This is a genomic window from Bradyrhizobium sp. BRP23 (assembly GCF_020194135.1).
Classification (GTDB): Bacteria; Pseudomonadota; Alphaproteobacteria; order Rhizobiales; family Xanthobacteraceae; genus Bradyrhizobium; species Bradyrhizobium yuanmingense.
The window spans coordinates 445,025-501,644 of sequence record NZ_JADYVW010000005.1 but is presented as its reverse complement, the minus strand read 5'-3'; the positions used below and the strand labels follow the sequence as shown (position 1 = coordinate 501,644).

The following is a 56,620-nucleotide window of genomic DNA, read 5'->3' as shown; positions in this document are numbered from 1 at the left end:
GTGACGATCAACACGGCTGCGGCCGGCGGCAATGCCGCATTGCTTGCGGGGGAGGAGTGAGGCCCTGCGCCACGCGCCGTTGCATCCCGGCAAAACATCGGTCTAATGCTCTCATCACGCGCCCGCGCCAATTCCAGCGCGCGGGAAACGATTGAAGCGAGGGAGCGACGCCGCGATGGAGAAGGGCATTTTTGCAGGCCTGAAGGTTCTGGACTGCGCGAGCTTCATCGCAGCGCCCGCGGCCGCGACCGTGCTGTCGGATTTCGGCGCAGACGTTATCAAGATCGAGCCGCCCGGCACTGGCGACCCCTATCGCAACCTGCCGAACCTGCCGGGCTATCCCTCAGGCGAGCACAATTTCGCCTGGCTGCTGGAGGCGCGCAACAAGAAGAGCATCGCGCTCGACTTGTCGAAGCCGGAGGCGCAAGCCGTGCTCTACAAGCTCGTGGCGGAGGCCGACGTCTTCATCACCAACATGCCGCCGCCGGTGCGCGCCAAGCTCGGCATCACCTATGATCATCTCGCCCATCTCAACGACCGGCTGATCTACGCCTCCTTCACCGGCTATGGCGAGAAGGGCGAGGAAGCCAACAAACCCGGCTTCGACAGCAACGCCTATTGGGCGCGGTCCGGCCTGATGGATCTCGTCCGCGCCGACACCGACACCACGCCGGCGCGCTCGGTCGCGGGCATGGGCGACCATCCCTGCGCCATGGCGTTCTACGGCGCGATCGTCACCGCACTGTATCAGCGCGAGAAGACCGGCAAGGGCTCGCACGTCGCTTCCAACCTGATGGCGAACGGGGTGTGGGCCGCGAGCGTGCTGGCGCAGGCCAAGCTCTGCGGCGCCAAGTTCGGCGAGCGGCGCCCGCGCGAGCGCGCGCTTAACGCGGTGGCCAATCATTACCAGTGCAAGGACGGCCGCTGGCTGATCCTGTCGCTGCTGAATGAGGAGAAGCAGTTTCCGACGCTGGCCAAATGCCTGGGCCGTGAGGATCTGATCAACGACCCTCGCTTCGTCACCAAGGCCGACCGTCACGCCCGCTCGGTCGAGCTGATCAGGATTTTGGACGAGACCTTCGCCACCAGGGATCTCGCCGAATGGCGGAGAATCCTCGACGGTAACGGCCTCGTGTTCGGCGTCGTCGCCATCCTGGACGACATCCCCAACGACAAGCAGATGCTCGACAACGAGGTGCTGGTGCCGTTCGAGAACGACACCATGCTGACCATCAACAGCCCGATCTGGATCGACGGCGCCAAGAAGGTGCAGCCGCGCAAGCCGCCAGCCGTCGGCGAGCACAGTGACGAGATTTTGCGCGGGGCGGGATTTGACGAGGCGGCGATCAAGGCGCTGCGGGGGTCGGGAGCTGTGGGGTAAGGCCGAGTCGGTTGCTCCGAACACCGTCATTGCGAGGAGCCCTTGCGACGAAGCAATCCAGACTGTCTCCGCGGAAAGATTCTGGATTGCTTCGCTGCGCTCGCAATGACGATGCCGGACTATCTCGCTATAACAATCGGCAACACACAGTGCCGCGAGGTCCCATGCCCAGCTACCGCCTGCACTACTTCCCCGAATCCGGCAACAGCTACAAGCTGGCGCTGATGCTGACGCTCTGCGGCGAGACGTTTGAGCCGGTCTGGACCGATTTTGCCGGCGGCGTCACGCGCACGGCGGAGTGGCGCAAGGCCGTCAACGAGATGGGCGAGATTCCCGTGCTCGAGATCGACGGCGTGAAGATGACGCAGACCGCGCCGCTGCTGCTGAAGCTGGCCGAGCAATACGGGCGCTTCGGCGCCGAGACGGAGGACGAGAAGTTCGAGCTCTTGCGCTGGCTATTCTGGGACAACCACAAGCTCACCGGCTACATGGCGACCTACCGCTTCATGCGCGCCTTCACCGAGAAAAACGATCCGCAGGTGCTGAAGCATTTTCGCCGGCGGCTCGAAGACTTTCTCGGTATCCTCGACGGCCATCTCCAGCACAATGCATTCGCGATCGGCGCAAGGCCGACGGTCGCGGACATCTCGATGATGGCCTATCTGCATTATCCCAGCGACGAGCATGGCTTCGATTTCGCATCGAGCCATCCCGCCATCCACGCCTGGCTCGGCCGCATGGCCGCGCTGCGGGGCTGGAAGCAGGCCTACGAGCTGCTGCCGGGAAAACGGATGACGAACTACGCGACGTGAGGACTCTCTCTTCTCTCTCTTCTCCCTCTCCCCGTTCTTACGGGGAGAGGGTTGGGTGAGGGGCTTCTCTCCACACCTGAGATTATCGTGAGACCTGTACCCCCTCACCCGAATTCGATCTGCGATCGAATTCGACCTCTCCCCGCAAGCGGGGAGAGGTAAGCAAGCTCACCTCAACGACAGCCAGCCGAGCGTGAACAGAATGCCGCCGACGATGACGGCCACCGCAACGGCCCAGATGCTGACGCGGGCGCTGCCGGTGACCTGCTTGACTTCCTCGTTCCGCGCGATCTCGCGATTGCGCGCCTTGTTGGCGTTGCCGGTATCCGTCATGGGTCATCCAAATCGCTTGAGACTTTATCTTGCGCGTGATCCTTCGGAAAACCGCTCCACACTTTTCCTGGATCACGCGCTAACGCGTCTTGATGAAGCACATGCCGATGCGGCGCGAGGCCGCGGCGGCCTGGCAGGTCAGACCGCTAGCACAGCTCCATGACGTAAAACTCCTGTCCGGCGTTCCCGATCCCGGATCTTGCAGGGAACAATGCGCGCCCCAGCCGTCCTGATATTCGCTGCCGGCGAGCTCGCGACTGCCGCGGGTCTGCGGCCGACTGGCAAATCCGCGTGAGAAATCAGGGATCTTTCCGGCCGCGAACGCGGTCAGGATGTCGCGGCGGCGGAGCTGGTCGCCGAAGAAGTGTGGCGAGGCCGCCACGATGGCGGCATTCGACGGTCTGTCCGCAAGCCAATCGACGCCCGGGAAATGGAAGCCGCCGATGCCACGGGTTTGGTGACAGCCGGTGCAGGTGACGTCGTTGAGACGGCGCTGGAAGCCTGCGACCGAACGGACGTTCTGCATGTCGAGGCCGCGTGCCGCCGCCTGCTTCAGCGCGCCGACCACGTCATTGTCGGTGAAGACGGGATCGCCTTTGCCCTCCCCCTGCATCATGCCGAACTCCGGCTGCAACGCCGAGGCGTCGAGGCCGGCGGGGGTCGGCACGATTGCGGCCCTGGCCAGGAATTTCTCCGGGATCAACACGGTGCCGCGATCGAACGCGCGTAAGTTCTCCGGCGCGAGCAGCCAGGCCTTGAAGTCGCGCCGCAGCGCATCGTCAGCAAGAATGCGATCGCGGTCGATCTGGTTCTCCAGCGTCGATTCCACGAATGTCCTGGTGGCGGCATTGTACTTGAACACCTTGAGAAGATAGTCGGAGCGGAAATCATGCAGCGCCGATTTCGGCGCGACCGAGACCTGGATATTGGTCTCGATGCTGTCGAGCATGGCGTCGTCAGGCGGAGCGCGACCGCCGATCAAGCCCTGCCAGTCGCCATTGTCGAGCCAGCGCCGCGCGATCTCGGCGCAGCTGATCGGCTTGCCGTTCGCATCCGTCTGGCGCCCATCGCGCGCCTTCATCACGAGGTTGAATGTCATCGGCAGGCGCGTTGCGGTCTTGCCGCCATCCGGCCCGCTGTCGAAGCGCGCCAGACGATAGATCAGCCGGATCTCGCCACAGGACTCTTCCGAGACATAGGCACGATCCATGCGATTGACGATGCCGGCCAGCACGAAGCGCGCCTCGCGCGATTTCAGATTGGCCCGATCGAACAATTGTACGTCGAAACCCTCGCCGACGCCGATGGTCTCGCCCGGATAGGTCGCCCTGAACCATGCGATATAGCGGTCGAATTCCGCATCGATCGCGGGCAGAATGTCTTTCAGCTGCGGCAGCGAGGCGAACATCGGCTCGGTCGTGAGCGGGACGTCCGAATTCCGCTCCGGCGACAAAAGACGCGAGATCGTCAGCGTGTTGTTCTGGTCGAGCTTGCGCAGGAGATCGGGATCGGTAATCGCGGTGCCGCGCGTCAGCGCGGCATTCTCCGCTGCGAACAGCGAAACCACACCGCCCAGCAATGCGGCGGCAGCAACGAGAATTCGCAAGGCGCGGCCCATGCCTGAGGTAACACCGCGCAAGGACACCTATTCAAGCAAAAAGGCGCCTCACATCGCAGTGAAGCGCCTCTTCGAAAGTCGGATATCGGACGCTCAGCGTCCGGTGATCAGCCCCCTCGAGGTGACGACCACCCAGCGGCCATCCTGGCGGCGGATCGCATCGACACGGCCGACGCCGGGGATGGGGTCGCCGGGATAGACCTCGTAGAGGCCGTCGCGGCCCTCGATCAGCGCGCCGCCATTGCCGGCGCTGCGCAGCCGCCAGCCTTCGATCGTCGGCAGACGCCCAACTTCGGTCTTGGGAGCTGCGGGCGCCGGGACCGGTGCGGCCGCCGCGGTCGCGACCTGCGTCGGCGCGATCGAGCCGGTGGTCTCCTTGGGCACCGCTGCAGCGGCCTGCGCAGGCGCGGCGGGCGGCGTGGCGCGGAGCTTGTCGACGGCCTCGGACAGCTTTGCGATCCTGGCCAGCGGCTCGGCCTGCGCCTTTTCGAGCTTGTCCAGGCGGTCGTTGGCCCGGTTGAACTGGGTGAGGCCGGTCTTCGAGCTCTGCTCGACATTGGCCTTCAGGGCGACGAGGTCGGCGTCGATCCGCGCCACGGACGCATCCAGCGCGCTGGTATCGGCGACCTGGACCGGACCCGGGGCGGGTGCGGCGAAACGCATCATGCCGGCGGTCGCAAGCGCGCCGCTGATCGCGCCGACGCTGGCGGCAATCGCCACCACCGCGGCCATCGCCGACAGCCGGCGCTTGCTGCCGGACTCGCGCGGCTCGTCGGCCTTCCCATGCGGGGCGAACTCCTCGCGCTCCCAGGCGCGGTCGGCGGGCGGCATGACGATGAGCTTGCCGTGCTTCGGCTCGGGCTTGGCCTCAGCTTTGGCGTCAGTCTTGGCGTCAGTCTTGGCCTCAAACTTCGGCACTTCGATCCGCGGCGGCTCAATCTTCGGGGCGTCCGCCTTGACCGGATCGGGCTTGGGCGGCGCTTCGTGGTCGGGGGCGATCGAGGGGGCCTCGATACCCGCGGCAGCCTCGATGGCCTGCGGCGCTGCCGCGTCGATGGCAGCGGAATCCTGGGCAGCCTGCTCGGGCATTGGTTCGCTCACGGCTCAAATACTCCAGTCTCGGTTGACCTTTTGGTAACTTTCATTGCTTGCGAAATCCTTACCTCGGGACCCGCTTACCGAAATTTTAGGAATTCATCCGGGGCCGAATTGGGCCGGGAAAGTGGAACCGGTGTGGCGGGCGTGAAACAGTTCGTAATCGGGGGAAGATGAACGGGGGCGGAATGGCCCCCATGGCGTCATTGCGAGCGCAACTCCGCGGAGGCAGTCTGGATTGCTTCGTCGCAAGGGCTCCTCGCAATGACGGAGCGCGCCGCGCGCGCTCCGATCAAATCACTATCCGTCACATCACGACGGGAGCATCCGGCAGCTCGTTCGCATGCGGCCCTTGCTTAGGAAAATGCTTTGCCATTTCGCGCGAGACGGCCTCGATGCCACTGATCACGCCGCGTTCGAACCGGCCCGATCTGAACTCGGCCTCTATCGCGCGGCAGATCGTCTCCCAACCCTCCGCGCCGACCTTCGCGTCGATGCCGCGATCGGCGATGATCTCGACGTCGCGGTCCGCGAGCAGGAGATAGATCAGAACGCCATTGTTGTGGGCGGTGTCCCAGACACGCAGATGCGAGAACACGTCGAGCGCGCGCTCGCGGGCCGGCTGGTTGCGGAACAGCGGGCCGCCGTCGAGCGCCCCTTCGACGACGAAGCGGACCTGGCCGGAATGGGTGGCTTCGCCGCGCTTGATCGCCTGCTCGATGCGGTCGAGCACCGCTTGCGGAAAGATCTGCTTCGCCCGCCAGTGATGCTGCACGAGATGTCGGGCAATGCGCTTGATGCTCATGATCGCTACCAGCTCCCCGAGGCGCCGCCGCCGCCAAAACTGCCGCCGCCGCCGCTGAAGCCGCCGCTACTCGACGATCCGCTACTCCATCCGCCGGAGGAGCCGCTCGACCACGAGCCGCCGCGCGAGCGGCCCGTGCCCGGCGTGATCGCCGAAAACAGATCGGCGATGAATCCGACGATGAAGCCGAGGATGCCGACAGCCGCCGCGAGCGCCGCGGAGCCGAGAATGAGCCAGGTTACCGCTGCGATGATGCCCCCGGTCACCAATGATCCGAGCAGCCGCCCCAGGATGGCGCGGAAGAACCCGCCGACGCCGATCGAGGCAAACAGCGCCACCGCAAACACCGGCGCCAGATCATCCAGACTATTGTGGGCGAAGTTGACGCTGCGCGAGGGTGACGGCAGCGGCTCGCCGTCGATCACCCGCAACATGCGGTCCACGCCTGCGCTGATGCCCGCGGCGAAATCGCCACTCCTGAACTTGGGGGTGATCGCCTCGTCGATGATGCGCCGAGAGGTGACGTCGGTGAGCACGCCTTCGAGACCGTAGCCGACCTCGATGCGCAAATGCCGGTCGTTCTTGGCGACGACGAGAATCGCGCCGTCGTCGACCTTCTTGCGACCGATCTTCCAGGCCTCCGCGACGCGAATCGAGAATTGCTCGATCGTCTCCGGCTGCGTGGTCGCGACGATCAGGACAGCGATCTGGCTGCCCTTGCGGTTTTCGAAGTCGCGCAGCTTTTGCGTGAGCGTGGCGATGTCGCTGCTGGAGAGCGTGCCGGTCTGATCGACGACACGGCCGGTGAGCTGGGGGACGGCGACGTCGGCATGGGAGGGGAAGGCAAAGGTGAGGAGGAGGGCGATGGCGAACACAAAAGAGGCGATCGCTCGATGCGCCCACCAAATCCTCGCTGTCATCGCCCGGCTTGACCGGGCGATCCAGTATTCCAGAGACGCCCGTGGGATGCGGAGAGGCTGCGGCGTACTGGATTCCCCGCCTTCGCGGGGAATGACAGCGGAGTGTGGGGCGCGCATTCGAAACGACGCGCTTACTTCGACGGCGCCGGCGCCGCGTTAAAGTCCACCTTCGGCGCGATCGAGATCGCCTTCTCGTTCTCGACAGAGAAGTTCGGCTTCTCCTTGTAGCCGAACGCCATCGCGGTGAGATTGGTCGGGAACGAGCGGACGGTGACGTTATAATCCTGCACCGCCTTGATGTAGCGGTTGCGCGCCACCGTGATGCGGTTCTCGGTGCCCTCGAGCTGCGACATCAAATCCTTGAACAGGGCATCGGACTTCAGCTGCGGATAGTTCTCGGTGACGACCAGGAGGCGCGACAGCGCGCTGGAGAGCTCGCTCTGCGCGGCCTGGAATTTCTGGAACGCGGCGGGATCGTTCAGCACCTCCGGCGTCGCCTGAATGCTGCCGACCTTGGCGCGTGCATTGGTCACGCCGAGCAGCACGTCCTTCTCCTGCTGGGCAAAGCCCTTCACCGAGTTGACGAGATTGGGCACGAGATCGGCGCGGCGCTGATACTGGTTCACGACCTCGGACCAATTGCCCTTGATCTGCTCGTCCTCGCTCTGGATCGCGTTGTAGCCGCAATTGGTCAGGCTCAGCGAGGCCAGGGCGGCCAGCACGGTCAGGATCTTGCGCATTAAATTTCTCCCGGTGGAATCCGGCGCAAACTATCAGATTGCGCGCCTGAGAAAAGCAGCAGGCTGACGCAAGCCTCTTGCCTCGCACCGGCCGACATAGTCAACTCCGGGAAAACAAGAGCGGAAACACCAGGGGGAACGCGATGTCCTCGTTCGAGACCATCCTCGTGGAACGGCCTGAGCCGGCGATCGTCCGTGTCGTGATGAACCGGCCCGAGGCGCGCAACGCGCAGAACCTGCAAATGACCTACGACCTCAACGCCGCCTTCGACGCGGCGGTGCAGGACGATGCGGTCAAGGTGATCATTCTCGCCGGGAACGGCCCGCACTTCTCCTCCGGCCACGACCTGCGCCCCGGAGACAAGAATACCGCAGGGGTCGATTTCCCGCCGATTGGAAATTGGGGTGGTTTCGCCGAGCCGAACGCCCATGGCCGGTTCGCCCGCGAGCAGGAGATTTATCTCCAGATCACCCGGCGCTGGCGCAATCTGGCAAAGCCCACCATTGCCGAGGTGCATGGCAAGTGCATCGCCGGCGGCTTGATGCTGGCCTGGGCCTGCGACCTCATCGTCGCCAGCGACGATGCGCAGTTCTGCGATCCCGTCGTCACCATGGGCGTGTGCGGAGTCGAATGGTTCGTGCATCCCTGGGAGCTGGGGCCTCGCAAGGCCAAGGAGTTCCTGTTCACCGCCGACAGCTGGAGCGCGCAGGAGGCGCACCAGCTCGGCATGGTCAACCAAATCGTGCCGCGCGCCGAGCTGTCGTCGCGCGTGCTGGAGCTGGCGCGAAGGATCGCGACAAAACCGTCCTTCGCGCTGAAGCTGACCAAGGAGGCGGTCAACCGCTCGGTCGACGTCATGGGCCAGCCGGCCGCGATCGACCAGGCCTTCGCGCTGCATCAGCTCTGCCACGCGCACAATCTCCAGGAGTTCGGCATGATCGTCGATCCATCCGGCCTGCATCCCTCCGTGCGCAAGCCGCCGGCCGCCGCGGAGTAGACGCGATGGATCTCAATCTCAGTGACGAGCAAAAGTTGCTGCGCGAGAGCGCGGAACGATTCGTGGCCGAAAGCTACGATGCCGACCACCGCCGCAGAATCGCGAATGATCCGCTCGGCTTCAGCCCGGCCGTTTGGAAGCAGTTCGCCGAGCTTGGCTGGCTGGCGCTGCCGCTTCCGGAAGAGTTCGGCGGGCTCGGCGGCGGCGCGGTCGACATCGGCATCTTGATGGAGGCCTTCGGCCGGGGCCTGGTTTCTGAACCTTATGTCGCAACAATCGTGCTCGGGGCCGCGCTGATCGCCAGATGCGGCACCAGCGAGCAGAAGCAGGCGAGCCTGCCCAAGGTGGCGGACGGATCACTGAAGCTTGCGCTGGCGCATTCGGAGCGCGCCGCCCGGTTCGATCTTGCCAAGGTCACGACCAGCGCCAACAAGACCGGGCAAGGCTGGCGCCTTTCCGGCAGCAAGATCGCCGTGCTCGACGGACATGCCGCCGACGAGATCATCGTCTCCGCGCATATCCACGATCATCGGGGCCCCTCGGGCCGGATCGGCCTGTTCCTCGTGCAGGCGACGACGTCAGGCCTCGTCATCAGTGATTATCCCCGTCTCGGCGGCGGACGCGCCTGCAACATCGAGCTGTTCGACGCGCATCTGCCGGAAGACGCCCTGCTCGGCGACGGCAGCGACGCCGTGCCCGCGATCGAATGGGCGATCGATCGCGCCATGGCCGCGCTCGGTGCGGAAGCTGTCGGCATCATGCAGACGCTGCTCGACACCACGCTCGACTACACCAAGATCCGAAAACAATTCGGCCGGCCGCTCTCCGCCAACCAGGTGATCCGCCACCGCCTCGCCGACATGGCGATGCAGGTGGACGAGGCCCGCTCGATGGCGCTGCGCGCGGCGTTGAAGGCCGATAGCGCGCCGATCGAGCGTGCCCGGGCAGCCTCGGGCGCGAAGGCGAAGATCGGCAAATGCGCGCGCTTCGTCGGCGAGCAGTCGATCCAGCTCCATGGCGGCATGGGCGTCACCGAGGAGCTTGAGGTCGGCGCCTATTTCAAGCGCCTCGTCGCGTTCGACACGCTGTTCGGCGGCAGCGCGCATCACTATGCCCGCCACGCCGAGCTGAGCCGCAGGGCCATCTCTGCTTAACAAGGAGCGCATCATGGACCTGTCGTTCAATGCCGAGGAGCGCGCCTTCCAGAGCGAGGTGCGCGGCTTCATCGCCAAGAATCTCACCGAGGAAATGAAGCGCGCGACCGCGCTGACGCCATCGGTGTTCTCCGATCCCGACATCGGCATGGCCTGGCAGCGCGCGCTGCACGCCCAAGGCTGGGGCGCGCCGGGCTGGCCGGTCGAATATGGCGGCCCCGACTGGACGCCGGCGCAGCGCTGGATCTTCGAGACTGAATGCGCCCGCGCCGGCGTGCCCAACGTCAACGTGATGGGCGTGAAGATGGTCGGGCCCGTCATCATCGGCTTCGGCAGCCCCGAGCAGAAGAATTTCTACCTGCCGCGGATTCTCTCCGGCGAGGATTATTGGTGCCAGGGCTATTCCGAGCCGGGCTCCGGCTCAGATCTGTCGTCCCTCAAGACGCGCGCGGTGCGCGACGGCGACGACTACATCATCAACGGCACCAAGATCTGGACCACGCACGCCCATCACGCCAACCGCATGTTCGCGCTGGTGCGCACCAGCGATGGGCCGCGGCAGCAGGACGGCATCAGCTTCATCCTGATCGACATGAAGACGCCGGGCATCACCATCCGTCCCATCCTCACCATCGGCGGCGACCACGAGGTCAACCAGGTGTTCTTCGACGACGTCCGCGTGCCCGTCGCCAACCGCGTCGGCGAGGAAGGCAAGGGCTGGACCTACGGCAAATATCTGCTCGAGTTCGAGCGCGGCGCGGGCATCGCCTCGGCCAAGCTGCGCGAAGGATTGAAGGCGGTTGCCGATCTTGCCGAGTCCGACCTCACGGGCCGCGCCATCGACAGCCCCGACATCGCGACGCGGATTGCCGAGGTCGAGGTCGACATCGACGCGCTCGAGATGACGGAGCTGCGCGTGCTCTCGGCACTCCAGACCGGCCAGAATCCCGGCGCGGTGTCGTCGATCCTGAAGCTGCGCAACAGCGAGATCCGCCAGGCCGTGACGCGGTTAGGGGCCGACGTGATCGGCCATGACGCCCTCGCCGTCGAGCCGATGCGCCCGCTCTACAGGCTCAACCACGAGCCGGCGACGCCTGAGGAGATGCTGACGGTGATGCCGGAATATCTCAACGGCCGCGCCTACACCATCTTTGGCGGCACCTCGGAAATCCAGCGGGATATTATCGCGAAGATGATGCTGGGGATTTAGGGCATGTAGCCCGGATGGAGCGCAGCGAAATCCGGGATATGGCGAGCGCCTGTGCTCCGATCTCCGCTGTCGTCCCCGCGAAGGCGGGGACCCATAACCCCAGGGAGAGGTTATGGGGCGAGCTGGTCACTCCGAGTCTTCGCCAAACCACTCCCTGTGGTTATGGGTCCCGGGCTCGCGCCTTGCGCGCCCCGGGACGACGAGCTGAGTTTGGTGCAATAGCCTGCGCAACAGCTAGCGCACTTACCCCGCCGCCTTCGCGTCCCGGATCGCCTGCCAGATCTTCTGCGGCGTCAGGGGCGTGTTCAGCTGGGTGATGCCGAGCTCGGCGAGCGCGTCCATCACGCCGTTGGTGACGCAGGGCGGGCCGCCGATGGCGCCGGATTCGCCGCAGCCCTTGGCGCCGAGCGGATTGGTGCGGCAGGGCGCGGAATCATCCAGCGTCACCACGATCGGCGGCACGTCATCGGCGCGCGGGATGCAGTAATCCTGGTAGCTCGCGGTCAGCAGCTGGCCGTCGGCATCATACGACACGCCTTCATACAGCGCCTGGCCGATGCCTTGCGCGACGCCGCCATGGATCTGGCCGGTGACCAGCATCGGGTTCACGGCGACGCCGACGTCGTCGACCGTGGTGTAGCGCACGACCTTGGAGACGCCGGTCTCGGGGTCGATCTCGACCTCGCAGATATGCGTGCCGTTCGGCCAGCTGGGACCGTCGACCTCGCCTTCGGAATCGACGCTGAGCCTGGCGCCGCTCTCCTTCTCGGCGAGATCGAACAGGCTGATGCGGCGGTCGGTGCCGACCACGGTGAGCATGCCGCCCTGATATTCGATATCCTCGACCGAAGTCTCCAGCACGTTCGCGGCCTTCTCGCGCGCCTTCTGGATCAAGTCATTCGAGGAGACCGCAACCGCGGTGCCGCCGACGAACAGCGACCGCGAGCCGACGCTGCCGAAGCCCATGGCAAGATCGGTGTCGCCCTGCACCACGTCGATCTTGTCCATGGCAATGCCGAGCGTGTCGGAGATCATCTGGGTGTAGGTGGTCTGCAGCCCCTGCCCCATCGCCATGGTGCCGGAATGCAGCACAACGCGGCCTTGCGAGGTCGCTTGCAGCGTGACCTTCTCGGCGTGGGCGCGGCCGCCGGTCCACTCGATGTAGGAGGTGAGTCCGCGGCCGTAGAGCAGACCCTTCTTCTTCGCGGCCTTCTTGCGCGCGGCAAAGCCGTCCCAGTCAGCGAGCTTCACGGCGCGGTCGAGCATGTGCGCGAAGGCGCCGGAATCGTAGACCTGGCCGGCCGCATTGGTGTAGGGCAGCTGCGCCGGCTTGATGTAGTTGGCCTTGCGGATCGCGCGCGGATCCATGCCGATTTTTCGCGCAGCGGCGTCGAACAGGCGCTCGACGATGAACACCGCCTCAGGGCGGCCGGCGCCACGATAGGCCCCGACCGGCGCGGTGTGGGTCATCACCGACTGCACCTCGAAGTGCACCAGCGGCAGGTGGTAGACACCGGTCTGTACGAACGGCCCGAGCACCAGCGGGATGATGTTGGCCGCGCCCGAGGAATAGGCCCCGGTGCAGCCGATCGACTTGACGCGATAGGCCAGCACCTTGCCCTTGTCATCCAGCGCGAAGGACGCCGTGGACGTGAGATCACGGCCGTGGGTACCGCCGACGAACTCGTCGGTGCGGTCGCCGCGCCAGCGGATCTTCTTGTTCAGCTTGGTCGCGGCATAGGCGACGATGCCGTCCTCGGGATAGAGATTGGTCTTCTGGCCGAAGCCGCCGCCGATGTCGCCGACCAGCACGCGGACACTCTCCTTGGGACGCTTCAGCACGGCTTCCGCCAGCACGTCGCGGGTCGAGGCCGGCGTCTGCGACTGCACGTGCAGCAGGAGACGGCCGGACTTCTCGTCGATCTCGGCAATGGTCGAGCGCGGCTCCATCGCGGACGGAACGAGACGCTGGCTGACGATATCGAGCTCGACGGTGTGCGCCGCCTTGGCAAAGGCCTCGTCGACCTTGGCGGCATCGCCGTAGCTCATGGCGCCGACGATGTTGTCGGGCGCCTCCGGCCACACCACGGGCGCGCCTGATTTCACCGCCTCGACGGGATCGACCACCGCGGGCTGCACATCGTATTCGACCGCGATCGCCTCGGCCGCGCTCTGCGCCTCCACGCGCGAGGAGGCCACCACTGCGGCTACGGCTTCGCCGGCGTAGCGGACGACCTCATGGGCGAGCAGCCGGCGCGGCGGCACCGTCATCGGCTTGCCGTCCGGGCGCTTGAAGATGTTGAGCGTCGGGATCGTACCGATGTCGTCCTTGACGAGGTCCGCGCCGGTGTAGATCGCGGCAACGCCCGGCATCGAAGCCGCGGCGCTGGTGTCGATCGAGACGATCTTGGCGTGGGCGTGCGGCGAGCGCAGCACGTGCAACCACAGCGCGCCGTCCTCCGGCTTGTCGTCGATGAACTGTCCCTTCCCGGTGAGCAGCCTCTGGTCTTCCAAACGCTTGACGGGCTGCCCCGCTCCGAAACGCAAATTGCCAGGAAGAATGTTCATTCCGCTGTATCCTCGAGATCGGGAAAAACGACGGCGGCGGTTTTAACCGATTTTGCGCGCCAGACAACCGAGCCCCGGCGCATCTGCAATGCGCGTCAGGGCCCCTTGCAGGCGCGGATTGGGCGGCTAGGACCTGTCGATATCGACAATGCTCACATTCACGTCACGGGTGTCCGAGCCGCGCTTGACCGTGAGCCGAACGGTCTTTCCGGCCCCGGCCTGCTCGAGCGCATCGGTCAGGTCGGCAAGGCGCCGCACCGGCTTGCCTTCCACCGCGGTGATGATGTCTCCGACCGCTCCCGTGGAAAAGTTGACACCGCGAATCCCCGCCCGCTCGGCAGGACTGCCGGGGGCCGTCCGCACCACGATCACCCCTTCGACAGCAAGCCGGGTCGACACATCCTCGCCGGCGGCCACGATGCCGATGCCCGGCGTCGGCACGCGGCCGTTGCGGATCAGCTCAGGGACGATCCGGTTCACGACGTCGACCGGGACCGCGAAGCCGATGCCGGCGTTCGATCCGGACGGCGAGATGATCGCTGTGGTGACGCCGATCAGCCGGCCGGCGGAATCCAGCAGCGGCCCGCCCGAATTGCCGGGGTTGATCGCGGCATCGGTCTGGATGACGTTCGCGATCTCCCGGCCGCCATGGGTCGGGAGCCGGCGCTTGAGCGCGCTGATGATGCCAGAGGTCATCGACTGATCCAGCCCGAAGGGATTGCCGATCGCGAAGGCGGATTGTCCGACTTTCAGGTCATTCGAACTGCCCAGCGCAATCGGAGCTGGAAGCTGGCGCACGCTGCGGATGCGCAACACCGCGAGATCGTAATTGGGCGCCGTGCCGACCAGGTCGACCTGGGCCACCTCACCCGAGGCAAAGCGCACGGCGATCTCGCCGCCATTGGCGACAACATGATTGTTCGTTACCAGGTGGCCGTCGCGATCCCAGACAAATCCCGTGCCGGAAGCACCGCCGCCGGCCTGGCTCTCCTCGCCCATGAGGGGACTTGCCGCCGACTTGGCCGCAACCTGAACGACCGACGGCGATACGCGCTCGAAGATGTCGATGGTTGCCTTCTCGCCGTCCCACAGCGGCCCGCGCTGCTCGACGGCACGTGCGGAGGGCGCGGCCCATGGGACATACGAGACGGGGACATGCAGGATCTTCGCGGCCGTGACCGCGACCAGCAGGGCGGCGAAGGCTGCCGCGGCAATCGCATAGCGACGATTCATTGGGTGATCACCGTGTCTTGTGCTGAATGCGGGCTGTGAGATGCACATGCATGAAGTGGCAGGATCTCGCTTACGCAGCAACGTCGCAAACGCGCGGAAGTTTCTCGGTCAGGTATGGACCATTTTGCGCCCGGCACGGATGCCGGGGCATATTGCCGCGTGGCGAGCTATTCCAGCTCGCGCAGCGCCGTTTCCACGATTTTGCGCGCATCCGCCGTCAGTGGCGCCTGCGGCGGGACGGGGCCGCCGACGTCATAGCCCTGGATCGCAAGGCCGGCCTTGATGCACGCCGCGAGATTGAAACGGGCGAAGGCTTCGTTGATCCGCCACAGCCGCCGCTGCAGCGCCATGGCCTCGTCCCAGCGGCCGGCCGTGCATAGATCGTAGAGCATCACGCTCTGGCGCGGGATGATGCAGGCAGGTCCCGCCATCCAGCCGCGGCCGCCGATCAGCATCACCGCCGCCGGAATGTGGGCGGAGGCGGAGAACACGCGCAAGGAGTCCCCGCAGCGGTTCATGATCGAGAGCAGCCGACCGGTGTTGGTCGAGGCATCCTTGATGTAGCCGATGCGCGGATGCTCGGCGAGGCGCGCGATTACGTCGAGCGTGAGATCGGAGCGCTGGAATTGCGGATTGGTGTAGATGACGACGGGAATGTCGACGGCATCGGCAATGGCGCGGAAATAGGATTCGACCTGCGCATCGGCCAGCGGGAAATACGCCTCCAAAATCGCAAGGATGCCGTCGGCCCCACACTTCTGGCAGGCTTTCGCCTGCGCCACCGCATCCGCCGTCGCGGTCGAGGCGACGCCGGCGATAACAGGCACGCGGCCCTGCGCGGCCTCAATCGCGATCTGCACGACCGCCGTACGTTGCGCGGCGTTTAGGTAAGCGAATTCGCCGGTCGAGCCCAACGGCGTCAGCCCGTGCACGCCGGCGCCGATCAGGTCGTCGCAGAGTTTTGCCAGCACGTTGGTTCGCACCGTGCCGTCGGCATCGATGGGCGAGACGAGATACGGAAAGACACCGTGGAATTCGGACATGCGGCGCGGATCCCGGTCGATTGGTTTGCGGCTGACGGCTATTACCAATGCCGGCGCCGGCGATCAAACCCTGAGCAGACGCACCCGCGTGCCCCAGGGATCGATCGCCTCCACCCCGTCCGCAAGCGCCGTGACCTTCACACCGCCTTTGCGCAGCCGTTCTTCCTGCGCGGCGAGCAGCTCCGGCTTCGCCATCACCAGCGAGAACCAGGCAAGACCGGTCGTGGACTCGTCGCGCTGGCCGGCGCCCTGGCTCTGCCAGACATTCATGCCGAGGTGATGGTGATAGCGGCCCGACGCCAGGAACGCGGCGCCGCTGCGGCGACGAGTCGGGTCGAGGCCGACCGTGCCGTGATAGAAGCTCTCGGCCTGGGCGAGATCGCCGACGCGCAGATGCATATGGCCGATGCGCATTCCGTCCGGCGCCTTGGCATAATCGGGAACGCGCGTATTGGTGAGCGACAACAGGTCGGGAATGTTGAGCTCGTCGGTCGCCATCTTCACGCTGCCCTCGCTCCATTGCCATTGCGAGGGGTCGCGGTCGGCATAGACCTCGATGCCGTTGCCTTCGGGGTCGTCGAGATAGACGGATTCGGAGACGAGATGATCGGCAAAGCCCGACAACGGCACGCGGTGCGAGGCGGCATGAACCAGCCAGCGCGCCAGATCCTTGCGGGTCGGCATCAGGAAGGCGGTGTGGTAGAGGCCTGCGGCGCTGCGCGATTCAATCGCGGCTTCGGGACGGGCCTCCAGCACCAGCAGCGTGAGGCCTGATGTGCCGAGCTTGGCTGTGGCCGCCGAGCGCTCCATCACGGTGAGCCCGATCACATCGCGGTAATAATCTGCGACTTTGTCGAGGCTCTTCACCCGCAGCGTCACCATGCCGACCCGCATCGGCGTACGGCTGGCAAAGGTGGGGCCGCCGCCCTGCGCTGTGCCCTCGGCACGGGCCGCGGCTGCGGCGGCCATGGCGAGCGAGGTGGCGCCGGCGAGCTGCAGCAGGGTGCGGCGGGTCAAGTCGATGGTCATCGGTCGGGCTCGCTGGAAATCCTCGAGGCCAAATGGCCCAATTTTGGGATTGCTACACGTTCCCGTGAGGCGCTCCCAATCACATGTTCGTCGGTCGCGGTCTTGCGGAGGCCGTCCTTGTCCTGGCCACCCGGCCAGTTTCGCAATCGCCCGCGGCATCCCAGATTGAGGACAACTTACGGGAGCCCGCCATGACTGATCTTAGTCCCCTGTCCTCACTGTCCTCCGCGCTCGCGGACATTGTGGCGCGCACCGCGCCGTCCGTCGTCTCCGTGCATTCGCATCGCTCTCGCGCGACCGGCTTTGCCTGGAAGCCCGGCCTGATCGTCACCGCCGACGAGGCGCTGGCCGACGAGGGCGGGGTCGAGATCGGCCTCGCCGACGGTCGTCGGGTCGCTGCCACGATCGCCGGCCGCGACCACACCACCGACATCGCGCTGCTGCGCACTGAGGCCGCGGTCGCGCCGGTCAAGCTCGCCGCAACCGTCCCGCCGCTGGGCGCATTGTCGGTCGTGGTCGCGACCAACCGGGAGACACCAAGCGCGGCGCTCGGGATGGTGTCGGCGTCCGGAAAGAGCTGGCGTTCCTTGCGCGGCGGCGACATCGATGCGCGGATCGAGCTCGACGTCCGCCTACGCGGCAGCCAGCAGGGCGGGCTCGCGCTCGATGCATCGGGCGAAGCCTTCGGCATGGCCGTGCTCGGGCCGCGGCGCGTGCTGGTGATCCCGACCGCGACGATCGAGCGTGTCGCGCCCCAGCTCGAGGCGCGCGGCCGCATCGCGCGTGGCTATCTCGGCCTCGGGCTGCAGCCGGTGCAGCTCGACGACGGCATCGGCGCCATGGTCATGAATGTCGACAAGGCTGGGCCTTCGGCCGCGGCCGGCATTCGCCAGGGCGACGTGATCGTGGCGGTCAACGGCCAGAAGCTCTCGGGCGTGCGCGCACTGTCGCGAACGCTGGGACCTGCGAGCGTCGGCGCGGTGGTCGACGTCGCCGTGCACCGTGGCGGCGAGCCGGTCAGCTTCAAGGTCACGGTCGGCGAAAGGCCGGAGGCGTGAGCGAGGACAAGACGGCCGAGATCGTATTGTCGCTGGAGATCGACGACCCCACACTCGCCGATCGCCTCGCGGCCCTGCTCGGCAATGTCGCCGGGCTTCGCCTCGCCGCGCCCGGCGAGCAGGCCGCCGCGACAATCATAGCCCGCGATCCGCGCATCAGCCCTGCGGACATCGCGCTGACGCAGCGCGAGCTCGACGTGCTGGCGCTGATGGCCGAAGGCGCCTCCAACAAGATGATCGCCCGGCAGCTCGGCATCTCCGTGCACACCGTGAAATTCCATGTCGGCTCGTTGCTCGACAAGCTCGACGCCACCGGCCGCACCGATGCGGTGGCGCATGCGGCGCGCCGCGGCGTGATCGAGCTTTGACAGCCCTAACGGCGCCGCTCAGCCGCTACACCCGCTTGCCGTTGTTCTTCTCCGCCGCGCGGCGCAGCGCTTCGGCGAGCGCGCCGCCGCCCGAAGATTCCTGCTTGCGCGGCGCAGACGACGTCATGCGGCTTGCGTTGCGCTGATTGTTGTCGCGCTGCATGCCGGGGGCGTCCTTCCTAGGCCCGACCTCGTCGTCGAGGCGTAGCGTCAGCGAGATGCGCTTGCGGGCCACCTCGAAGTCCAGCACCTTCACCTTGACGATGTCGCCGGGCTTCACCACCTCGCGCGGGTCCTTGATGTAGGTCTTCGACATCGCCGAGATGTGCACGAGGCCATCCTGGTGCACGCCGATGTCGACGAAGGCGCCGAAGGCGGCGACGTTTGTCACGGTGCCCTCGAGGATCATGCCCTTCTTGAGATCCTTGATCTCCTCGACGCCTTCCTTGAACACCGCCGCCTTGAACGCAGGGCGCGGGTCGCGACCGGGCTTTTCCAACTCGCGAAGGATGTCGGTGACGGTCGGCAGACCGAAGGTCTCGTCGACGAAATCCTTCGGCTTCAGCGTGCGCACGACGTCGCTGTTGCCGATCAGCGCCTTGATGTCGCTCCTGGTCGCTTCGAGAATCCGGCGCACCACGGGATAGGCTTCGGGATGCACGCCGGAGGCATCGAGCGGATCCTCGCCGCCGAGGATGCGCAAGAAGCCCGCGCACTGCTCGAACGCCTTCGGCCCGAGCCGCGGCACGTCCTTGAGCGCCTTGCGCGACTTGAACGGACCATTGGCGTCGCGATGCGCCACGATGCTCTGGGCGAGGCCGGAGCCGACGCCCGAGACGCGCGCCAGCAGCGGCGCGGAGGCGGTGTTGACGTCGACGCCGACCGCGTTCACGCAATCCTCGACCACGGCGTCGAGCGATTTGGCGAGCTTGGCCTGGCCGAGGTCGTGCTGATACTGGCCGACGCCGATCGCCTTCGGCTCGATCTTGACCAGCTCGGCGAGCGGGTCCTGCAGGCGCCGCGCGATCGACACCGCGCCGCGCAGGGTGACGTCGAGGCCGGGCAGCTCCTCCGAGGCGAAGGCTGAGGCCGAATAGACGGACGCGCCGGCTTCCGACACCACGATCTTGTTCATCTTCAGCTCGGGCAGGCCCTTGACCAGCTCGGTCGCGAGCTTGTCGGTCTCGCGCGAGGCGGTGCCGTTGCCGATCGCGATCAGCTCGACGCGGTGCTTGATCGCGAGCCGGCCGAGGGTCGCCAGCGATTCATTCCATTGCCGCTGCGGCTCATGCGGATAGATCGCGGTGGTGTCGACCACCTTGCCGGTGGCATCGACCACGGCAACCTTCACCCCGGTGCGGTAGCCGGGATCGAGCCCCATGGTGACGCGGGTGCCCGCGGGCGCGGCCAGCAGGAGGTCGCGCAGGTTCGATGCGAACACGCGCACGGCCTCGGTCTCGGCCGAATTCCACAGCCGCATGCGCAGATCGATATTGAGATGCACCTGGATCTTGGTGCGCCAGGCCCAGCGCACGGTATCGATCAGCCAGCGGTCGCCGGGACGCTTGAGATCGGCAATGCCGAACCGCTTCATGATCTTCAATTCATAGGCGCTCGGCACGCCCGGCGGCGGCGCCTCGGCCTCGGGCTGAATTTGCAGGTCGAGAATTTCTTCTTTCTCGCCGCGGAACATCGCGAGGATGCGGTGCGAGGGCAGTTTTGTCAGCGGCTCGGAGAAATCGAAATAGTCGGCGAATTTTTCGCCCTCGGTCTTCTTGCCGTCGCGCACCTTGGAGGCCATGCGCGCATTGGTCCACATCTCTTCGCGCAAGGCGCCGATCAGATCGGCATCCTCGTCGAAGCGCTCGACCAGGATGGCGCGGGCGCCGTCGAGCGCGGCAGCGGCGTCAGCGACGCCCTTCTCGGCGTTGATGAAGCCTTCCGCCACGACCTTCGGATCATTGCCGGGCTCAGCCATAAGCTGGTTGGCGAGCGGCTCGAGGCCGGCTTCCTTGGCTATCTCCGCCTTGGTGCGGCGCTTCGGCTTGAACGGCAGATAGATGTCCTCGAGGCGAGCCTTGCTGTCAGCGGCCATGATCGAGGCCTCGAGGGCCGCATCGAGCTTGCCCTGCTCGCGGACCGATTCGAGAATGGCCTTGCGGCGATCCTCGAGCTCGCGCAGGTAAACCAGGCGCTCCTCCAGAGTGCGCAATTGCGCGTCGTCGAGCGCACCGGTCGCTTCCTTGCGGTAGCGGGCGATGAAGGGAACCGTGGCGCCGCCGTCGAGCAGCGTCACCGCCGCCTCGACCTGCTCGGCGCGAACCCCAAGCTCCTGCGCAATTTTCTGGTTGATGTTGGCCACGCGAGATTCCCTCTAATCCAAGCACGCGGGCGCAGGGGCGAACCACCGGCCGCGGGACGCCGCTTATGGACCAACCAAGGTTGATTCATCAAGGTGCGGTAAGCAACCGTCGACAGAGGATTTTTTGCCCGACCGATGCGATCTCGCCACATTCGTGGGGGCGCGGCGACTTGACATCGGCCCCGCGTTCCGCGCCTGCTTGTTCCCGCCGGGCCAATGAACTCTCCGCACGAGGACCAATCATGCGTACCACATCGGTCGGCGTCTTCAGGATCGCCACCACGGGACCCGGCGACGTCTCCGGCCTGATGGACTTGATCGTTTCAGGCGCGATCGATCCCAACTCGATCCTTGCCGTTCTCGGCAAGACCCAGGGCAATGGCGGCGTCAACGATTTTACCCGGGAATACGCGGTGGCCGCGCTATGTACGGCGCTGGCACCCAAGCTTGGCCTGTCGGCGGAGGCAGTCGAGCAGCGTATCGCCTTCGTGATGTCCGGCGGCACCGAGGGCGTGCTGAGCCCGCACATCACGGTGTTCACGCGCAGTGAGGCCGAGCGCCCGGCAGGCCTTTCCGGCAAACGCCTCGGCATCGGCATGGCGCACACGCGGGACTTGCTGCCCGAGGAGCTCGGCCGCTCCGCGCAGATCACCGAGACGGCCAAGGCCGTGCAAACCGCGATGGCGGATGCCGGCATCAACGATCCCGCGGACGTCCATTTCGTGCAGATCAAGTGCCCGCTGCTGACCAGCGAGCGCGTTGCCGCGGCAAACGCGCGAGGCAACAAGACGGCGACGACAAACGCTTACGGCTCGATGGCCTATTCGCGCGGTGCGTCCGCGTTGGGCGTTGCGGTCGCGCTCGACGAGATCAGTTCCAACGTCGGCGACGAGGACGTGCTGCGGCGCTATGATCTGTTCTCCAAGGTGGCCTCGACCTCGTCGGGGATCGAGCTGATGCATAACGTCGTCATCGTGCTCGGCAACTCGGCATCTTCAGCGAGTGAGTTCGAGATCGGCCATGCCGTGATGGAGGATGCCATCGACGCCGCGGCGGTGGTATCGGCGTTGAACAGCGTCGGGCTCGGCGCGGCGCCGCAAACCACCGCCGGCCGCGCGCTCATCAACATCTTCGCCAAGGCGGAGGCCTCGCCTAACGGCACAGTGCGCGGCTTCCGCCACACCATGCTTGAAGACACCGACATCAGCGCGACACGCCACGCCCGCGCAGCGGTCGGCGGCCTGATCGCGGGCCTTGCCGGCACCGGCGCAATCTACGTGTCCGGCGGCGCCGAGCATCAGGGGCCGGCCGGCGGCGGCCCGGTTGCAGCGATCGCACGACTGTCGGATTGATAGCCGGCAGCCCGACCTCTCCGCCGGGCGCAACCCTGCCCCTCGTGGCGCCTCGGTTGATTCACGCGGGCCGTTGCGAAAAAGGTGACGCCGCGGCCTTAAGGGGATTTGACTTCATGACTTTGCCGATGAGCTGGAATGAATGGGCACAGCACGATGGCGTCGCGCTGGCGGGGCGCGTTCGCAAGGGCGAGCTGACGGCGAAGGAGCTGGCGCGCCAGGCCGCCGCGGGCGTTGCCAAGGTCAATCCAGCGCTGTCCGGCGTGGTCGAGCTGTTCGAGGACGTGATCGCCGATCCCGCCAAGGACGGCGCCAATCTCGCAGGTCCGTTCGCCGGCCTGCCCTTCCTGATGAAGGACCTCGGACCGACCATGAAGGGCCGGCTGCAGGAGATGGGATCGCTGCTGATGCGCGGCAATCGCGCGAGCGCCGATACGTTCCTCACCGGCAAATTCCGCCAGGCGGGGCTCAACCTGATCGGTCGCACCACGACGCCAGAATTCGGCGTGTGCTCGTCGGCCGACAATCCTGCCGTCTACGTCACGCGCAATCCCTGGAATACCGACTACACCACCTGTGGCTCATCGGCAGGCAGCGCGGCGATGGTGGCCGCGGGCGTGGTGCCGATCGCGCATGCGACCGACGGCGGCGGCTCGATCCGCATTCCCGCCGGCGTCAACGGCAATATCGGCCTGAAGGTCTCGCGCGGCGTGTTCTCGCTCGCGCCGCACATGTCGGACCTGACCGGCCTCGTCTCGATCCAGGGCTGCCAGTCGCGCTCGGTGCGCGACACTGCCGCCTTCGTCGATCATGCGCGCGGGCCTGCGCCCGGCGAGTTCATGCCGTTCTGGACCACGGCGCAGCCTTATTGCGAGATGATCAAGCGCGATCCCGCCAAGCTTCGCATCGCGCTGTCGCACACATGGGGCAATTACACCGCGACGCCCGAGCTCGCTGCCGAGCTGGAGAAGGCCGGACGCTTCCTCGAAGGCCTCGGCCATCACGTCGACTATGCGCTGCCGGAGATCGACCTCCCGGCCGCCTTCGAGGCGCAGACCACCTGCTACATCTCGAACTTCGCGGTGGTGATCTCCAACATGCTCGCTGCGCGCGGACTGGAAAAGCCGCCGGAGGATCTGATCGAGCCGATGAACATCCGCATCTGGGAAGCCGGGCGCCACACCAGCTTTGCCGAGCGGGCGAAGATGCAGGCCGTGTTCAACACGACCTCGCGCGGCTTCGGCAGCTTCTTCGAGCAATGGGACGTGATCCTGACGCCGATCACGGCGCTGCCGACGCCGAAGGTCGGCACCAGGGAATATCTCACCATCTCCGACAACCCTGATGTGCGCGACTGGTTCGACAATCTGTGGCGCTTCTTCGCCTTCACGCCGCTCGCCAATCTCTGCGGCATGCCGGCGATCTCGATGCCGATGGCGGCGCAAGACCACGGCCTGCCGCTCGGCATCCAGGCGATCGCCAAGCAGGCCAATGACGGCCTCCTGCTGCAGCTCGCCGCCCAGATCGAGCGCGCGCTCGACGGCAAGTGGAACGGCGGCAAGAAACCGAAGGTGCATGTAGGCTAACTAGAGCGTGATGAGATCAGTTCGATCGCTACGGCGGAGGTGCACTCCCTCTCCCGCTTGCGGGAGAGGGCTGGGGAGAGGGTGTTTCCGCGATGGGACAATCCCCTAGAGGAGAAAGCCCTCACCCGCGCCTTCGGCGCAACCTCTCCCGCAAGCGGGAGAGGTTGCAGCGAGCCCGTGGCATGGATCTCGCTTTAGCAAGTGTGCGATCGCATCGATACGCGATCGCAACAGCCTCAGTTCTTCACCGCCGGTATCTCCTCCGCCACCGGCTGCTTCTGACCCTGCTGATACATCGCGAGCGCCTTTTCGAGGGCTTCGCGCAGTGCCAGTGCTGCGGCGACACTGCAACGCAGATGCGCGGTCTGGACCACGTCGACCCTGACGGCGGCGCCGACCGGCATCAACAGGTTTGCGGCAAGCTCGATCTGGATCGCGCCGTTGTGGTGACCGAAGCAGGATGCGCCGTCGAAATAGATGATCGGCGCCCGCTCGGCGCTGGAGGTGGAAATGGTGACGGGCCCCTGGGCGGTCGAGGGCGTTTCGGGGTCGGCCATGGGCGCTCCTTGCAGTTCATCGACGAACGAAGCGCCCACCATCGACGCTTCGGCGCGCCCTGTCGAGACCAAACCGTCCCATGCGGGGCTCATTCGGGATTTTGCGCGAGGCCCGACACTGGTCTAGAAGGTCCCCATGAGCACCACGCCGACCACGCTTGCCTTCGAGGAACTCGCCGAGGCCATCAAGGGCCGCCGCTCCGATTACGGCCATATCAGCGGGCTCCAGCTCGACCGGTTCGCACCTGGCGAGGCTTGGTCCAGCCTGCCCTATCGACCGGTCTTCGTCGGCGACACCGCGACCGCAGTGCTGCATGGCGGCGTCGTCACCGCGATGCTGGACGAGAGCTGCGGCATGGCGGTGCAACTTGCGCTCGACGGCACCCGCGCGATCGCGACCCTGGATCTGCGCATCGACTACCAGAAGCCGGCAACGCCCGGCCTCGACATCAAAGCGCATTCGGTCTGCTACCGCACCACGCGCTCGATCGCCTTCGTGCGCTCCACCGCCTATCAGGAGTCCGAGGACGATCCGGTCGCGACCGCGACCGCCTGCTTCATGATCGGCGCCAACCGCACCAACATGCTCGCCGACCACCGGATGGATGCGCGCAGCATCCCGACGCTGGAGGCGCCGGAGGATCCGGACGGGCCCTTTGCGCGCAGCCCGTTCGCGCGCGCGCTCGGCATCCGCGTCAACGATGACGGCACGCTGACGATGCCGTTCTCGCCGCAGATCATCGGCAATCCGATCCTGCCGGCGATCCATGGCGGCATGACGGGCGCCTTCCTCGAGACCACCGCCATCATCGGCGTGGCGCGGGAGCTCGGCGCTAGCGCACCGCCCAAGCCGATCGGCCTCACCGTCAACTACTTGCGCTCCGGACGCGCGCTCGACACGTTTGCCGACGTCTCGATCGTGAAGCAGGGCCGACGTATCGTCGCCTTCGAGGCGCGGGCCTGGCAGGACGATGCGACGAGGCCGATCGCCACCGCTTTCGGTCACTTCATGCTGCGCCCGACGCCTGGAAGTGACGAGGAATAAGCCCATTTTGACTTGACGGCCGCAGCTCCGGCCCCAACGATAGCGCGCCTTTCGCCAGAGGAATTGGATTGCGGCATCCGCTCGACATCGTTGCCATGTTCGCCGCACTCTGGCTGCTGGCATCGATGGTGCTCGACACGCTGACGCCGAAGGAGCTGACCGCGATCATGATCGGCATCGCGATCGGCCCGGCCATCGTCATCACCGCCGTGTTCTATTACCTGCGGTGCCCGCGAACGGATTTTGCGGTGATGTTCGCAGCGCTGTGGCTGATCTCCGATATCGCCATCGCCCTCATCTCGCCGAAGCAGCTGCCGCATTTCCTGATCGCGCTCGGCTTTCTGCCGGCGATGCTGATCGGCATCGTGCTGCACTGGCAGACGTTCACCTCTCCTCGGCGGGGAGAGGTGAACCACCGCGCCGGCTGATATCACCGCGGCAACAGGTTCGTCTTCGCGAGGTCGAGCACCTCGTCACCGCGTCCGTTCATCACCGCACGCAACACCCAGAGGCTGAAGCCCTTCACCTGCTCGGCCGTGATGGTCGGGGGCATCGACAGCTCCTGCTTGGCGGTGACAACATCGAGCAGCGCCGGCCCATTGTGCGCCAGCATCTCTTTCATCGCGCCCGGAAGCTCGCCGGGATCCTCGACGCGCTTGGCAAAGATGCCCATCGCGCGCGCCATCGCGGCGAAATCCGGGTTCTCCAGGTCGACATTTGTGTCGACGAAGCCGGCCGCCTTCATCTCCAGCGCGACGAAGCCGAGCACGCCGTTGTTGAAGACCACCACCTTCACCGGCAGCTTCTCCTGCGTCAGCGTGATCAGGTCGCCCATCAGCATGGTGAAGCCGCCGTCGCCGGAGAGCGAGATGACCTGGCGCCCGGGCTGCGCAGCCTGCGCCCCGATCGCCTGCGGCATGGCATTGGCCATCGAGCCGTGCACGAAGGAGCCGATCAGCCGGCGGCGGCCGTTCATGTCGAGATAGCGTGCCGCCCACACCGTCGGGGTGCCGACATCGGCGGTGAAGACGGCATCGTCGGAGGCATGGTCGCTGATGACCTTGGCGAGATATTGCGGATGGATCGGCTTGGCTCCGGGCGTGCCCTTGGCTAGCGAATCGAGGCCCTCGCGGGCTCTCTTGTAATGCGCGACGGCGTCGTCGAGATGCTTGCGCTGCGTCTTGGCCGTGAGCAGCGGCAGCAGCGCCTCGATGGTGAGCTTGACGTCGCCGACGAGGCCGAGATCGATCCTGCAGCGCCGCCCCAGATTCTCCGGGCGGATATCGATCTGCGCGACCTTCGCATCATCAGGGAAGAACTGCTTGTAGGGGAAGTCGGTGCCGAGCATCACCAGCGCATCGCAGGCGTGCATCGCGGCGTAGCCCGAGGAGAAGCCGATGAAGCCGGTCATGCCGACGTCATAGGGGTTGTCGTATTCGACATGCTCCTTGCCGCCGAGCGCGTGCACGATCGGGCTCTTCAGCGCTTCAGCGAGTTGCATCAAAGGCGCATGCGCGCCGGCGCAGCCGCGGCCGCAGAACAGCGTGATGCGCTCGGCGCCGTTGAGGAGATCCGCGAGCGCCTGCAGCTCATCCGCTTGCGGCACGACCTTCGGCGGAGCCAGCGCAAGGCCGCGCGTCGTCGACAGCGCGCGCTTCGGAGGACTGCGGAAGGCGACATCGCCGGGCATGGCGACGACGGCGACGCCGCGCAAGCCGACCGCCGCGCGAATTGCATTCTCCAGCACGTAAGGCAGCTGGCTCGGGTCCGACACCAGCTCGCAATAATGGCTGCATTCGCGGAACAGGTTTTGCGGATGCGTCTCCTGGAAATAGCCGCCGCCGATCTCGGCGGTCGGGATCTGCGCCGCGATCGCCAGCACGGGAACGCGGCTGCGATGCGCATCGAACAGGCCGTTGATCAGATGCAGATTGCCGGGGCCGCAGGAGCCCGCGCAGACCGCGAGGCTCCCGGTCATCTCGGCTTCGCCGGCCGCCGCGAAGGCCGCGACCTCCTCGTGCCGGACATGAATCCATTCGATCGTGCCGCGGCGGCGCAGCGCCTCGGTGAGCGCGTTCAGGCTGTCGCCGACGATGCCGTAGATGCGCTTGACCCCGGCCTGTTCGAGCGTTGCCACGAACAGATCGGCCACGTTGTTGATCGCCATGTCGGTCTCCTGATTCAGCCAGTCGCATAACACGATGCGCGCATGTCGGCATCGCGCCACCATATGGCAGAATAGACCAAGTCAGGATTACGGCTAGTTTATTGTCGGCTCAATCTTTCTCAATTGCCCGATCGTAAGCGGCAATTGTCACCTCTGCGCGGGCTGCGACATCTGTTGCCGTCATGCCTGGCTTGTAGAGGCTGGAGCCGAGCCCGAAGGCGGTCACCCCGCCCTTGATGTACTCGACAAAATTCTGGTCGGAGACGCCGCCGACGGCGGCGATCATCACGCCTGCCGGCAGCACGGCACGGATCGCGGCGATGCCGGCAGCGCCGAGCACGCTCGCCGGAAAGAATTTCAGGCTCGACGCGCCCGCGCGCGCCGCCAGCAGCGCCTCGGTCGGCGAGAACACGCCGGGCATGGTCACCATGCGATGCTGATGCGCGCGCGCCAGCACTTCGGTGTCGACATTGGGCGAGACCATCAGCCTGCCGCCGACATCGTTGAGACGATCGACATCTGCCGTCGTCAGCACCGTGCCGGCGCCGATCAACACGCCTGGTGGCGCCTGCTTCGCGGCAAGCGCGATCGAGCGGAATGGATCGGGTGAATTGAGGGGGATCTCGATCGCGGTCATGCCGGCCTCGACCAAGATGCCGACGATCGCTTCGGTCTCCTCAGGCTTGATACCGCGCAGGATTGCGACCAGCGGCCGCTGCATCGGCGGAAAGGGAACGCTCATCTCTCGCAGTCCTTCTACTTCGTCCAGATCGCGGCTGCCGCCATCGACAGGCCGCGGCGGACGGCTTCATCAGCATCGACCGGCTTTGCGGTTACCGAGAGCGCCTCGAATGCCAGCCGATACAGTGCTGCAAGCCGCCCCGCGGCAATCAGCTGGACGCCCGCTTGCGGCACGGTGCCGGAGAGCCCTGCCGCGAGCTCCACACCGATCAACGTGCCCGACAGCGTCTCACGTGCCGCGGCCGGCGTGCCGCCGAACAAGAGCTGTCGCGACCTTGCAGTGAACAGCAGGTTGGCGGCGAAGGCCGGAGCATCGAATGCGGCCTTTACAGCTGCCTTGAAGCTCGCGATATCTTCGGCGTCATCAGCACCTGCGACTGCGAGCGACAGGATCGTCTCGCGCGAGACAGCGCTGAACAGCTCGCCGGTCATGAAGGTGGAGAAGCGCTCGACCGTGCCGTCTTTCACCCGCACCCATTTCGAATGCGTGCCGGGCATGCAGACCAGCGCCTCGCCCGCGGCATCGAGGCCGAGCGCGCCGAGCAACTGCGTCTCCTCGCCGCGCATGACGTCCGGCGCCTTGGCATCGCGCTGGGCGATACCCGGCAGGATGCGGATGTCGCACGCTTCGCCAGGGACACGCACGGCCTGTTGCAGGACGGCGGAGAGCCGTGCCGGCGTGTCGACATAGCCGGCCTCGACCCAGCCGGTCTTGGCACCGGCCATGCCGCAGACCAGAACCGGCAGATGCGCGGGCGCTTCGACCGCGGCCAGATGCGCTTGCAGCACCGCGGGAAAGCCGGTCTTCGCCGCCGCCAGCATGCCTTCGCCGCTGCGGCGCTCGGCCAGCACCTGACCGGCGCGATCGACCAGCCAGAGCCGGAAGCTGCTGGTGCCCCAGTCCACCGCGACATAGGCGGGTTCGGTCATTTCAAGTCTCGTCCTCGTCTCATGGCCAAGACGCCGTCTCGCGACATATGAGACGATGTCCGGCAGGCTCCCGTCGAGATACCGGCTATTGCGCGGGCAAACCAGCCCTTTCTCTTGAATTTGAGGCTTCGCCGCGCTGGCACACCGCTTGCTGACACTTCGTCACTCAACTCCGTCAACGCGCGACAAGACGCGTCAACATCAGATGAGGAAACCCATGGAGATCGGCTATTTCACGATGCCCTCGCATCCGCCGGAGTGCGGCCTCAAGGAAGGCAACGACTGGGACCTGCAGGTCATGCGCTGGCTCGACGAGCTTGGCTACCAGGAGGCCTGGGTCGGCGAGCACCACACCGCGCCTTGGGAACCCAATCCCACGCCGGACCTCTTGATCGCGCAGGCCTTGATGCAAACCAAGAAGCTTCGCATCGGACCGGGCGGCTTCCTGTTGCCCTATCACCACCCGGCCGAGCTCGCCAACCGCGTCGCCATGCTCGACCATCTCTCCGAAGGCCGGCTCAATTTCGGCGTGGCGGCGAGCGGGCTGCCGAGCGACTGGGCGATGTTCAACGTCGACGGCATGAGCGGACAGAACCGCGACATGACGCGCGAGGCGCTCGAGATCATCCTGAAACTGTGGACCGAGCCGGCGCCCTTCACCCACAAGGGCAAGTACTGGACGGTGACCAAGCCGGACACGATGTTCGACTTCCTCAAGCCCCATATCAAGCCGCTGCAGGCGCCGCATCCGCCGATCGGCGTTGCGGGCCTTTCCAAGAACTCGGATACGCTGAAGCTTGCCGGCGAGCGCGGCTTCATCCCGATGAGCCTCAACCTCAACCCGGCCTATGTCTCGAGCCATTGGGACTCGGTCGAGATCGGGGCCGCCAAGACCGGCCGCAAGCCGAACCGGCAGGACTGGCGTCTGGTGCGCGAGGTGTTCGTCGCCGACACCGACGAGGAAGCGTGGAAGCTCTCGACTGGCGACATGATGGGCCGGATGATGAGCGAGTACTTCCTGCCGCTGCTCGGCCATTTCGGCTTCAAGGATTATCTGAAGCACGCCCCTGACGTGCCCGACAGCGACGTCACGGTCGAATATTGCGCCAAGCGGAACTGGATCGTCGGCTCGCCCGCGACGGTCGCCGAGAAGATCGAGAAGATCTACGACGAGGTCGGCGGCTTCGGCGTGCTGCTCGTGTTCGGCTTCGACTACAAGCACAAGGCCGAGGCCTGGCACCACTCGCTCGCGCTGCTGAAGAACGAGGTGATGCCGCGCCTTGGGCATCTCGGCTCCGCGAAGAAGGCGGCTTGACGCAAGCATGATCCGGAAAAGTGCATAGCGGTTTTCCGAAGAGATCATGCTAGACTCTTGGCGCCGGGTGCGGCGCGATCGTGCCGCACCCGCTTCTATTCTGGGAGATTTCCGCGTGACGGTGGACGCGAAGGACTTCAAGCAGGCGATGCGCCAATGTGCCGGTGCGGTAGCGCTGGTCACGGTGGGCGCCGAGCACGGCAAGCGCACGGGGCTGACGGTGACCTCGGCCTGCTCGTTGTCGGACAAGCCGCCCTCGCTGATCGTCTGCGTCAACCGCAACGCCAGCGCCCATGCCCGCATCCGGGAGGAAGGTGCCTTCGCCATCAACTTCCTGCACGAGGATCACGCGCTGCTCGCCCTCACCTTCAGCGGCCAGAAGGGCGTCGACGGCGACGATCGCTTCGCCTTCGGGCAATGGACGCGTGGCGTGACCGGCGCACCGGTGCTGGCGGACGCGGTGGCCGCGTTCGACTGCGTGCTGGCGCAGGAGTTCGAGACGACGACGCATTCGATCTTCGTCGGCGAGGTCCGCAGCGCTTCGCATTCCGCTGCGGCCACGCCGCTGGTGTACCTGCGCAGCAATTTCCACACGCCACGAGAACTCCGCGAGAACGTGACGATCGGCGATCTCGACGCACGACATCTGAGCTGGACGGATTTTTCGTAGGACGAGTGCTCGCTTTCTTCCTTCTCCCCTTGTGGGAGAAGGTGGCGCGAAGCGCCGGATGAGGGGTATCTCTCTGCAAACTCACCAGAGTCATACGCGGAGAGAGACCCCTCACCCGTCTCGCCGCGGCGCGGCGAGCCACCCTCTCCCACCAGGGGAGAGGGGAAGAAAGAGCTACTGCGTCGTCTCGATCTTCAGCTGCTTGATCTTGCGATAGAGCGTCGCGCGGCTGAGCTTCAGCGCGCGCGCGGCTTCCGTCACGCGGCCACCATGCTGACGTAGCGCCGCGACGATCGTCGCGCGCTCGGCTGCTTCGAGATCAGGCTCGGTCCGTCCACCAAACGGTGGCAGATCGAGGTCGGCATCGGTGATGATGCCATCTTCCGCCGTGCACCCGGCGAGCCGCAGCACGTGGCGGAGCTGGCGCATGTTGCCGGGGAACGGGTAGGCCGCGAGCTGCGACCATGCCTCCTCCGAGAGCCGGCAGCTCGGCGCCTCCTCGCGCGCGATCTGGCGAATGATGTCGGCGCGGTCGGCGCGCTCACGCAAGGCCGGCAAGTGCACCTCGATGCCGCGCAGGCGAAAATAGAGGTCGGCGCGGAAGGCTCCCGCTTCCGCCATGCGGCCGAGATCGCGATGCGTGGCGCTGATCAGGCGAATATCGACGGCGACCGGCTTGAGCGCGCCGAGCGGCCAGACCTCGCGGTTTTCGAGAACGCGCAACAGGCGCGTCTGCAAGCCGATCGGCATGTCGCCGATCTCGTCGAGGAACAGCGTGCCGCCGTCGGCCTGCACGATCAGGCCCTTCGAGCCCTCGCGCCGCGCGCCGGTGAAGGCACCGGCCTCGTAGCCGAACAGCTCGGCGTCGATCAGGCTCTCGGGCATCGCCGCGCAATTGAGCGCGACATAATTGTTGCGCGCGCGGTTGCTCGCACCGTGAACAGCCCGCGCGAACACGTCCTTGCCGACGCCGGTCTCGCCATGCAGCAGCACCGGCAGATTGTGGTCGCCGATGCTTCGGAGCCGCTTGACGCTCCGGATCAGGCCGGGGTCGCGGCCGGCAAGCCGATGTAAGGCGTCGAAGCGATCGACCGGCGCATCGCGGCGCGGCGCCTGCGACCTCGCGCGCAGGGGCGGAGCAACATGCCCCTGCCCCAACGGACGGCCGTCGCCATGGCGCAGCTCGACGATCTCGTCGGTGCCACGCGCAGCGTGATGATCGAACTTGAGATAGCGCGACAGGTCGATGCCGGAGGCGATCATGCCGTCGGTGAGGCCGAGCAGCGCACGCGCCGAACGGCAGGCACCGACGATGCGGCGGTCGTCGTCATAGGCGATGAGGCCACGGCCGCCATCACCGGGCACGGTGGCGATCCAGGCATTGCGGAAATGCCCGCGGAAGATCGCACCCTCCATCCGCCGCGTCGCCTCCATTGTCACCGCGAGCGCAAGCTGATGCGCGGCGCGCTCCAGATCCTCGCGGCAGGAGGTGATGTTGACGGCACCGGCGAGCCGGCCGGCCTGGTCGAACAGCGGCGCCACCGCGCAGGAGAACATGTGCCATTGCGCGCGAAAATGCTCGTCGCGATGCACCAGGATCGGCTTCTGCTCGGCCAGCGCGGTGCCGAGCCCATTGGTGCCCTCGCAAGCCTCGGCGAAGTTCGAGCCGGTGTAGATCTTCCAATCCAGAAACATCCTTGCATCGGCTTCGCCCGGCAGACGGCTGAACAGCATGGTCGCGTTGACATCGGCGAGATTGACGCAGTAGCCGGCGTCGCGCAGCACACGGGCGAGATCGTCGAGCTCGGGCGTGACGAGCCGGATCGTCTCCTCCATCGGCTCGGCGACATGGCGGATTTCGGCTTCGGTGAGCGTCTGCGGTGGGCCCTGGCGGGCGGGATCGAGCTTGTGGTTGACGAGGCAGCGCCGCCAGGAACTCGCAATCCGCGAAGAGGCATCGACGTCGGCCACATGATTGGCGACGGACAAGACACGGGCGACATGGTTCGAGGCCGAGAGGCTGGCCATCGCGGACGTCTCCACCCTGTATTATTATGCAAAGTCTGGCAGCACAGGCGGGGATGTCAATCGGGAACCGGGAAAGCAGCTAATGCTGCACCGCCCTCACCACGTGTCGATGCACGGCCGCTTCTTCGCCGTCCTCGGCTCGGGCTTCGGCACCGTGCGCAAGCCCGCCATGATCCAGCGCCGCGTCTCGGCCGGGTCGATGACGTTGTCGATCTCGAACACGGAGGCGATCGAGACCGCCTTGCCGTTGGCATAGAGCTCGGCGACCTTGTTGCGGTAATAGGTCTCGCGCTCCTCGGGATCGGCGATCGCCTCCATCTCCTTGCGGAAGCCGAGGCGGACGTAGCCCTCCAGGCCCATGCCGCCGAACTCCCCGGTCGGCCAGGCCGCGGTGAAGAACGAGGCGTGGAAGCCGCCGCCGATCATCGATTGTGCGCCGAGACCATAGCCCTTGCGCAGCACGATGCCGAACAGCGGCACGGTGAGGCTGGCGCCGGTCACGAACATGCGTGAGACGTGGCGCACGATCGCGGTCTTCTCCGCCTCGGGGCCGACCATGAAGCCGGGCGTGTCGCACAGCGAGACAACAGGCAGATCGAAGGCGTCGCAGAGCTGGAGGAAACGCGCAGCCTTGTCGCCGGCATCGGCATCGATTGCGCCGCCGAGATGGCGCGGATTGTTGGCAATCAGGCCGAACGGCTTGCCTTCGATTCGGATCAGTGCGGTGATCATGCCGACGCCGTAGTCGCGGCGCAGCTCCAGCACGGAATCCTTGTCAGCGACGAGGTCGATCACGCTGCGGATGTCATAGACGCGCAGGCGGTTCTCGGGGATGGCGCGGCGGAGCAGGCGCTGGTCAGCAGCCTCCCAATCCGCCACCGCACCCTGGAAATAGGACAGATATTTTTGCGCGACGCGGGTCGCTTCCTCCTCGTCCTCGACCAGGATGTCGATGACGCCGTTCGGCGACTGGAATGATACAGGGCCGACCTCAGCCGGATGATAGACGCCGAGGCCGCCGCCCTCGATCATGGCAGGACCGCCCATGCCGATCGAAGCGTTCTTGGTGGCGATGATGACATCGCAGCAACCGAGCATCGCGGCGTTGCCGGCGAAGCAATAGCCGGAAACAACGCCGACGACAGGCACAAGGCCCGAGAGCCGCGCGAACTGCACGAAGGACGGCCCGTCGAGGCCGGTCATGCCGAGCCGGTCGGTGTCGCCGGGCCGGCCGCCGCCGCCTTCGGCATAGAACACCAGCGGCACGCGCCAGTCTTCCGCCAGCGTCAGCATGCGATCGATCTTCTTGTGGTTCATGTGGCCCTGCGTGCCCGCGAGCACGGTGTAGTCGTAGGCCACGACGATGCAGCGCGCGCCTTCTGGCCCGAACTTCTCGGCATTGACAGTGGCGACGCCCATGACGAGGCCGTCCGCCGGCGTGTTCTTGATGAGATCGTCGAGCTTGCGCCGGCGGCGCTGCGCCGCGATCGCAAGGCTGCCGTACTCCATGAACGAGCCGTCGTCGACGAGCTGGGCGACGTTCTCGCGAGCGGTGCGCTGGTTGGTGTTGCGGCGGCGCTCGACCGCAGCGGGGCGGTTCTCGTCAAGCGTGTTGGCCTGGCGGGCGATCAGCTCGGCAAGATCGGGACGGATATGGTCGAGATCGATGTCGGCTTCCGCCGCCGCGCTGTCGGCGGCGACGTCGAGCGGCTCGAGATAGAGGATCGGCTCGCCATGCAGCAGCGTGACGCCGTCACCTGCGACGAGTTTTGTCACCCGCCCGCCCTGCTCGGCCATGACGAGGTGCTCCATCTTCATGGACTCGATCACGGCGAGTTGCTGGCCGGGGCGGACGATCTCGCCTTTCTTCACCTGGATGGCGACGATGGTTCCCTGCAAGGGCGCCGCGACCATCACCGTGCCTTCGGGTACGGCTGGCGCGACATGCACCTCCGCGCTGTGACCGGCGCCACGCTCGGCCGCGGCGAAGTAAAGCGGCTTGGCGGCACCATCCGATGCTTCCACGAGCCTGGCAATGTTGCGGTCGATGAAATCAGTCGCGATGCGGTTGGTCCTGAAATCGGGATGTGCGAGCACCGCCTGAAGAAACGCGATGTTGGTGACGACACCATCGATCCGGAACTCGCGTAGCGCACGCGAGGCTTTCGCGACGACGTCATGCCAGGCCTCGCTCGGCGTGTGCACGATCACCTTGGCAAGCAGCGAATCGAAGGCCGCGCTGGTCTTGTAGCCGGCATAGCCGAAACTATCGACGCGCACGCCGGGGCCCGACGGCGGCTCGAATACCGCGAGCACACCGCCGGTCGGATGGGTGGCGCCTGACACGTCCAGCGTCTCCATGTTGACGCGCAGCTGCATGGCATGGCCGCGCGGCTTCGGGATCGATGCCTGCGCAAGACCGAGCGAGCTCAATGTGCTGCCTGCGGCGACCGCGAGCTGGGCGCGGACGAGATCGACGCCGAGCACCTCTTCGGTCACGGTGTGTTCGACCTGGAGACGCGGGTTGGCCTCGATGAAGGCGAAGCTGTCCTCGGCGGTTCCGTCGACCAGAAACTCGAACGTGCCGAGATTGTCGTAAGACGCGGCGCCCGCCAGCTGCTTTGCCGCTTCGATGATGCGGCCGCGCAGGGCATCGCTCAATGACGGGCTCGGCGCCACCTCGATCAGCTTCTGGTGCCGGCGCTGGATGGTGCATTCGCGTTCCCAGAGATGGGAGATCGCACCATGGCGGTCGCCGATGATCTGGACCTCGATGTGGCGCGCCTGCCGGATCAGCCGCTCGGCATAGACGCCCTCGAAGCCGAACGCCGCCTTGGCCTCGGATTGGCAGCGCGCATAGGCTTCCGAAAGATCGGACGCGTTCTCCACCACGCGCATGCCGCGGCCGCCACCGCCCGCCATCGCTTTGATCACGATCGCAGCATTGCTGCCGAGCGAGGTGAAGAATGCCGTGATCTCCTCGAGGCTGGACGGCCCGCTGGTGCCGGCAATGATCGGCACGCCGCAGCGTTTGGCCAGCTGACGTGCCGCAACCTTGTCGCCGAACAGCTCGAGCGCAGCCGGTTTCGGCCCGACGAAGGTGATTCCGGCGTCGGCGCAGGCTTTCGCGAAAGCCGCGTTCTCGCTGAGGAAGCCGTAGCCGGGATGCACGGCATCGCAAGCTGCGCTCTTGGCCGCCTTCACCACGGCCTCGATTTCGAGATAGGCCCGTGCGCCGCGACCGGGGATCTCGATCGCCTCGTCCGCAACGCGCCCGTGCAGCGACAACGCATCGTCGGCAGGATGGATCGCGACCGTTGCAATGCCGGCATCGGCCGCCGCGCGTGCGATGCGGATGGCGATCTCGCCGCGATTGGCGATCAGGAGCTTCTTGAACGACATCGTCTCTCTCACTGGACGGCAGGAGGATTTGGATTGAGGTCCTGCTTCCTGACCTTGCCCGTTGCCGTCAGCGGCAGCGCATCGATAAGGCGGACTTCCGGAACCTTGTAGACGGCCATGCGCTCGGCGCACCAGGCGCGCAGTTCCTGTTCTGAGACCGTGCCGATCGCTTCCGGCTTGAGCTGGATGTAAGCGACCGGCACCTGGCCCTTGTCCGGATCATCACGGCCGACCACGCCCGAGCCCAGCACCTTCGGATGCTGCCCCAGCAACGCCTCGATCTCCGGCGGAAACACGCTCATGCCCTTGACCTTCAGCATCTCCTTGCGCCGGCCGAGGAAGTGCAGAAAGCCGTCCTTGTCGATGGTGCCGATATCGCCGGTGCGCAACCAGCCGTCGACGAGCGATTCCGCCGTCGCCTCGGGCTTGTTCCAGTAGCCCTTGAGCAGCGACGGCGTACGCACGCGGATCTCGCCTTCGGCTCCCAGCGGCAACAGCGCACCGGTCTCGAAATCGGTGATCTTGAACTCGGCGCCGGGGACCGGCAGGCCGACGAAGATCGGCTGGCTGTTGAGGTCGAAATCCCCGTCCTGAAAGCCAGCGGTGAAAGTATTGGAGGTGTGGGTCTCGGTCATGCCCCAGGCCGCCTCCATCAGGATCGTGCCGGTGAGATCCTTCCAGCGCCTGCGATAGCCGGCGTTGAGCTTCTTGACGAAGGAGACCACGCGCACCTGTTGCAGCGACGACAGGTCGAACTCGCTCCAGCGCGGATGGTCCATCATCTCGACCGCGCTGTCGACCGGCATCGCCGTCATCGTGACCTTGTACTTGTCGATCGCCGCCATCGCGCCGACAGCGTCCCAGCGCGCGAGCAGAACCAGCGTGCCGCCCGAGAACAGCGGGAAAATCAAACCGGAATTCTCGCCCGCAATCCAGAACTCCGGAAAGAACGACAGGAACACGCTGCTCTCATCCGAGGGAAACGAGATGCCGTAATTGGCGGCGGCCGTGTAGACCATATCGCGATGGGTATGGACGCAACCCTTGGGCATGCCGGTGGTGCCGCCGGTGTAATTGAGCGCGGCGACATCATCGAGGTGAGGCGGCGGCAGCGAGGTCGGTGCGGGCAGTGCCGCGAGCGCCGGCAGGAGATCAGTTGCGCCGGAGACCGCAACGCGCGGCGTGCGGATCGAGTCCGGTGCCGGAAAGGCAGGCGACGCCGGCACGACGTCGGCGAAGCTGGTGACGATGATCTCGCGCAGTTGCACCTCGCCGCGGACCTGATCAACGATAGGCATGAGCTGGTCGAGCGCGACGATCACATCGGCCTGGGTGTCGTTGAGCTGGTAGGACAATTCGAATGCGCGCGACAGCGGGCTGATGGGGACGTGGATCGCGCCGAGCTTCAGGATACCGAAGAACACGACGTGGAATTGCGGGCAGTTCGGCAGGAAGACGGCGACGCGATCGCCCTTGCGCACGCCCTTTGCCTGCAACAGCGCCGCAAAGCGATCGCTCTTCTGATCGAGATCGGCATAGGTGGTCACATGCCCGTAGAAGATCACCGCGGGCCGCTCCGGACTCCGCTTCGCCCAGGCGCGCAGATATTCCGTCAGGGGAACTTCGCCATGCAGATAGTTCGGCGAGCGCGGCAGGCCGGTCGGCCAGGCTTTGTCCCACAGGCCGCGCAAGGTGGCGAGGTAGTCATTCTCGTCAAGGCCCGTGTTCATGACGTCCTTCCCGTGTTGCTTTTCCTTTCGCGAGGGACGCAAGGCAGCATCGCTCGACCTCGGTACACGTCGAGCACCGCAGAGTTGATGTCAAGGAAAACAGTTTGCCGCGACACGGCCGATGCCGCGGCGCGGAAAAACAGGGGGCTACGCCGCGACGAGACGAATGATCCGTCGCACGGCAGATGGAATCGGGGCGATGATTGGCGCCGCGAACATCGGCTGAAGCTCGCGCGCCGCTTCACCCAGCGGCCCACCGCCGATGATGACTGCTTCCGCTCTGTCTCGCACAATGCAGGCCTCAACCGCGCCGGCGAGCGCTGCGCGCAGCTGCGCTGGATCGCGCATCAGCTGTTGCGGATCACCATCGGCGAAGCGCGTGCCGGTGTAGCTCGCGCGCAAGCCCAGCGTATCAGGCAATGCATCGATATTCGCTTTCAGCAACGGCGTCGTGGTCGCCACGCCGAACCGGCGACCGTTCCCGGCGGCTTCCAGCATCGCGGACTCGCCGATGCCGACGGCGGGCAGCTTCATCGTCGCCTTGATCCCGGTGAGACCGGGATCACCGAATGCCGACACGATGACGCCGTCGCACTCGCCGCCACGGAGACGCGCGATCTCCTCGACCTCCAGCGCAGCCACCTCCAGCGCGTCCGCCGAGACGATCATCGTGGGCGCACGCGTTGCCGTGGCGCCGACGATATCGAAACCGTCGGCGGCAGCAGACCTGGCAATCGCCACCATCATCGTGGTGGTCGCCTCATTGCTGTTCGGATTGATCAGGAGGATGCGCGCGCGTCGATCGGAGTTTTGGCCCATCCTCCCGCTATACTAGGCCGCCCGCACGCCCGCAACGAAGGCGCTGACCTCGTCCTGCAGCGATTGCAGCTTGTGCGTCAGCCGGCCGCTCGATTGCAGCACGAGGCCGGCGGCCTGTCCGGTCTCGGCGGTCGCATCGGTGACACCGGAGATGTTGTGCGAGACCTGATCGGTACCGGAGGCCGCCTCCTGCACGCTGTGCGCGATCGCCTTCGTCGCGGCGCCCTGCTCCTCGACCGCGGCGGCGATCGACGAGGAGATCTCGTTGACCTCCATGATGGTGGCGCGGATGCTCTCGATGTTGCCGACGACCTGATTGGTCTCGGCCTGGATCGCGGTGATCTGCGCGCCGATCTCGTCGGTCGCCTTCGCGGTCTGGCTCGCCAGCGACTTCACTTCGCTCGCGACCACCGCAAAGCCCTTGCCGGCCTCGCCCGCGCGCGCCGCCTCGATGGTGGCGTTGAGCGCGAGCAGATTGGTCTGCGAGGCGATCTGGTTGATGAGGTCGATGACCTCGCCGATCTTGTGCGCGGCGGCGGCAAGGCCCTGCACGGTGTCGTTGGTGCGCTGGCCGTCGGCGGCGGCCTTGTCGGCCACTGTCGCGGCCTGCGCGACGCGCTGGCTGATCTCGGCGATCGAGGCCGACAATTCGCCCGCGGCCGAGGCCACCGTCTGCACGTTGCTCGAGGCCTGTTGACACGCGGTGGCGACGAAGCTCGCACGGTCACTCGCCTTGTTCGCGGTTTCCGACATGCCCTGCGCGGCCTGCTGCATCGCGCGGGCCTCGTCGAAGACGTCGCGAACGAAGGCCTGGACGCTCGCCTCGAACTTGCCGGCGAGATCGGTCATGGTCTTGCGCTTCTCCTCGTCGGCCTTCTGCTTCAGCTCCTGCTGCTCGGCATGCATCCGGCTCACCGCCGATGCATTGTCCTTGAACACGGCGAGCGCCTTGGCGAGGCCGCCGACCTCGTCGCGGCGGTCGGTGTAGGGCACGTCGAAGGCGCTGTCGCCGGCGGCAAGGCGCTCGGTCAGCGCGGTGATCCGGGCCAGCGGCCGGGTGACGCTGCGGCCGATCAGGAAGGAGGCGCCGAGCACCACGACCAGCACAGCGAGACAAATATAGGCGAAGGTCATCGCGTTCTGGCGGAAGGCGGCATCGACATCGTCCAGATAGATGCCGGTGCCGATGATCCAGCCCCAGGGCGCAAAGCCCTTCACATAGGAGATTTTCCCGACCGGCTGGTCGAAGCCGGGCTTCGGCCAGAGGTAGCCGTAGAAGCCCGCACCCTGCTTGTTGACGACGTCAACGAAGCCCATGAACAGCGCATTTCCGGCGGGATCCTTCATCCCGGAGAGATCCTTGCCGTCAAGCTCGGGCCTGATCGGATGCATGACCATCTTGGGGGTCATGTCGTTGATCCAGAAATACTCGACCTTGTCGTAGCGCAGACTCTTGATCTCGGCCATCGCGCCGGCCTGCGCCTGCTCGCGCGAGAGCTTTCCTTCGCTCTCGAGCTTCTGGTAGTGCGCCAGGATGCCGTAGCCAACATCGACCATCTGCTGCGTCTTGGCCTGACGGTCGGCGACCATCTGCGTGCGCAGGGTCGAGAGGGCGACCGGCGCCAACGCGATCATGCCGAGGAGGCTGATGCCGACAATCAGGACCAGCTTGAAACTGATGCGGGAGAAAATCATCGGTGCTCACAGGAATTGGAAGGGCTGATATGCCAGATTATCCCGCGTCTCTTAGCAAAGCTTTAAGCATTCGGGTTCCCGACACTCCGAAATTTTGCGGGTTACCGGCACGCTCGTATGGCCACGAGACAAGCAAGACCGACCTCACCCGAGATACGAATTCTTCCAATCTAGAACACCTCGACATCGCCTCTCCGCGCGTTGACTTGGAGAGCTCTCTGGCAGAACGATCGGCGCAGATCATCCGCGCCAGCACTGGCGTGAGCGCAGCCGGAGGCCAGAAGCACAATGCATCGATCGACATACACCAGGCCCGTCGATCTTCCCGCGCTGAGCGCAGCGGAGCGTCTCTTCATCTGGGGATTTCGGGCGAAGGCGCGTAGCGGAAGCGCCGTCCCGACGGCGGCCGATATCCAGCAGGTGTACGACCATTTTCGCGTCGGCGATGCCGTGCTGTCGCTGGATTCCATCATCGAGATCTTTGCCTGCACCGCGCATACCGCGATCGAAGTGCACTGCCCCACCTGTCCGCGCATGTCCGACAGTGAGCGCGGAATCTTGCGCGCGATTGCCGCGGCCCAGCAGGACCGCGTCGATGTCGCGCGCGAGCAGTTCGAGCGTTGGTTGCCGCCGATCGGCGCCGATTGGGCGCTCGCGCCGGTCCTGGGGCTTGCGACGATCTTCCGCATGGCCGGCCTCGTCCTGCCCGACCGGCACGTGCAGCCTATCGAGCATGACGGGATGTTGGCGATGAAGAGCTGGTTCGTGGGCAGCGCGACGTTGCATTGACGAGATCGTTCACGATGCGGGCCAGTTGCGATTCTGCGCCGACGTCGGACGCTGGTGAGCCGCTGCTCTGTCCACTCCAGGCCGCGCTTGCGACCCGGCCGGACATCGACAGCTATGATGATTTTTCCCGCCTCGCGCTGGCGCTGCTCCGCTTCATCGGAGCGGCCTATGCGACCGGCGCATCGGATTGCTGGGAAGCGGCCTATCGCTTTGCCGAGGAAGCGCCCGGCATTGCCGACAGCCCGCTGCTGGTCGCGCGCGCGGCCGCGCTCGTCAGGATCCTGCGCAGGGAGCGGCCCTGCGAGCTGTGCTTCATGCCGCCATCCTGCAGGCGCCTTTCCAAGGACGAGGCGGAATTGATGCGACTGCTGGCGGTCGCGCGCCGCAAGCCGCCGGGCGAGCTCGAATCCACCGTTGGCCAGCTCGTTGGCTCCGGCAAGGAGGATGCTGCGACACGCGCGGTCAACGCGCTCGCGCTGTGCTGACACCTATCCGCCATTCCTGCCGAGCACGAGATCGATCGTGTGCGCGGCGATCTTGCGCAATTGGGGCTCGTCCCCGAAGGCACGCTCGAGCACGGCGAGGCCGCGCGTCACGGTGACGATGTGCAGCGCCGCAGCCGCGGGATTGCCGTCGAACTCGCCCCGCGCCGCGCCAGCGGCCAATGTGTCCTGAAGCAGTGCAGTGATGCGCGAGATCAGGTTCGCAAAAACCTGGCGCGCGTTGTCGTCGAGCCCCTCGCCTTCGGCGCCGCCGAGCTCCATCAGCCCGCGCGTCGTCGGACAGCCGCGCGGCGGTGTGCCCGAGCGGAAATTGGTGATGGTCAGATCGAAGAACGCGGTGAGGCGCTTGCGCAAGGAACCTGCCCCGAGCGCCTTTTGCAGCTTGGCGAGATAATCCCCCGCGTAGCGTTCATAGGCCTGCAGGAATAGCGCCTCCTTGCTGCCGAAGGCATTGTAGAGACTCCCGCGCTGGACCGCCGCATCGCGCGCAATGTCGGACAGCGAGGTGCCGCGCACGCCCTTGCGCCAGAACTGGTCGAACGCGATGCGCAGAACCTCGTCATGATCGAACTCGCGCGGTCTCAAGCTTGGCTCCGCAAAGTATTTGACATGCCGTCAAGAACATGCTTTCTCGACATCGTGTCAAAAACTGATCGAGATTGATAGTCCGTTTTTCTCAATTGGCCGAGCCGGCGGCGTTCACATCGCCGTGTCGGCCGGGACCGCATGCAAAGGGCCGCGTGATGCCTCTCCTCCACATTTCGATGCGCGCCGGTAAGCCGCAAAGCTACCGGCAGGCGATTCTGGACGGACTTTACCGCGCGATGCGCGAGGCCCTGAACGTGCCCGAAGGCGATGCGTTCATGGCCATCACCGAGCATGAGCCGGCCAACTTCCGCTGCGGCAATGCTTACGGCGTCGAGCGCAGCGAAGACGCCCTGCTGATCCAGATCACCGTGTTCGCCTCGCGCACGGCCGAGCAGAAGAAAGCGCTGTATCGCCGGATCGCCGACCTGCTCGGCGAGAACCCGGGGATCAGGCCCGAGGACGTGTTCGTCAACGTGCTCGACGCGCCCAAGGAGAACTGGTCCGTCGGTCACGGCATCGCGCAGTTCGCGTGAGGTGCACGGCGACGGATTGCCGGTCGAAGACTGAGATTCAGCTTCCCGCATGCGCACCGTGGTGACGGTGATACGCGCTCGGGGTAGGCCAGGTCCAGCCTTTCAGGGCCGTTCGATCCGGCTCGAAGATTTCGATCTTGAGCGGATGGCATGCCGCGGCATCGCTGGAATGGGTTGCGCTGCAGTCTCCACCCGGACAGGCCGACAGCGCGCCGAGCAGGTCGATCTCCGTGAAGAGCTCGATGAAGTCGCCGGGGCGGACCGGACTTGCCTTCATGAAATATTGGTGCGTGTCCCTGGTGAAGCCGGTGCACATGAAGACGTTGAGCACGTCGTGGACATGATGCTCCACTGCGGCCGGATCCGCCTTCAATTCGATGGCGAGGGCGCGGGACAGGTTGGAGTGGCAGCAAAAATCGTAGGCCGTGCCGTTCAGCAGGAGATTTGTATAGGGATCGCAGCGCGTGCCAATCACATCGTGAATGCCGGCGCCGTCGGCGTCGAAGCCGTACCAGCCGAGCGTATCGTGGCTGATGGTCGCCATCGGCCGAAGATAGGGCATATTGCTCCAGAGCCGGTCACCGATGCCGACATGCGTGCCATGGAGCGCCCGCGTCTTGCCGCTGAAGAAGCGCTCGGAGAGATCGTCCGCGTTCCAGATATTGAGGTCGCCGACCTGAGGGCCTTCGATGCTGACGATGCGGAAGAACTGGCCGCGCGCCACGCGAAAGGCACGTGCATCGCGCGGCGGCACGACAAGCTCGTGCGTCTTGACCGCAGCACGGCGGGCTGCTTCGAGCGTAGCCATATCCGGCCCGGGCATCGTCCCGGCCGGATAGACGATGGCCGGCTTGGCAGCGCGGCGCGAGGGGGCATCAGCGGGGGCGAGTGGCATATTTGGCGGCATAGTTCGGCCTCGGATCGACTCGGCAAGAGGAGAGGTGGTGGCTAATGGCGGAAGCGGTTGACCCTACCCCCTCACCTCAGCCGCCGGCAACGCACGCCTCCATGACTTCATCGAGCTCCGCCTTCGAGAGCATGCCAAGCTCGGCAATGAAGACGATGCGCGTCCGCGCCGCGCCCGGTGTCGGCGCATCGCCAGGCGCCAGGGTCGCGCGGCCGGCGGCGAACTGAAACACCATCGTGCGGCCGGGCTGCTCGATGGTTTCGAACAGGCCCTTGGCGCGCGCCAGCTTCGGCGCAAGGCGGCTGATGGCCTGCTGCAGGCGCGGCAGCGAGACCGGCTTATCCGAGGTCCAGCTGAGTGCCTCGAAGCGCTCCTCCGCCGGCCGTTTCGGTCCCACCTCGCGCGGCGCCGGAGCGCGGTCGGCACCGGCGGGAAACAGCAGCGCGGGCGGAATCTCGCCGTGCTGTGCCTCGACCACCACCGCGGGCACGCGCTGGGCGCGGATGGCGTCACGCATCCGCACCCCCGCGCCCGCGCCCGCCAGATCCAGCTTGCTCAATGCCACGATATCGGCGACGCGCAGCTGCGACCGCATCAGCGCGTCGTCCAGAGCCGAAGGCGGTGTCCCTGCGTCCAACACGCAAAGCACCGTCTCCAGCTGCGCCTCGCGCAGGATCACGGGGTCCATTAGGTTGCGCACGATGTCGGCGGGATCGGCAACGCCACTGGTCTCGATGACGATACAATCGGGCTTGGGATCACGCCGCAGCAGCGTCGAAAGCGTGCGGAGCAGATCGCCCTCGAGCGAGCAGCAGATGCAGCCATTGGCAAGGCTGACCACGCCGTCGCTCGCGCCCGCGATCAGCTCCGCATCGATGTTGATGGCGCCGAAATCGTTGACGACGGCAGCGATCCGCCGCCCCTCCGCATGCGCCAGCAGATGGTTGACGACCGTGGTCTTGCCGGCCCCCAAGAAGCCCGTCACCAGGAGAATGGGGACCGCCATGGATCAGCCCTCGACGATTGGGCGGCGCACGGGCCTGCCCGGCCGCGCGGTCACATCGAGCATGCCGTCGCTGATCAGCACCTGGCCGCTGACGACCAGATGCCGGACGCCCTCAGAGGGCCGGTTCATCGCGGTGAAGGTCGCACGGTCCGAGAGCTTCTCGTAGTCGAACACGACGATGTCGGCATCCGCGTCCTTGGCGAGCCGGCCCTTGCTGCGCATCGCCGGCGTGCTCTGCGAGAGGATCTCCGCCGGGATCAGCGCGCATTTGCGCACGCCTTCCAGCAGCGACACGGCCTTGCGCTCGCGCACCCATTCACGGATGAACTTCGTGAAGCAGCCGGCCGAACGCGGATGCGAGGTGGCGTCATCCGGCAGCGGCCAGGCATCGCCGGTGTAGGTTGAGCCGTCCGACAGCGTCCAAGGCATCGCGTCGGAGGCGATCGCGCCGCCGGGATACAGCACCGACATATCGAGCAGGTCGCGGTGGTGCGCATTGTTCTCGGTGTCGAGAATGTGCCAGAGCACCAGCGAGGACGGCTCCTCGGCCTGCGCCTTCAAGAGCTCCTCGCGGTCGTGGAAGCGGTAGCCGTCGGTGACGCGCTGCACGGAATCGTAACCGGTGCCGTTGCGCTCGACGAACTGGGGATCACTGAAGAAGGCCGCGGCCAGTACGGTCGAGCCGGTGCCGTAAGGATAGGCCTCGACCGTGATCGGCAGGCCCAGTCCTTGCGCCTTCTCGATCAGCACGCGGCAACGCTCGACGTCGGTCTTGCTCGACGAGTTGAAATGGCAGATGTGCATGTGCGCGCCGGTGGCGCCGGCATAGCCGATCAGGCGAATATAGGCTTCCACTGCGCTCTCGGGATCGATGCGCGACATGAAGGCGACATGGGTGAAGGTGGGGACGTCCTGCTTCGCGGCCAGCTGGCACACTGCGGTCAGCTCCTGCACGCCGGCGCCGGGCGCATAGGCGTTGAGGATGCCGATGCCGATACCGCCTTCGTTGAGGCCGCGGGCCAGACGCTCGAGAATGCCCGACACCTCCGCATCGGTTGCGACGTTGTCCATCCAGCGACGGTCGCGCATGGCGTTGCCGAATGCTTCCAGCGAGCTCTCCGCGTTGGAGCCCGTCATCGCGCCGATGCGGGCAAAGGCCCAGTTAGTGGCCGCGCCATAATTCAGCACGCGGCCCTTTCGCGCTTGGCGCTCATACCAGGACCCGACCGGCAGCACGCCGGCCTCGAGATCGAGGGTGGTCGTGACGCCGTCGAACGCCTGCATGCGATCGGCCGGGATCGACTGGCCATGGGCATGCAGATCGATGAAGCCGGGCGCCACCACGAGGCCGGTGGCGTCGATCACCCGCTCGGCGCCGCCGAGGCCCGTGCCGACCGCGGCGATCTTGCCGTCCACGACCGCCACATCCCCAACGGCGTCCATCCCGCTCGCGGGATCCACCACCCGGCCGCCAGAGACCACCAAACCGCTCATCTCGTCACTCCGAAAGCTATTGCAAAACCTCCAAAAGGCCCGGCAGCTCCGGAGGCATCGGCGGGCATAGTGCAGATTCCGGAGCGAACGGCCACCACCACCGACGCCTATGCGGCATGCTTGCTTGGGAGGCCGGTGTTTGCTGGGAGTGGATCAGGGCCGAAGCGCGGGACCACTGCGTCATTTCGTAGGTCCAATCGGCACGCGCTCGCGTCCTCGCGGCAGGATCTACCCGAGCCATGCTCCGCTTCACACCCCTCGAAAGCAAGGACGCAGGGAAGACTGCGCGCCAGCTGGCACCCATAAGACCCCTGCGCTGAATGCACACGCAGTGCACAGGGGAGACACAGGGTAGCCGAAACCAGGCCTTCCCTGCGCGATGGTTTGACGGCCTATGCCGCGCTCTCCCGGGAGCCGAGTTCCTTCTGGCCTCCCTCGCCTTTCGCGAAAGTCACGCCGCTCACGCCGGTTGACGCGAATGACGCCTTCGCCAAGGCTTGACCGTAGCAACGACGGCCAGGACCACACGGTTTCGCCGTACGCAGGGGCGCCGTTCGCCTTCGCGGCTCACGCATGCTCACGAGGTTCATCTCGCCCTGCACGCTACCGACCGCCTTGAACGCCCGCGTCCACCGCCACCCAGCCCGCGTTCGAAACGACGTACGACCGCCCCTCTAGTGGGCTGGGATGCGCGACAGATGCGATAGATCCGAATTTCGGTAAAGCGGAACATTTTCGCGAGGAGGGGCTGACAAAGACCTGTGTTGCTTGCCCGACGGAGAATGACGCGACGAACCGGGCATTGCGCGACTGGTGCAAGCTCCACTCGATCGTTATCGACTGATCCGGCAATCGACCGGGTCCAGCACTGAACCGGCCGCGACACCACTCTGCCGTCTTCTCGCCCCCATTGTCCTTCAGGGAGCCGGGCGGGGCGGCGTTACGGTGGGCAAAGTTCCCTGAGGTTCCGTGTGATCGTCCAACGTTTTCTGCAACAAAGCTCGCATTCCGTTTCGCGCCGCACTTTTCTTGGCGGGCTCCTGTCGGCAGGCAGCGCGCTCGCGCTCGGCGGATGCGCTGGCCTCGGTGCGACCGGCGCGCGCTACGACGCCTCCTCGCTCTCGGTCGACCCGACATTGCTTGTCGTCACCACGCGCAAGCCCGTGAACGGTGCTCGCGCGAAACCCTGGTTCGGGCCGGAGCGTGCCGCAAGCATGACGGTCGCGCGGGCGAAGCTGACGGCGCCGGACGAGAGCCGACTTTCCCTCGCCTCGGTCGGACTCGAGAACTGGCGTCTCGACCGGATCGAGCCGGTCCCGGCCGACGCCGGCGATCTCGCTGCGCAGGCCGGCGGCGGGGACGTGCTGATCTATGTGCACGGTTTCAAGCAGACATTCGAGACGGCGGTGCTGGATGCAGCCCACCTTTCCGATGGGATCAAGTTCCGCGGCCGGACCATGGCGTTCTCCTGGCCTTCCAAGGCAGGACTGTTCGACTACGCCTATGACCGCGACAGCGCGATGTGGTCGCGCGATAATTTCGAGCGCGTGCTCTCTGCGCTGGTGTCGGCGCCGGGGGCGGGGCGCGTGCACATCGTCGCCCACAGCATGGGAACCATGCTGACCCTCGAAAGCCTGCGCCAGCTCCATGGGAGATACGGCGACACGGTGACGAGCAAGATTGGCGCGGTGGTGTTTGCCGCGCCCGACATCGACATGGACGTGTTCTCGTCGGCGATCCAGCGCATCGGCCCTCTCGCCGGCAAGATCACGGTGATCGCCTCGACCAACGATCGTGCACTGGCGCTGTCGGGGCAGCTCGCCGGCGGCATGACCCGCGTCGGCGCGGCCGAGAAGGCCGCCATCGCAGGGCTCGGTGTGCGCGTGGTCGATGCCTCCCAGGAAGGCTGGGGCATCATCAACCACGATTTGTTCCTGTCTAATACGGAAGTGCAGCGGGTGATCCGCCGCTCGATCGACGGCACGACGGCGTAGGAGAGCGCCGAGCCACGCGAAAAGCCTGCTCCTGCCCACACCCGTTGCGGCTCCGAGGGGAATTGCATTGCAGCTTGCGGATGGAAGACCTATGTTGGGTAGCTAGTCAGGCAGCCGCCCATCGAATGGCGAGAGTCTGCAGGATCGCCTCACGGTGGATGGTTTCCATTCCGCATCGGAGGTGATGCCATGGCCATTGCTCCCACCCTCCAGAAATACCTCGCCGCTGAGAACATCCAGTACGAGGTGATCCCGCACGAACTCAGCATGACGTCCGCCCGAACGGCGCAGGCATGCCATATCTCCGGCGATCGCCTCGCCAAGGGCATCGTGTTGCGGCGCGACGGCGGATACATGCTGGCCGTCTTGCCCGCATCGCATCACCTCCGCCTGTCGGACCTGAGGACAAGCCTCGGCGACAATGTCCACATGGCCAATGAAACCGAGATCAATCGGCTGTTCAGCGACTGTGCACACGGTGCAGTTCCTGCCGTCGGCAAATGCTACGGATTGGATATCATCGTCGACGACAGCCTCGAGGCACAGCCGGACATCTATATGGAAGCCGGCGATCATGAGACGCTGCTTCACATGGGTCACGCGCAGTTTGCGCGCCTGACGGCCAACGCACCACACGGCCGCTTCAGCGCGCATGACTGAGGACCTGTGCGCCGCCCATTGTCCTTGCGGCCCTGGGCGGGAACTCTAGCCGCAAGTTCGCCGTCATACCGTTCCGCAGGGTGGCGGCGAAAGTGTCTGCGCTTTGTCTGGTCGGAGTTCGGAAGATGGGGGTGCCGCTGCATTGCATCAACGCACTTGAAACCCACGAACGGAGGCTCGCCATGAAAGTCAAAGACGTGATGCACAAGGGTGTCGACTGGGTCAGCCCCGACACCCCAATCACCGAGATTGCCAAACTGATGCGGGCACATGACATCGGCTGCATTCCGATTGGCGAGGATGACAAGCTGGTCGGAATGGTGACCGACCGCGACATCGTCTGCAAAGGACTCGCGAGCCACAGCTTCGATGCCGGCCGCGCGACGGCACGTGACGTGATGACCGAGGGCATCCATTGCTGCCGCGAGGACGATGACCTCGCCAAGGCGATGCATCATATGGAGAAGCTGCAGGTCCGCAGGCTGCCGGTGATCAACAAGAGCAAGCGGATGGTCGGCATCATCAGCCTGGGTGACGTCAGCCATTCCTCATCGGGTGACATGCTCACCGAGACCGTCAGAAGCGTTTCGGCGCATCACTGAAGTTACCGCCAAAACGTATGGCCACGGCTCCTCTCGCGATCCCCCCGAATAGGGTTGAGTGGGAGCCCGAGTCATGCGCTCGTGGTGCAACTATCGCGCGGCGCAGAAGCGACGACGCGATGCGGCTCATTTTGCGCCGGAGTGAATGCAAGTTGCGCCGGAATGGATGCAAGGCCCGTTCACTCGATCACGTCATCATCGATGACGCTGCGACGCGCAACCTACCAAGATGTGTTTCTTTCGAATGCGGACGTGCAGCGGGCGATCCTCCGCTCGATCGACTGCACTACCGCGTGAAAGAGCGCCTGCGCGGCGTCGGGCTACGCGATCAAGCGCTGCACCAATGCCGACTCGCTCGAATACGTCAGGAGCGCCTCGTGAGTTGCCCGGGTCACCCCGACATAGGTCAGCCGGACACATTCCTCGACGGTCTCGCCGTAGCGGCCGAGCAGGCCCAAGCCGGCGATGGCGACGCAGGGAAACTCCAGCCCTTTCGCGCTGTGCATGCTCAGGAATCGCACGGCGACCCGCTTGACCGAAACCCGGTTGCGATTGTCCTTGGCGATGTCGATCGGCGCACCATGCCCGGCGAGAATCTGCGCAACCCGTCCGCCGATCCAGTGCTCCGGGTAGAGACACGCCATCTGCGACCACTCGTAGCCGGCTTTCTTACGGTCGAGAAACCACTCGGCAACGCAGTGAGCTTCCGCCTCGATGCTCACGCACCGCCGCACATCCGGCTCCAGTCCCTGCCGACCCGCATCTTCGGGCAGCAGGATGGCGTGCTCGTCGTCGGCCGTGATGCCGGGAGCGCCGATGACGTCCGCGGCGAAGCGTCTCGCGAAGGCAACGATTTGGGCGGTGTTGCGATAGTTCACCTTCAGTACGGTCGTTCTGCCCTTTGCTTCAATGCCGAGCTGGCTCCAGACCGGCCGTTCACGCCCCTTATAGATAGCCTGGATATCGTCGTAGACGACCATCAGCGCCTTGGTGCGCGGGTTCACCATCTTGGCCGCAAGCGCGAGCCATTGCGGTTCGAAGTCGTGCGCCTCGTCGATCAGGACCGCGTCGTACTGCTCCGCCGGGATATGGCCGTGATCGACCGCCTTCACGACCTCTGAAACGCTCGCAGCCAGGCGCTCCGCGTAGTCCGGATAGTCTCGCTCGGATGGGGCGGTAATCCCGTACGTCCGCAGCATCCGGTAGCACCACGAGTGGAAGGTGAGAACCTGAACGCGGTCCTCGACACCCCTGCTCTGCATGGCATCTTCAAGCCGGCCGGCGATGCCGTTGGCGTAACACAGGATCAGCACCGGCTTTGCCGCCGCACGTGCCAGATACTCGGCGCGAAAAGCGAGGATCAGGGTCTTGCCCGATCCGGCGACGCCGCGAATGATGCGATGCCCCTCGCCCAGGCTGCGCGCGAACTGCTCCTGATGAAGGTCCATGACCGCGAGCGTCCGATCCGAAGAATCGGCGCGAGGCGCATCGTCCAAAGGCAGGGCAATCTGTCGTATCCGAACCTCCGGAACAGCAGCGCGCGCAGGCGGTCGAATTGCGGCATGGACAGCGGCTCTTCGAGACGCGGATGAACCATGCGCCACAATTTCGACCGGAATTCCTCGGGGTCCGCGCCCTCGGTCATCTCGTCCTTGAACAGGCAGAGATGCCCGGAGAACACCTCCTTGAGATCGGTCTGATCGAACTGCTTGCGGGTGATGTTAGTGAACACGGACCCGAAGCCGAACGGAACGATGGACCGGCCCGCGAGGCGATGTCCCGGCGGAAACAACAATTGCCCGTCGCGCTCAAGCGTGCGCACGACCTCGAATGTATATTTGCGAGCCTGCTCCAGCGGATTGCTTTCCCGCACCACACCACGACTTGTCAGCAGTTCGACCTTCGTCTTGTCGGCCGACACGATCGTCTCCAGGCGCCAATCCTTCACCTCGAGCACGAGCAGGCCGTTCGCGGGATGAATGATGATGAAGTCCGGATGCCGGTTGCGAGGCCCGACAGGCAGGTTGTGCCAAACGACGGCGTTCTCCTCGAGGAAGTCCTTCAATCGTTCCGCCAGTCGTAGCTCACCACGGCTGTCGAAGCGCGCGAAGCCGAGACTCGGGATCAGGATAGCCATGTCACGACCGCGAGCACCATTTGCGGACCACCTTGTGAGGCAAAGTGCAACAGGGCGGTCTCTCCAGGCTGACATGGTCGCCTAGAGTGTGCAGGTTTTCAATGGCTTAGGATCAGCTGGCGCTCCCTAGGGGAATCGAACCCCTGTTTCAGCCTTGAGAGGGCCGCGTCCTAACCGCTAGACGAAGGGAGCGTGAGGGCTAGCCAATAGCCTCGAAATTTGTCCGCCGCAAGGACCCCGAGGGGCGTTTTACGGCTCATTGGCGAATTTCAGCCGTCCGGCCGACTTCAGGGTATGGGCATCGAAGGTGCGGATCTCGATGATTCCGCCGAGATCCAGCGTCACTACGAGGCGGTCGCCGGCGACCCCGGTCGAGACGATTCTGGCGCCCTTGGGCAGGGTGGCAGTGACATCGCTTGCCGCTTCGACCGCCCTTCCCTCAGACTTGAAAAGGCGGTAGCCCACCGCGATCAGCACGGCGCAGAACGCCAGCGCCGTGGTCAACCCCGCGATCAGCATCATCCGCCGCACCCGCGCGAACAGCGCGGCCTGCTCGGGGGTCGGTTCGGGAACAGCGGTATCAGACGTCGTCATGGAAAGCCCTGGGTCAGCGCAAAGGTTGGAGGTTGTGGTCGAAGGCTCCGAGGGCTCGGCCCGGCTCGACCGCGTGCTGGCGGCGCGCCTGCCGGAGCTGTCGCGATCGAGGCTGAAAGCCCTGATCCTGGCGGGCGCAGTGCACCTGAAGGCCTCCGCGGTCCGCGACCCCGCTTATCACGTCGCATCCGGCGATACGATCATAATCGACGTGCCGGAAGCGGCGCCCGCCGAGCCCAAGGGGGAGGACATCGCCGTCGATATCGTGTTCGAGGACGACGACATCGTCGTCCTCAACAAGCCCAAGGGCCTCGTCGTGCACCCCGCGGCCGGCCACGAGACCGGCACCTTGGTGAATGCGCTGATCGCCCATTGCGGCGCCTCGCTCTCCGGCATCGGCGGAGTGCGCCGGCCCGGGATCGTGCACCGGCTCGACAAGGACACGACGGGGCTGATGGTGGTTGCCAAGAACGATCTCGCCCACGCTTCATTGACGGCGCAATTCGCCGATCACGGCCGCACCGGCGCGATGCGGCGCGGCTACATGGCATTCGCCTGGGGCGTGCCGAACCGGCACCGCGGCACCGTCGATGCGCCGATCGACCGGCATCCGCATGCACGCGAGAAGATGGCCGTACGCCAGGGTGGCCGCGAGGCGGTGACGCATTGGGAAATCCTGGAGAGCTTTCATGGACGCGACGGCAAGGGCGTCGCCGCCCTGCTCGCCTGCGAGCTCGAGACCGGCCGCACCCATCAGATCCGCGTCCATCTCGCCCATATCGGCCACCCGCTGATGGGCGATGCCGTCTATGGCCCGCATTTCAAGACCAAGGCCAACCAGCTCGGCCCCGAGTCGCAGGCAGCTTTGGCGGCGCTGGGGCGGCAGGCCTTACATGCTTACCTGCTGGTATTGGAGCACCCGAGGACGGGAGAATTACTGCACTGGGAGGCGCCTTTGCCGGAGGATTTGCTTCTCCTGGAACGTGCGCTCAAGGCGGCGCTATGACGCAGGCCGCTTCAGAAAGCCTTTACATTACAAAAAGTTATAGCTGCCACACGGGGACGTGACGTCAGCAATCCTTCCCTTTTTGACCCCCGATGGGGTATATTGCGTCTGCGTTGAAATGACCAACGCGGAACATCGCAGCTACGGCCGGCTTTAACACAGCGGTCGTCTGCCTGGCCCGCCGCTATCGGGGGCCTGAACCTTTTGGAGGGCGCACTATGGCCCGTACCGCTGCTTTGCCGGTCCTCAATGGAGAATCCGGCCTTTCTCGCTACCTCGCCGAGATCCGCAAATTCCCGATGCTGGAACCGCAGGAGGAGTACATGCTCGCCAAGCGTTGGCGTGAGCATGACGATCGCGACGCGGCACACCAACTCGTCACCAGCCATCTCCGCCTCGTGGCCAAGATCGCCATGGGCTATCGCGGCTACGGCCTGCCGATCTCCGAGGTCGTCTCGGAAGGCAATGTCGGCCTGATGCAGGCGGTGAAGCGATTCGAACCCGAGAAGGGATTCCGTCTCGCCACCTACGCCATGTGGTGGATCAAGGCGTCGATTCAAGAGTACATCCTCCGTTCGTGGTCGCTCGTGAAGATGGGCACCACCGCGAACCAGAAGAAGCTGTTCTTCAACCTGCGCAAGGCGAAGAGCAAGATCAACGCACTGGACGAAGGCGATCTCCGCCCCGACCAAGTCAAGTTGATCGCCAAGCGCCTCGGCGTCACCGATCAGGACGTGATCGACATGAACCGCCGCCTCGGCGGCGACGCGTCGCTCAACGCACCGATCCGCGACGACGGCGAAGCCGGCGAATGGCAGGACTGGCTGGTCGACAACACGCCCAACCAGGAAGCCATGATGGCGGAGCACGAGGAGTATGATCACCGCCGTGACGCGCTGAACGGCGCCATGGGCGTGCTCAACCCGCGCGAACGCCGCATCTTCGAGGCCCGCCGCCTCGCCGATGAGCCGATGACGCTGGAAGACCTTGCTGCCGAGTTCGGCGTGTCGCGCGAGCGCGTCCGCCAGATCGAGGTCCGCGCCTTCGAGAAGGTGCAGTCCGCGGTCAAGGGCACGATCGCAAAGGCCGAACAGGCCGCGCTGGAAGCCGCGCATTAAGCGCGGCGGCTCAGCGCCAGAGATTGGCGGATCGAAAGAGACGAAAAGCCGGCGGCAACGCCGGCTTTTTTGTTGGTGTGATGCGAACTGCGCCCGATAGCGGTGCGTGTGGGCACACCGCCTACTCCCCCCATTGCCTTGCCATCGTCGCGAGCGTGCAGCCTTCGCAATAGCGGGCGTCCTTGTAGTCGATCCAGTTGTGCGCGTAGACCCGCTCGAGCGGGATGTCGTAGCGCGCGCGCAGCACTTTCACGAGGATCCTCCACGCCGCGACCTGTGCCTCGGTCGGCCCCGCCGTCACGTCGGGATAATTGCCGGCGAACTCGACGCCGATCGAATTGTCGCGCACCACCTGGCGGTAGGTCGGACGGTTGTCGATGTACTTGTTGTCGTTGCGGTTGGCGCCGTCGCTGTGGGTCGGCACGAGGTTCTCGGCGACCGCCCAATAGACCGTGCCGTCGGTCTCGACCCAGACCGTGACGCCGCGCCGCGTCGGGTTCTTCGCCTGGGCCTGCGCGCCGCCGCGGGCAGAGCCCGCCGGTCCCTCGGTCTGGTGCACGATGATGTTGCGCCAGGATCTTGCGCTAGCGAGGTCGCCCCACGGCGCCAGCCAGACGATCTTCAAGCCGGGGATGTCGGGCGTGCCGGAGGCGCGCGCGAGCCTGGCGAGCTCGGCATCCGCAGCAGCGGCGGGGAAGATCGGAAGGAGAGCGGCCAACACGGCCGCGAGCAGGCGAAATATCATCATGCAGGGTCCAATGCGACCCAAGCCTAACAGGCTTTACGCGAATGTCCTCACCGTCCCGACAGACTCGGGCGATAACGGCGGGGTGGGGTCATAGACCGCAAAATCGTTCTTGCCGTTCTTCTTGGCCGCATAGAGGGCATGGTCGGCATTGGCCATCAGGCGGTCCGGGAATTCCCCGATGCCGCGATCCCACTCCGCAACCCCGATCGAGATCGCGATCGGAATGTCGCGGCCGCTGCAGCTGACGGCATCCTGCCGGCAGACCTCAAGCACGCGGCGGGCGATCGCGGCAGCCTCGCGCAGCGACGAGGACGGCAGCACGATGCAGAACTCGTCGCCACCGGTGCGGGCGAGCATGTCGCCGGGCCGCAGGCGCGTCTGCGCCATCAGAGTGAAGTGCTTGAGGCAGGCATCGCCGGCGGCATGGCCATGGGTGTCGTTGATGGTCTTGAAGCCGTCGAGGTCGATCAGCAGCAGCGAGAACGGCTCACCGCTGCGCCCCGAACGGGCGCATTCCTCGGTCAGGCGCTGCAAGAGATGCCGCCGGTTGGCAACGCCGGTGAGATCGTCGAGCAACGCGAGGTCGGCAACCTCGCCCCGCAACCGGTCCATCGCCATCAGCAGGAAACCGAAATTGAGCGTCATCGACAGGAACAGCAGCCCGAGCACCATGATCGCATGGGCCTGGCCGCCGGCGCGCGCCGAGAGATCGTAGCCGAGCAGATTGCCCACGGTGCGCACGAGCAGGATCGCGATGATGCTGAGGATGACGATGCCGGACAGCTTGGCGCCCGGACTGACGCGGCCTTCCGGCGACAACAACAGACGCAGCGCCAGCATCAGCGGCAGGGCCTGACCGAACGTGTAGCTGAGCATGCGCAGCTGCATGTGCTCGAATCCGACCATGAAGAGCACGACGCCGACAAGGCTCAAGCACCCCGTCGCGGTCATCAGGCGCCACGAGACCGGCCGGTCGTAGAAGCGCTGAATTCCCATGGCGGCAAGGCAGCTCGCAGCGATGACACCGCCGGCGCCGAGCAGCAGCGGCAGGGGAGAGGCGACGAACAGACGGATCAAGGCCGTCATCGCGCCGGCGGCACCGACGAAGGCCGATGCCATCCAGAACCGCGCAGCCGCGAAATTCGGATAGGAACGCGTCACGTAGGCCCAGATCACG

Annotated in this window: 51 protein-coding genes and 1 tRNA gene (2 of these 52 cut by a window edge); 22 read left to right on the top strand and 30 right to left on the bottom strand. The window is 65.6% G+C overall.

Features of this window, described 5'->3' with window-relative positions; genetic code table 11:
• From putA to I6F24_RS17330, 3 genes are all read left to right on the top strand, one after another.
• A protein-coding gene (gene putA, locus I6F24_RS17340; RefSeq protein ID WP_225151119.1) for a bifunctional proline dehydrogenase/L-glutamate gamma-semialdehyde dehydrogenase PutA crosses the window boundary here: on the top strand, positions 1-60 show its end. Its footprint begins 2,940 nt before the window's first position; only the last 60 of its 3,000 coding nucleotides appear in the window; the start codon falls outside the window, past its left edge; it ends in the stop codon at positions 58-60.
• A 115-nt stretch (positions 61-175) separates the two neighbouring features.
• Positions 176-1,381 (top strand): CoA transferase, encoded by a 1,206-nt coding sequence (locus tag I6F24_RS17335; RefSeq protein ID WP_109145231.1) that lies wholly within the window; start codon positions 176-178, stop codon positions 1,379-1,381.
• A gap of 164 nt (positions 1,382-1,545) precedes the next feature.
• Positions 1,546-2,193 (top strand): glutathione S-transferase family protein, encoded by a 648-nt coding sequence (locus tag I6F24_RS17330; protein WP_225151117.1) that lies wholly within the window; start codon positions 1,546-1,548, stop codon positions 2,191-2,193.
• A gap of 168 nt (positions 2,194-2,361) precedes the next feature.
• On the opposite strand, the gene I6F24_RS17325 is transcribed toward I6F24_RS17330, so the two are convergent.
• The 6 genes from I6F24_RS17325 to I6F24_RS17300 form a co-directional block, all read right to left on the bottom strand.
• A complete protein-coding gene (locus I6F24_RS17325; RefSeq protein ID WP_193374981.1) occupies positions 2,362-2,526 on the bottom strand; it encodes a hypothetical protein in 165 nt (54 codons plus the stop codon).
• A 79-nt stretch (positions 2,527-2,605) separates the two neighbouring features.
• Positions 2,606-4,144, bottom strand: coding sequence for a hypothetical protein (locus I6F24_RS17320; RefSeq protein ID WP_225113939.1), 1,539 nt, complete (start codon positions 4,142-4,144; stop codon positions 2,606-2,608).
• 93 nt (positions 4,145-4,237) lie between these two features.
• Complete coding sequence (locus tag I6F24_RS17315) at positions 4,238-5,233, bottom strand: hypothetical protein (protein ID WP_036028667.1); 996 nt, start codon at positions 5,231-5,233, stop codon at positions 4,238-4,240.
• Positions 5,234-5,546: 313 nt separating this feature from the next.
• Complete coding sequence (locus I6F24_RS17310; RefSeq protein ID WP_036009684.1) at positions 5,547-6,044, bottom strand: TPM domain-containing protein; 498 nt, start codon at positions 6,042-6,044, stop codon at positions 5,547-5,549.
• 5 nt (positions 6,045-6,049) lie between these two features.
• Positions 6,050-6,964 carry a YgcG family protein gene (locus I6F24_RS17305; protein ID WP_036009682.1) on the bottom strand — a complete coding sequence of 305 codons (915 nt, stop codon included), beginning with the start codon at positions 6,962-6,964 and terminating at the stop codon, positions 6,050-6,052.
• A 131-nt stretch (positions 6,965-7,095) separates the two neighbouring features.
• Positions 7,096-7,704: a LemA family protein gene (locus tag I6F24_RS17300; protein WP_225151115.1), complete on the bottom strand. Its 609-nt coding sequence runs from the start codon at positions 7,702-7,704 to the stop codon at positions 7,096-7,098.
• A gap of 143 nt (positions 7,705-7,847) precedes the next feature.
• Here I6F24_RS17300 and I6F24_RS17295 point away from each other — a divergent pair, with 143 nt between their 5' ends.
• The 3 genes from I6F24_RS17295 to I6F24_RS17285 are packed head-to-tail and all read left to right on the top strand — an operon-like array spanning position 7,848 to position 11,066.
• Complete coding sequence (locus I6F24_RS17295) at positions 7,848-8,702, top strand: enoyl-CoA hydratase (RefSeq protein ID WP_036028670.1); 855 nt, start codon at positions 7,848-7,850, stop codon at positions 8,700-8,702.
• Between the two features lie 5 nt (positions 8,703-8,707).
• Positions 8,708-9,856 (top strand): acyl-CoA dehydrogenase, encoded by a 1,149-nt coding sequence (locus I6F24_RS17290; protein ID WP_225151113.1) that lies wholly within the window; start codon positions 8,708-8,710, stop codon positions 9,854-9,856.
• A 13-nt stretch (positions 9,857-9,869) separates the two neighbouring features.
• Positions 9,870-11,066: an acyl-CoA dehydrogenase family protein gene (locus tag I6F24_RS17285; protein ID WP_057027761.1), complete on the top strand. Its 1,197-nt coding sequence runs from the start codon at positions 9,870-9,872 to the stop codon at positions 11,064-11,066.
• Positions 11,067-11,309: 243 nt separating this feature from the next.
• On the opposite strand, the gene I6F24_RS17280 is transcribed toward I6F24_RS17285, so the two are convergent.
• The 4 genes from I6F24_RS17280 to I6F24_RS17265 form a co-directional block, all read right to left on the bottom strand.
• Entirely contained in the window at positions 11,310-13,634 is a 2,325-nt protein-coding gene (locus tag I6F24_RS17280) for a xanthine dehydrogenase family protein molybdopterin-binding subunit (RefSeq protein WP_225151111.1), read from the bottom strand.
• A 126-nt stretch (positions 13,635-13,760) separates the two neighbouring features.
• A complete protein-coding gene (locus I6F24_RS17275) occupies positions 13,761-14,867 on the bottom strand; it encodes a trypsin-like peptidase domain-containing protein (RefSeq protein ID WP_225148025.1) in 1,107 nt (368 codons plus the stop codon).
• A gap of 167 nt (positions 14,868-15,034) precedes the next feature.
• Entirely contained in the window at positions 15,035-15,910 is an 876-nt protein-coding gene (locus tag I6F24_RS17270; protein WP_036028680.1) for a dihydrodipicolinate synthase family protein, read from the bottom strand.
• A 63-nt stretch (positions 15,911-15,973) separates the two neighbouring features.
• Entirely contained in the window at positions 15,974-16,939 is a 966-nt protein-coding gene (locus I6F24_RS17265) for a VOC family protein (RefSeq protein WP_036009665.1), read from the bottom strand.
• A gap of 191 nt (positions 16,940-17,130) precedes the next feature.
• Between I6F24_RS17265 and I6F24_RS17260 the strand changes: the two genes are divergently transcribed.
• Positions 17,131-17,997 carry a S1C family serine protease gene (locus tag I6F24_RS17260; protein WP_036028682.1) on the top strand — a complete coding sequence of 289 codons (867 nt, stop codon included), beginning with the start codon at positions 17,131-17,133 and terminating at the stop codon, positions 17,995-17,997.
• Positions 17,994-18,365: a helix-turn-helix transcriptional regulator gene (locus tag I6F24_RS17255; RefSeq protein WP_036028685.1), complete on the top strand. Its 372-nt coding sequence runs from the start codon at positions 17,994-17,996 to the stop codon at positions 18,363-18,365. The genes I6F24_RS17260 and I6F24_RS17255 overlap by 4 nt, the downstream gene beginning before the upstream one ends.
• Positions 18,366-18,390: 25 nt before the next feature.
• Here I6F24_RS17255 and I6F24_RS17250 read toward each other — a convergent pair whose 3' ends face one another.
• Positions 18,391-20,727, bottom strand: coding sequence for a Tex family protein (locus tag I6F24_RS17250; protein ID WP_225151109.1), 2,337 nt, complete (start codon positions 20,725-20,727; stop codon positions 18,391-18,393).
• 242 nt (positions 20,728-20,969) lie between these two features.
• Here I6F24_RS17250 and I6F24_RS17245 point away from each other — a divergent pair, with 242 nt between their 5' ends.
• Together I6F24_RS17245 and I6F24_RS17240 are read left to right on the top strand one after the other, a co-directional pair.
• Positions 20,970-22,079, top strand: coding sequence for a ring-opening amidohydrolase (locus tag I6F24_RS17245; protein WP_225151106.1), 1,110 nt, complete (start codon positions 20,970-20,972; stop codon positions 22,077-22,079).
• Between the two features lie 116 nt (positions 22,080-22,195).
• A complete protein-coding gene (locus I6F24_RS17240) occupies positions 22,196-23,665 on the top strand; it encodes an amidase (RefSeq protein ID WP_225151104.1) in 1,470 nt (489 codons plus the stop codon).
• 236 nt (positions 23,666-23,901) lie between these two features.
• Here I6F24_RS17240 and I6F24_RS17235 read toward each other — a convergent pair whose 3' ends face one another.
• Positions 23,902-24,222 (bottom strand): hypothetical protein, encoded by a 321-nt coding sequence (locus tag I6F24_RS17235; protein WP_036009675.1) that lies wholly within the window; start codon positions 24,220-24,222, stop codon positions 23,902-23,904.
• A gap of 136 nt (positions 24,223-24,358) precedes the next feature.
• On the opposite strand from I6F24_RS17235, the gene I6F24_RS17230 reads away from it, so the two are divergent.
• Together I6F24_RS17230 and I6F24_RS17225 are read left to right on the top strand one after the other, a co-directional pair.
• Entirely contained in the window at positions 24,359-25,267 is a 909-nt protein-coding gene (locus I6F24_RS17230; RefSeq protein ID WP_225151102.1) for a PaaI family thioesterase, read from the top strand.
• Between the two features lie 68 nt (positions 25,268-25,335).
• Positions 25,336-25,695, top strand: a complete 360-nt coding sequence (locus tag I6F24_RS17225; RefSeq protein ID WP_036009657.1) for a hypothetical protein — start codon at positions 25,336-25,338, stop codon at positions 25,693-25,695.
• Between the two features lie 2 nt (positions 25,696-25,697).
• Here the strand turns inward: I6F24_RS17225 and poxB are convergent, their stop codons facing one another.
• The 3 genes from poxB to I6F24_RS17210 form a co-directional block, all read right to left on the bottom strand.
• Positions 25,698-27,434: a ubiquinone-dependent pyruvate dehydrogenase gene (gene poxB, locus I6F24_RS17220; protein ID WP_225151100.1), complete on the bottom strand. Its 1,737-nt coding sequence runs from the start codon at positions 27,432-27,434 to the stop codon at positions 25,698-25,700.
• A gap of 109 nt (positions 27,435-27,543) precedes the next feature.
• On the bottom strand, positions 27,544-28,176 hold the full coding sequence (locus tag I6F24_RS17215) for a 2-dehydro-3-deoxy-6-phosphogalactonate aldolase (RefSeq protein ID WP_225151098.1): 633 nt from the start codon (positions 28,174-28,176) through the stop codon (positions 27,544-27,546).
• A 14-nt stretch (positions 28,177-28,190) separates the two neighbouring features.
• A complete protein-coding gene (locus I6F24_RS17210) occupies positions 28,191-29,105 on the bottom strand; it encodes a 2-dehydro-3-deoxygalactonokinase (protein ID WP_225151096.1) in 915 nt (304 codons plus the stop codon).
• 217 nt (positions 29,106-29,322) lie between these two features.
• Here I6F24_RS17210 and I6F24_RS17205 point away from each other — a divergent pair, with 217 nt between their 5' ends.
• Both I6F24_RS17205 and I6F24_RS17200 read left to right on the top strand, forming a co-directional pair.
• Positions 29,323-30,420, top strand: coding sequence for an LLM class flavin-dependent oxidoreductase (locus I6F24_RS17205; protein WP_225113937.1), 1,098 nt, complete (start codon positions 29,323-29,325; stop codon positions 30,418-30,420).
• Positions 30,421-30,535: 115 nt separating this feature from the next.
• A complete protein-coding gene (locus I6F24_RS17200; protein WP_225113893.1) occupies positions 30,536-31,090 on the top strand; it encodes a flavin reductase family protein in 555 nt (184 codons plus the stop codon).
• 174 nt (positions 31,091-31,264) lie between these two features.
• Here I6F24_RS17200 and I6F24_RS17195 read toward each other — a convergent pair whose 3' ends face one another.
• The 5 genes from I6F24_RS17195 to I6F24_RS17175 all read right to left on the bottom strand — a co-directional run bounded on the left by I6F24_RS17195 (position 31,265) and on the right by I6F24_RS17175 (position 40,764).
• A complete protein-coding gene (locus I6F24_RS17195) occupies positions 31,265-33,118 on the bottom strand; it encodes a sigma-54-dependent Fis family transcriptional regulator (RefSeq protein WP_225151094.1) in 1,854 nt (617 codons plus the stop codon).
• 96 nt (positions 33,119-33,214) lie between these two features.
• Complete coding sequence (locus tag I6F24_RS17190) at positions 33,215-36,520, bottom strand: carboxyl transferase domain-containing protein (RefSeq protein WP_225156442.1); 3,306 nt, start codon at positions 36,518-36,520, stop codon at positions 33,215-33,217.
• An 8-nt stretch (positions 36,521-36,528) separates the two neighbouring features.
• Complete coding sequence (locus tag I6F24_RS17185) at positions 36,529-38,250, bottom strand: AMP-binding protein (RefSeq protein WP_225151090.1); 1,722 nt, start codon at positions 38,248-38,250, stop codon at positions 36,529-36,531.
• 147 nt (positions 38,251-38,397) lie between these two features.
• Positions 38,398-39,069, bottom strand: a complete 672-nt coding sequence (locus I6F24_RS17180) for an aspartate/glutamate racemase family protein (RefSeq protein ID WP_225151088.1) — start codon at positions 39,067-39,069, stop codon at positions 38,398-38,400.
• Between the two features lie 12 nt (positions 39,070-39,081).
• Positions 39,082-40,764 carry a cache domain-containing protein gene (locus tag I6F24_RS17175; protein ID WP_225151086.1) on the bottom strand — a complete coding sequence of 561 codons (1,683 nt, stop codon included), beginning with the start codon at positions 40,762-40,764 and terminating at the stop codon, positions 39,082-39,084.
• A 288-nt stretch (positions 40,765-41,052) separates the two neighbouring features.
• On the opposite strand from I6F24_RS17175, the gene I6F24_RS17170 reads away from it, so the two are divergent.
• Both I6F24_RS17170 and I6F24_RS17165 read left to right on the top strand, forming a co-directional pair.
• A complete protein-coding gene (locus tag I6F24_RS17170; protein WP_225144253.1) occupies positions 41,053-41,553 on the top strand; it encodes a hypothetical protein in 501 nt (166 codons plus the stop codon).
• Between the two features lie 14 nt (positions 41,554-41,567).
• Positions 41,568-42,038, top strand: a complete 471-nt coding sequence (locus I6F24_RS17165; protein ID WP_225151084.1) for a hypothetical protein — start codon at positions 41,568-41,570, stop codon at positions 42,036-42,038.
• A gap of 3 nt (positions 42,039-42,041) precedes the next feature.
• Here the strand turns inward: I6F24_RS17165 and I6F24_RS17160 are convergent, their stop codons facing one another.
• Positions 42,042-42,641, bottom strand: coding sequence for a TetR/AcrR family transcriptional regulator (locus I6F24_RS17160; RefSeq protein ID WP_225151082.1), 600 nt, complete (start codon positions 42,639-42,641; stop codon positions 42,042-42,044).
• A gap of 158 nt (positions 42,642-42,799) precedes the next feature.
• Here I6F24_RS17160 and I6F24_RS17155 point away from each other — a divergent pair, with 158 nt between their 5' ends.
• Positions 42,800-43,177, top strand: a complete 378-nt coding sequence (locus I6F24_RS17155) for a tautomerase family protein (RefSeq protein WP_109145972.1) — start codon at positions 42,800-42,802, stop codon at positions 43,175-43,177.
• 37 nt (positions 43,178-43,214) lie between these two features.
• Here I6F24_RS17155 and I6F24_RS17150 read toward each other — a convergent pair whose 3' ends face one another.
• The 3 genes from I6F24_RS17150 to I6F24_RS17140 all read right to left on the bottom strand — a co-directional run bounded on the left by I6F24_RS17150 (position 43,215) and on the right by I6F24_RS17140 (position 46,584).
• Positions 43,215-44,084, bottom strand: a complete 870-nt coding sequence (locus tag I6F24_RS17150; RefSeq protein ID WP_225151081.1) for a DUF1989 domain-containing protein — start codon at positions 44,082-44,084, stop codon at positions 43,215-43,217.
• Positions 44,085-44,160: 76 nt separating this feature from the next.
• The gene (locus I6F24_RS17145; RefSeq protein WP_109145257.1) at positions 44,161-45,090 is read right to left on the bottom strand and encodes a GTP-binding protein; all 930 of its coding nucleotides are present in this window, start codon (positions 45,088-45,090) and stop codon (positions 44,161-44,163) included.
• Positions 45,091-45,093: 3 nt separating this feature from the next.
• The gene (locus I6F24_RS17140; RefSeq protein WP_249787287.1) at positions 45,094-46,584 is read right to left on the bottom strand and encodes an amidohydrolase family protein; all 1,491 of its coding nucleotides are present in this window, start codon (positions 46,582-46,584) and stop codon (positions 45,094-45,096) included.
• Between the two features lie 971 nt (positions 46,585-47,555).
• Between I6F24_RS17140 and I6F24_RS17135 the strand changes: the two genes are divergently transcribed.
• The 3 genes from I6F24_RS17135 (at position 47,556) to I6F24_RS17125 (ending at position 49,840) form a co-directional block, all read left to right on the top strand.
• On the top strand, positions 47,556-48,578 hold the full coding sequence (locus I6F24_RS17135) for an alpha/beta fold hydrolase (RefSeq protein ID WP_225151079.1): 1,023 nt from the start codon (positions 47,556-47,558) through the stop codon (positions 48,576-48,578).
• 189 nt (positions 48,579-48,767) lie between these two features.
• Positions 48,768-49,238 (top strand): YbaK/EbsC family protein, encoded by a 471-nt coding sequence (locus tag I6F24_RS17130; protein WP_036009608.1) that lies wholly within the window; start codon positions 48,768-48,770, stop codon positions 49,236-49,238.
• A gap of 182 nt (positions 49,239-49,420) precedes the next feature.
• The gene (locus I6F24_RS17125; protein ID WP_036009620.1) at positions 49,421-49,840 is read left to right on the top strand and encodes a CBS domain-containing protein; all 420 of its coding nucleotides are present in this window, start codon (positions 49,421-49,423) and stop codon (positions 49,838-49,840) included.
• Positions 49,841-50,160: 320 nt separating this feature from the next.
• On the opposite strand, the gene I6F24_RS17120 is transcribed toward I6F24_RS17125, so the two are convergent.
• The 4 genes from I6F24_RS17120 to I6F24_RS17105 all read right to left on the bottom strand — a co-directional run bounded on the left by I6F24_RS17120 (position 50,161) and on the right by I6F24_RS17105 (position 52,571).
• The gene (locus I6F24_RS17120) at positions 50,161-51,288 is read right to left on the bottom strand and encodes a UvrD-helicase domain-containing protein (RefSeq protein WP_225151077.1); all 1,128 of its coding nucleotides are present in this window, start codon (positions 51,286-51,288) and stop codon (positions 50,161-50,163) included.
• Complete coding sequence (locus I6F24_RS17115) at positions 51,201-51,977, bottom strand: nuclease-related domain-containing protein (RefSeq protein ID WP_199751042.1); 777 nt, start codon at positions 51,975-51,977, stop codon at positions 51,201-51,203. The genes I6F24_RS17120 and I6F24_RS17115 overlap by 88 nt, the downstream gene beginning before the upstream one ends.
• Positions 51,978-52,094: 117 nt before the next feature.
• Positions 52,095-52,169: transfer RNA gene (locus tag I6F24_RS17110), tRNA-Glu, on the bottom strand.
• Positions 52,170-52,226: 57 nt separating this feature from the next.
• Entirely contained in the window at positions 52,227-52,571 is a 345-nt protein-coding gene (locus I6F24_RS17105; RefSeq protein ID WP_036009606.1) for a hypothetical protein, read from the bottom strand.
• Between I6F24_RS17105 and I6F24_RS17100 the strand changes: the two genes are divergently transcribed.
• A complete protein-coding gene (locus tag I6F24_RS17100) occupies positions 52,570-53,577 on the top strand; it encodes an RluA family pseudouridine synthase (protein WP_109145262.1) in 1,008 nt (335 codons plus the stop codon). The two genes, I6F24_RS17105 and I6F24_RS17100, sit on opposite strands and share 2 nt — an antisense overlap.
• 218 nt (positions 53,578-53,795) lie before the next feature.
• Positions 53,796-54,695 (top strand): RNA polymerase sigma factor RpoH, encoded by a 900-nt coding sequence (gene rpoH, locus I6F24_RS17095; protein WP_036009602.1) that lies wholly within the window; start codon positions 53,796-53,798, stop codon positions 54,693-54,695.
• 121 nt (positions 54,696-54,816) lie between these two features.
• Here the strand turns inward: rpoH and I6F24_RS17090 are convergent, their stop codons facing one another.
• Both I6F24_RS17090 and I6F24_RS17085 read right to left on the bottom strand, forming a co-directional pair.
• On the bottom strand, positions 54,817-55,443 hold the full coding sequence (locus I6F24_RS17090; RefSeq protein WP_036030397.1) for an N-acetylmuramoyl-L-alanine amidase: 627 nt from the start codon (positions 55,441-55,443) through the stop codon (positions 54,817-54,819).
• Positions 55,444-55,476: 33 nt separating this feature from the next.
• Positions 55,477-56,620: the 3' portion of a GGDEF domain-containing protein gene (locus I6F24_RS17085; RefSeq protein WP_036030394.1), read on the bottom strand. The gene runs 56 nt beyond the window's last position; 1,144 of the gene's 1,200 nt are visible here — the last part of the coding sequence; its start codon lies beyond the right edge, outside the window — the gene reads right to left on this strand; it ends in the stop codon at positions 55,477-55,479.

Excerpts from the sequence above, each read along its gene's own strand:
- I6F24_RS17210 (WP_225151096.1), bottom strand. The coding sequence starts at position 29,105 with ATGACCGAACCCGCCTATGTCGCGGTGGACTGGGGCACCAGCAGCTTC.
- I6F24_RS17215 (WP_225151098.1), bottom strand. The coding sequence starts at position 28,176 with ATGAGCGTTCCCTTTCCGCCGATGCAGCGGCCGCTGGTCGCAATCCTG.
- poxB (WP_225151100.1), bottom strand. The coding sequence starts at position 27,434 with ATGGCGATCAACAACGTGGCCGATCTGTTCGTGGCAACGCTCGAACAG.
- I6F24_RS17145 (WP_109145257.1), bottom strand. The coding sequence starts at position 45,090 with ATGGCGGTCCCCATTCTCCTGGTGACGGGCTTCTTGGGGGCCGGCAAG.
- I6F24_RS17170 (WP_225144253.1), top strand. The coding sequence starts at position 41,053 with ATGCATCGATCGACATACACCAGGCCCGTCGATCTTCCCGCGCTGAGC.
- I6F24_RS17125 (WP_036009620.1), top strand. The coding sequence starts at position 49,421 with ATGAAAGTCAAAGACGTGATGCACAAGGGTGTCGACTGGGTCAGCCCC.
- I6F24_RS17165 (WP_225151084.1), top strand. The coding sequence starts at position 41,568 with ATGCGGGCCAGTTGCGATTCTGCGCCGACGTCGGACGCTGGTGAGCCG.
- I6F24_RS17090 (WP_036030397.1), bottom strand. The coding sequence starts at position 55,443 with ATGATGATATTTCGCCTGCTCGCGGCCGTGTTGGCCGCTCTCCTTCCG.
- I6F24_RS17175 (WP_225151086.1), bottom strand. The coding sequence starts at position 40,764 with ATGATTTTCTCCCGCATCAGTTTCAAGCTGGTCCTGATTGTCGGCATC.
- I6F24_RS17235 (WP_036009675.1), bottom strand. The coding sequence starts at position 24,222 with ATGGCCGACCCCGAAACGCCCTCGACCGCCCAGGGGCCCGTCACCATT.
- I6F24_RS17205 (WP_225113937.1), top strand. The coding sequence starts at position 29,323 with ATGGAGATCGGCTATTTCACGATGCCCTCGCATCCGCCGGAGTGCGGC.
- I6F24_RS17120 (WP_225151077.1), bottom strand. The coding sequence starts at position 51,288 with ATGGACCTTCATCAGGAGCAGTTCGCGCGCAGCCTGGGCGAGGGGCAT.
- I6F24_RS17230 (WP_225151102.1), top strand. The coding sequence starts at position 24,359 with ATGAGCACCACGCCGACCACGCTTGCCTTCGAGGAACTCGCCGAGGCC.
- I6F24_RS17245 (WP_225151106.1), top strand. The coding sequence starts at position 20,970 with ATGCGTACCACATCGGTCGGCGTCTTCAGGATCGCCACCACGGGACCC.
- I6F24_RS17310 (WP_036009684.1), bottom strand. The coding sequence starts at position 6,044 with ATGAGCATCAAGCGCATTGCCCGACATCTCGTGCAGCATCACTGGCGG.
- I6F24_RS17335 (WP_109145231.1), top strand. The coding sequence starts at position 176 with ATGGAGAAGGGCATTTTTGCAGGCCTGAAGGTTCTGGACTGCGCGAGC.
- I6F24_RS17280 (WP_225151111.1), bottom strand. The coding sequence starts at position 13,634 with ATGAACATTCTTCCTGGCAATTTGCGTTTCGGAGCGGGGCAGCCCGTC.
- I6F24_RS17295 (WP_036028670.1), top strand. The coding sequence starts at position 7,848 with ATGTCCTCGTTCGAGACCATCCTCGTGGAACGGCCTGAGCCGGCGATC.
- I6F24_RS17130 (WP_036009608.1), top strand. The coding sequence starts at position 48,768 with ATGGCCATTGCTCCCACCCTCCAGAAATACCTCGCCGCTGAGAACATC.
- I6F24_RS17240 (WP_225151104.1), top strand. The coding sequence starts at position 22,196 with ATGACTTTGCCGATGAGCTGGAATGAATGGGCACAGCACGATGGCGTC.
- I6F24_RS17275 (WP_225148025.1), bottom strand. The coding sequence starts at position 14,867 with ATGAATCGTCGCTATGCGATTGCCGCGGCAGCCTTCGCCGCCCTGCTG.
- I6F24_RS17195 (WP_225151094.1), bottom strand. The coding sequence starts at position 33,118 with ATGGCCAGCCTCTCGGCCTCGAACCATGTCGCCCGTGTCTTGTCCGTC.
- I6F24_RS17265 (WP_036009665.1), bottom strand. The coding sequence starts at position 16,939 with ATGACCATCGACTTGACCCGCCGCACCCTGCTGCAGCTCGCCGGCGCC.
- I6F24_RS17155 (WP_109145972.1), top strand. The coding sequence starts at position 42,800 with ATGCCTCTCCTCCACATTTCGATGCGCGCCGGTAAGCCGCAAAGCTAC.
- I6F24_RS17115 (WP_199751042.1), bottom strand. The coding sequence starts at position 51,977 with ATGGCTATCCTGATCCCGAGTCTCGGCTTCGCGCGCTTCGACAGCCGT.
- I6F24_RS17260 (WP_036028682.1), top strand. The coding sequence starts at position 17,131 with ATGACTGATCTTAGTCCCCTGTCCTCACTGTCCTCCGCGCTCGCGGAC.
- I6F24_RS17330 (WP_225151117.1), top strand. The coding sequence starts at position 1,546 with ATGCCCAGCTACCGCCTGCACTACTTCCCCGAATCCGGCAACAGCTAC.
- I6F24_RS17285 (WP_057027761.1), top strand. The coding sequence starts at position 9,870 with ATGGACCTGTCGTTCAATGCCGAGGAGCGCGCCTTCCAGAGCGAGGTG.
- I6F24_RS17325 (WP_193374981.1), bottom strand. The coding sequence starts at position 2,526 with ATGACGGATACCGGCAACGCCAACAAGGCGCGCAATCGCGAGATCGCG.
- I6F24_RS17190 (WP_225156442.1), bottom strand. The coding sequence starts at position 36,520 with ATGTCGTTCAAGAAGCTCCTGATCGCCAATCGCGGCGAGATCGCCATC.
- I6F24_RS17315 (WP_036028667.1), bottom strand. The coding sequence starts at position 5,233 with ATGCCCGAGCAGGCTGCCCAGGATTCCGCTGCCATCGACGCGGCAGCG.
- I6F24_RS17150 (WP_225151081.1), bottom strand. The coding sequence starts at position 44,084 with ATGCCGCCAAATATGCCACTCGCCCCCGCTGATGCCCCCTCGCGCCGC.
- I6F24_RS17320 (WP_225113939.1), bottom strand. The coding sequence starts at position 4,144 with ATGGGCCGCGCCTTGCGAATTCTCGTTGCTGCCGCCGCATTGCTGGGC.
- I6F24_RS17300 (WP_225151115.1), bottom strand. The coding sequence starts at position 7,704 with ATGCGCAAGATCCTGACCGTGCTGGCCGCCCTGGCCTCGCTGAGCCTG.
- I6F24_RS17105 (WP_036009606.1), bottom strand. The coding sequence starts at position 52,571 with ATGACGACGTCTGATACCGCTGTTCCCGAACCGACCCCCGAGCAGGCC.
- I6F24_RS17185 (WP_225151090.1), bottom strand. The coding sequence starts at position 38,250 with ATGAACACGGGCCTTGACGAGAATGACTACCTCGCCACCTTGCGCGGC.
- I6F24_RS17140 (WP_249787287.1), bottom strand. The coding sequence starts at position 46,584 with ATGAGCGGTTTGGTGGTCTCTGGCGGCCGGGTGGTGGATCCCGCGAGC.
- rpoH (WP_036009602.1), top strand. The coding sequence starts at position 53,796 with ATGGCCCGTACCGCTGCTTTGCCGGTCCTCAATGGAGAATCCGGCCTT.
- I6F24_RS17305 (WP_036009682.1), bottom strand. The coding sequence starts at position 6,964 with ATGACAGCGAGGATTTGGTGGGCGCATCGAGCGATCGCCTCTTTTGTG.
- I6F24_RS17180 (WP_225151088.1), bottom strand. The coding sequence starts at position 39,069 with ATGGGCCAAAACTCCGATCGACGCGCGCGCATCCTCCTGATCAATCCG.
- I6F24_RS17100 (WP_109145262.1), top strand. The coding sequence starts at position 52,570 with ATGGAAAGCCCTGGGTCAGCGCAAAGGTTGGAGGTTGTGGTCGAAGGC.
- I6F24_RS17270 (WP_036028680.1), bottom strand. The coding sequence starts at position 15,910 with ATGTCCGAATTCCACGGTGTCTTTCCGTATCTCGTCTCGCCCATCGAT.
- I6F24_RS17290 (WP_225151113.1), top strand. The coding sequence starts at position 8,708 with ATGGATCTCAATCTCAGTGACGAGCAAAAGTTGCTGCGCGAGAGCGCG.